The sequence below is a fragment of the Enterococcus sp. LJL128 genome (genome assembly GCF_056924295.1).
The window spans coordinates 1-57,671 of sequence record NZ_JBXPBP010000018.1 but is presented as its reverse complement, the minus strand read 5'-3'; the positions used below and the strand labels follow the sequence as shown (position 1 = coordinate 57,671).

Genomic DNA, 57,671 nt, shown 5'->3' with positions numbered 1-57,671 from the left:
AGGGATATTATCCAGCACATAAGCTAAAAGAATTTGAAAGAAATGGGATTGTCATCAAGAAGGAACCTGGAGATGATGAAATTATCAAAGCTGGGACAGTTGATTATATTGGTTTTAGTTATTATATGTCTACAGTATCCTCTGCTGATCCTAAGGATGTGAAATATGTCGGGGGTAATCAAATGCCGGCTGTTAAAAATCCTTACTTGGAAGAATCAGACTGGGGCTGGGCTGTCGATCCTTTGGGTCTGAGAATTTCATTGAGCAAGCTTTATGACCGCTACAATGTACCTTTGTTCGTTGTTGAAAACGGCTTTGGGGCTGTTGACCAGCTCGAAGCAGACGGCTCCGTTCAAGATGACTACCGGATCGATTATTTCCAGAAACACATCCAAGCGATGAAGGATGCTATTGAGCTGGATGGAGTAGACTTACTAGGCTATACACCATGGGGTTGTATTGATTTAGTCAGCGCTGGAACTGGTGAAATGAAGAAACGCTATGGCTTTATTTATGTAGATATGGATGACGAAGGCAATGGGACCTTAAAACGGACTAAGAAAAAATCTTTTGATTGGTACAAGCAAGTCATTCAAAGTAACGGGGAAAATCTAGAGAAATAATAGACAAGATTAGGAGTGAAAAAAGTGAAGAAATTTATAAAAGCAATTGGTGTTTTAAGTTTGAGTGTACTGATTATGGCAGGCTGCGGCAGTAAAGCAGCTGAAGAAAAGACAGAAGCAAAGGCTGAGAAGCCGGAAGAACTGACAATCTATGTTGTTCGTCATGGAAAGACAATGCTGAATACAACAGATAGAGTTCAGGGCTGGTCTGATGCTGTTCTGACGCCGGCTGGTGAAGAAGTCGTAACGGCAGCAGGAATCGGTTTAAAAGATGTTGATTTTCAGAGTGCTTACAGCAGCGACAGCGGCCGGGCAATGCAGACAGCAAAGTTGATTCTTGCAGAAAATAAAACAGCGTCTGAGCTTCAGCTTGCTACGGATGAACGCTTCAGAGAGTTTAACTTCGGTACGTACGAAGGCGATTTAAACCACACGATGTGGCAGGATATTGCTGATGACCAAGGCGTTACATTAGAAGAATTCATGAAAAACATGACACCGGAATCCTTTGCTAATAGCGTAGCTAAGCTGGATGAAGGTCGGGATGAAGAAGGTGTGAATTGGCCGGCAGAGGATTATGAGACAATTACCAACCGTTTAACTGCTGGTTTGGATGATTTAGTTGCAGCAGAGATGAAAAAAGAAGGCAGCGGCGATGTTCTTGTGGTTTCTCACGGACTAAGTATTTCAGCTTTACTGGATACATTGTTTGATGACTTCAAGATTCCTGAAGGCGGACTAAAAAACGCGAGTGTCTGCACAATCAAGTATAAAGACGGCAAATACACACTGGATAAAGTCAACGATCTTAGCTATGTAGAAAAAGGACAAGAATAAAATACTTCTAAAATCCTCTGACAGAAAAACAGCTGTCAGAGGATTTTTTAAAGAGAAAATTAATGATTAAAAATTCTGAATTTTCTAAAAAAAGATTGACTTATAATGTTATTAAAGCAATAATAAATACTATCTCACAAAAATGTTAGAAAAGGGGAGAAAGCCATGATAATAAAGCCAACCTTACCACAGGAAATGACTATTTTTTTTGATCAGGAGAATCAGCCAAATAAAAAAGTTCAGATGGGTGTTATTACGTTATTACCGGGTGAAAAGCGTCCATTAGAGGGTTTTTCCCGTCATGATCAGGATGAGTATTCATATGTTATTTCAGGAGAAGCACATACTATTTTAGAGGACGGGCAGGATCTTGTGGGCAAACCAGGTGATGCTCAGTTGATTGAAGCTGGTGAAGGGCATATTAACTACAACGATGGGACAGATCCGGCAGTTGTTGTTTGGATGCTTGTGGAACGGGACTAAGCAAAAAAATAAAGAAGGTAAAGGGAGAATGGGATGAAAAAAGTAATTAAACTAATGACAGGCTTGATAACAGCAGGAATTATATTGACTGCTTGTTCCGGCGGAGGGCAGAAAAAAAGTGAAGAGCAGCCGATGCAGTTAATGTCTGCATCTGAGCTGACAACACTAAATACTTCAGTGATGCTGGATTTTCCTGATGCAATTGTACAGACTGCAGCTTTTGAAGGACTGTATGCATTGGATGAAGAGGATGAGATTATTCCAGCAGTCGCAAAAGAGCTGCCGGAAATATCAGAGGATGGCAAAACATATACGATTAAACTAAGAGAAGATGCTGTTTGGAGCAATGATGACCCAGTGACCGCTCATGATTTTGAGTTTGCCTGGAAAAAAATGATTGATCCTGCTAATGGCTTGGTTTACAGCTTCTTAATTGTTGAAACGATTCAAAATGGCGGGGAAATTTCCAACGGCGAGAAAAAACCGAAAGAGCTGGGTGTAAAAGCACTGGATGACTATACCTTGGAAATTAAACTAACGGATGCTAAACCATATTTCACTTCGCTGTTGGCGTTTCCTACCTTCTTCCCGCAAAATCAAAAGGTTGTAGAGGAGCAGGGCGACGACTATGGAACGGCTAGTGATACTGTTGTATACAATGGTCCGTTCCTTGTGGAAAACTGGAAGCAAACAGATTTAAGCTGGGATTTGGTTAAAAATGATAAGTACTGGGATAAGGAAAATGTCAAATCTGATAAGATTCACTATGAAGTGGTGAAGGAAGCATCCACTGCACTTAATTTGTTTGAAGATGGACAACTGGATGTTGCCACAATCACAGGCGAGATTGCGAAACAGAATCAAAATAATGAGGATTTTCATTCATATCCAACAGCTACGATGAATTACATTCGTTTAAATCAAACACGTGACGGTAAAGATACCCCATTAAAAAATGAAAATCTGAGAAAAGCTATCGCCTTGGGAATTGATAAAGAAACGCTTGTTAATAACATCATTGCGGACGGTTCCAAACCATTATACGGTGCAGTAACAGAAGGCTTTGTATCAAATCCGGCAACTGGTCAGGATTTCCGGGAAGAAGCTGGTGATTTAATGACCTATGATAAAGAAGCTGCTGATGAGTATTGGAAAAAGGCACAGGCTGAGTTAGGTGAGAAGGTTAAAATAGAGCTTATGGTGACTGATGACGGCTCTTACAAGAAGATGGGAGAAAGTATTCAGGGAACGCTACAGGAGCTGTTTCCAGGGCTGACAATCGATGTGAAGGCGCTGCCGACAGAAACGGCCTTGAACTTTGGGAGAGAAAGCGACTATGACATGTTTCTGATTTATTGGACTCCTGATTATAAAGATCCAATTTCTACTCTAAAAATGTTATATAGCGGAAATGACCGCAACTATTCAAATCCAACCTATGATCAGCTTTTAGATGATGCTTCAGAGAAATATGCATTGGAGCCGGAAAAACGCTGGGAGACACTGATTGCTGCTGAAAAATTGGTAATTGAAGAAACAGCCGGGATGATTATTATCAGTCAAAACCAGCAGTCTGTCTTACAAAATCCAAAAATTAAAGGGTTGAATTACCATACGTTTGGTGCACCATTAACATTGAAAAATGTAGCTTTAGAAGATTAAAAACTAGAATAATAGGGTGGTTTAGGGAAGCAGCAATGATTGCTGCATGTCTAAGCCATTGTAGCCAATATTAGAAAATATAAAGGGCTATAAAGAAATTAAGCTGCAGTGAGAAGCTTTGAAGAAATAAGAAGGATTTACAAAAATTGTTCTCTAGATTTTTGTGAGTTCTTTCTTATTTTTTAGATATAGGCTGATTTAAACTTTAAAAGACAGTGTCTTTATAATCTGTTACTGTTGCTTGCCTAGCACGAAGCCTTTGCTATAATCAAGAGGACGGATGAATAGAGGAGTGGTATATTGAGAAGAGGCATTTTTGAAACAGAGCGGATTTATTTTTCTCATTGGCAGGAAAAGGATAGTGAACTGGCTGTCTCTCTTTGGGGAAATCAAAGGGTTGTTCAGTATATTACGAAAGAAGGAATGTCTGACGCTCAGATTAAGGAACGGTTAGCAAAGGAGATAGAAAATCAGAAAGCTTACGGCTATCAGTACTGGCCGATATTTCTTAAACGTAATGAAGCATTTATTGGCTGTGCTGGACTTCGTCCGTATGCAAAAGAAGGTAACGCTGCAGAAATAGGGGTTCATTTAAAAGAAGAATTTTGGGGACAAGGGTTCGCAGAAGAAGCCTTGCGGGAAGTGATTCAGCAGGCTGCCTCTTTTTTTATGCTGAATCAAGTATTTGCTGGTCATCATCCAGCAAATACTGGTTCGAAAAAACTGTTAAACAAACTAGGTTTTGTATTTGAGAAAACTGAATTTTATGAGCCGACGGGACTATGCCACCCGTTATATTTTTTGAAATTATAAAGATTTAAAGCTGATTTTTCAGGATAACGGTTGATAGATATTTAAAGTGAAAGCAGATTAGTATCTATTAAAAAGGATATTAGTTGACAAAAAAGCAGGATTTAAGTATTATAATAACTACCAACAACAACCTTTTTATTTTTCATTTTACTCTTAATTGAGTAATACTCCTTTTAGGCTATCTCTTCGGAGATAGTCTTTTTTTGTCTAATAAATAGTTAGAGGAAGTCTAGCATGACTAGAAATGAGCAAGAAAATTTACAATTATTCATTATGTCTTTAAACCTAACAGCAATGATACTTGGAAAATAGGAGCACAGCAATTTTTTTTTGGAGGCCTTAAGAGCCCACTTTGATGATAAGCTGGAATGATTTGAGCTGTTGCGTTTTTAGCATATTCTACTGATTTTTTCTATAAACGTTCTGGTGCTGTATAGCAACCAAAACAAAAGGTAGATAGAGGAAAAATAGATTAGTCCGCTGCCACAAGCCTCGATAAGGGATATGCAGCTGAAGCAGGAAGGGAATTTTAGGTGCAGCAAACAACAGCATAAAAACGGATGAAATAAGAAAAGTGATGAATAGAACTACAACCATAAAGCGATTCATCTCTAGAGAATACAGCCGGATTAGAATAAAGGTACCGATTAGTAAGGCAAGAAAACCTGCGCCAGAAGCGTAGTCATGAATCATCTCTTCAATTTCGCCGCCAATAGTTGTTGCCGCCGACCGGTCGAAAATCCCGGTAAGTATGCAGTCTCCAGTACTGAAAACAGCCAACATAATTCCCAACCACTTTGCAAGGGAACGGTTGGTAACCTTAAACCGTTCATAGAATGCAGGAATAGTCAGTAACAGCAGTAAACCATCTATGATTGCCCAAATCTTAAAGGCCATTTTTGTAGGACTGCCATTTTCGCCGAATGCACTGATTAGCATAGTAAACGAATCATAGTTCGGATAAAAGGCTGCTAAAATAATTGGAAAGATTAGTTCGCTGGCAACAGCTATGAGTAATAAATAAAAACCATATTTTTTTAAATGTTTCATGATTAAGCCTCCTGTATCCGATGATTATTCTCATTGTAATACGTTTGAGGTTATTTCTCATTTATTAACTTCTCAAAGGCAATTCATTTAGATATGCTTAAGCAAAGTTCATCATTTTTTATTTTTTAAATCAATGAAAAAACGAATCTATCATGAATAAAAATAAATATTTAAAATATATTTTTGTTATATATAAGATAATGTTATGATTGTATTTGTAGTTAACTTTTCTTAAGTATAGGGGGGGACAGGATGACATTAACTAAATTGAATGAGTTAGAAGCTGCATATGAAGCAGCTGATCAGAAGTTAAAAGCTTTTCTTCAGAAGAGGATTCAGTCATTAATTTTCTTTGGGCGTACGATCAAACTATATGAAGCTAAAGCGACCTGTTTTAGGGAAGTTGTTGCTGAATGTGAACGTTTGGAAAAACAGGCGAAAAAGCAGTCATCCTCTTCGTGACAGTCAATTAACACAAAATAAAATTTATTCATATTTTTTCGATAAAGAGTGAGTAATAGTACGTAACTCAAGTAACGAGAGTGGGGCAATAGTCAGAAGAAAATCTGATTATTGTCCTACTTTTTTAATTTTAGGGTACACAAAAAGCACACAGCCTTGTATGATTAAAGTGCCTAAACCCAATCAAAAGGAGCGTGCTTTTATGTTTAAAAATTATACCATTAATCAAACGATTTTACCATTAGAGTTGGAACAGTTTATTCCTGAAACGGACGTCGCTTTTGCGGTTAATGCCTTAGTCGAAGCCATGCCGCAAACACTCTTTAATAAACTAGAAGAGCAATTAGGCCGACCGGCCTACCACCCGAAGATGCTATTAAAAATTATTCTGTATGCGTATACTCAGCGTGTCTTTTCTGGTCAGAAAATGGAATTTCTGTTGGATGACAGCTACCTATGCGCTGGTTAGCGAACCACGAACAAGTCAGTAGACGACCATGGAAATATGTTTGAAACAGCAACAGACATTGGCGATTCATCAGTTCTTAGAGGTGAAAACAATCGTGACAGCAAATCTGATGTCGACATGTTTAAGATTCGTCCGGCTTATGATGGTGCATATAAAATAATAGTTACTGGCGGTATTCAGGTTTTTGATGAAAATGGTGTTCAAAAGAAATCACATCCAGCGACATTTGTAAATGGCCCAGCTTATGATTTGGAAGCTGGTAAAGCTTATTTTATAAGGGTTGAAAGTAGTACCATGGTTAATAATTATGTTGCGGATAAAATATATGAAATCAAAATACAGGATCCGTTTGATGCAACGAAGGAATATGGAGTTGAAACATTAAGTCTAAGTCATAGTTCAATACCTTCCACAGGGTACCTTTCCGGATTTGGCGCAACATTTAATGAGCGTCATCCAATTGCTTATTATAAAGCGTATAGAACACCTTCAACCGTTTCAATCAAGGCGTTAAAAGTAAGTCTTTCTTCAAGCGGCTCAGCTACATCAATCGAAATTTACAACGAAGCAAAAGTGCTAATTGGGCAATCTGCATTGGGAGAAGACGGAAAACAAACCGTTTGGGTAAATGTTGGTAAAGACCAAGTTGTTTACACGAAAGTAGTGAATGAAACCCCTGGAGTCTTAGGGTACTTTTTCCATTTAGGTTTTCTAAACTCACTGATTGAGTCAGTTTTTCAACAGTATAAGACCACCTTCAAAAGTTAGTCTAAAAGGCTAAATTTTTGGAAGTGGTCTTTTTATTTATGCTGGGAACATCAAGTGTAGTCAAATATATTCTAAGTTTTGGAATGTGTCTGAAAAAAATTATAATTGTTAATGGCTAAAACTTTCGTAAATGAAGAATAAGAATAGGGAAGCTCACTATAAAACGGAATTGCATTTTTTTGCGATAATATAATTACTTTTAAAATGTTTTTGCTTTATATTGCAAAAAAATGCAATCAGTGTTATCGTTAATTAACGAGGAGAGAAAAACATGCTGATTGAAGAACGATTAGAAAGAATTAAAAGTGTATTAGAGGAACATAAAAGTGCCACGATTGAAAAGCTTGTAGAGGAACTTAAAGTATCTAAAGATACTGTCCGGCGGGATTTAATTAAATTAGAGAAGCAAAATGTCGTGAAAAGAACGCACGGTGGTGCGGTTCTAAACAACCGGGAGGCAATGATTTTTAATTATGATCAACGCTCAGAAAAGTTTCACTTAATTAAAGAAAAAATAGCGCAAAAAGCTGCAGAGCTTATTAAGGATAATTCCAGCGTTATCTTTGATTCCTCGACAACTGTGGAAGCGGCTATTCCTCAATTGCAAGACAAAAATATTTATGCAATTACTAACTCACTAACTCACGCCAAGCTTTTGGCGAAAAATAAGAAAGGTGAAGTGACTCTTTTGCCTGGAAAGCTCCATAAGGAACAACTATTCTTATATGGGAGTGAAACAATTCAAAAGCTAGAACAGTATAATGCAGACTATACACTTTTAGGTGTGTTTGCAATATCTGGTAAGGGTCTATTTATTCACACGGAAGAAGAAGGACTTGTAAAACGTCAGATGGCTCTGCAGGCAGCCAAAGTAATTGCTGTAGCTGACCATACAAAAATTGACACGACAGGCTTTTTTAAGGTCTGTGAATTATCTGATATTGATTACTTAATTACAGATATGGAGCCTGATCAAGAGTTTATACAAGCTTTGAATGAAAAAAATGTTGTGCTTGTTTTAACAGAACATTAACGAAGGAGATTTGGAATGGTAAACAAAACAGTTAAATTAAAGGAAATAACAGCACCTAAAAAACATGAGGGTGTAGCTCCAACAATATTATCAAATACAACCATGGCAGAACGTAAAGAGAAAGTAATTAGCAGAATGAACGAAGAGGGCTACGATACTCTAGTTATTTATGCGGATAAAGAACATGGGGGGAATTTTGAATATTTAACGGGATTTATCCCGCGTTTTGAAGAAGGATTACTGGTTCTAGAGAATACAGGGAACGCTACCGTGATTTTAGGCAATGAGAATCTAAAAATGGCAAAATTTTCTCGAATTCCGGTGACCTTAAAACACAGTCCGTTCTTCTCCCTGCCAAATCAGCCTATGGATAATGAACAACCATTAGAAACGCTTTTTGACGAGCTTGGATTTAATAACATGAAGAAAATTGGGTTGATTGGCTGGAAGATGTTTACACCAAAGAATACCAATCCGGCTGTTTATTTTGATATTCCTTATTTTATTGTAGCAGCGATTAAAGAAAGCATCGATTCGACAGCTGTTTTGGAAAATGCGGCTCATCTTTTGATTGGCGGAGAGAACGGTACTCGAACGACAAATAATGCAAACGAGATTGCTCATTATGAATATGGTGCTAACTTAGCATCCAACTGTATTTTAACAGCTATGGATGCTGTAGAACCTGGCATAAAAGAAGCTGAGTTAGGCAATCTATTAGCTGCAGAAGGTCAATACAATACAGTTGTAACCATTGCGGCAACTGGACAGCGGTTCGAGAGTGGGGTAATCTATCCAACCTACAAGCAAGTTAAAAAGGGAGATCCTTTATCCTTAACAACAGCCTTCAAAGGCGGTTTATCTAGTAGAACAGGGTTTGTTATCTCTAGTGAAAGTGAACTGCCAGTGGAACAAAGCGACTATTTAGAACGGGTGGCTAAGCCATACTTTAATGCAGTTGCTACTTGGCTGGAAACTGTAAAATCGGGTATCAAGGGGAAACAGATTTATCAAGCCATTGAAGACGTATTTCCAAAAGAAATGTATCATTGGCACTTAAACCCAGGGCATTTAGTAGCTGATGAAGAATGGATGTCTTCGCCGATTTATAGTGAATCAAATGAGTTATTAAAAAGCGGAATGATTTTACAAATTGACATCATTCCTTCTATTACTGGGTATACCGGGGTGAGTGCCGAAGAGTGTGTGGCATTGGCGGATGATAAACTGCAGCAAGAAATCCAAGAACAGTATCCAGAGCTGTGGCAACGAATCTTTACAAGAAGAAAGTATATTAAAGAAGTCTTGAATATACAGCTGAGCGAGGAAATATTGCCGTTATCAAATACAGTTGCCTATTTAAGACCATTCTATTTGGCTAAGGATCAGGCGTTCTATTGTGAATAAATGAAAAAGCTTAGAGGGAAACCTTTAAGCTTTTTTTCGTATTTCCCCAAGTTCTACGCCTTATTTGTTAAAAATAGAATGAAATCAAGTATTACAAAAGCCAATAATGGAATAACTATAAAATTAATTTATGGCAAAGTGTAATTGGCAATGGTAGACTTAGGGTTTAGAAGTATTTATTTCTAAAAAAAGAGACTGAGACTATTTTCCAGTTAATAACTAGATTAATTAAAAAAGCTAGTCTTTATGATAAGTGCATGGTTAATCAGAAAAAGTATTTTTTATCAGCACCCGCTTGTAGACTAGGCTTTACTGAGTTGATTAAAAGCTAAATGGTTGCCTAGAGAGAAACAGTAAGCTATGCATAAATGGTGATAAGGAGTACATAAAATTTAAGACTAAAGCCGCATGTTTTTTTAGCGGTATCTCATTTATTATAGAGCCTAAGGGCATAATTGGAAGGACGATGATAGATGGCTAATGATGTTTCATACGGTTTGACGACGCAGGAAGTAAATCTGCGAATACAAAATGGGCAAGTAAATAAAGTGAAAAAAAATACATCTCGTTCTTATAAAACGATTTTCTTTTCAAATATATTTACTTTTTTTAATATAGTTAATACAATGCTTTTTTTCCTCGTTTTTCTTACAGGTTCTTATCAAAATGGCCTGTTTGTATTTGTGGTGCTGAGCAATGTTGTTATCAATCTGTTTCAGGAAATTCGGGCAAAACGGACATTGGATAAGCTGGCCCTTATAAAAGTGTCTACTGCCCAAGTCTATCGAGACAATAGATTACAGACAATCTCCATCAATCAACTAGTGATAGATGACTATCTTTTTCTTGAAAACGGAGATCAAATACCAACGGATGCCAGAATTTTTGAGGGAACGCTAGAAGTGAATGAATCGTTGCTGACTGGCGAGGCGGATAGTGTTTACAAAGAGAAAAATGCTGAGCTGTTTTCCGGCAGCTTTGTGACATCTGGTAGTGCTGTATGTCAGGTAATTCGTGTCGGTGAAGATAATTATATTCAAAAAATCACTAAAGAAGCAAAAACAATCAAAAAGAAAACCTATCTCATTCAAGGCGGATTAAACAAAATAATCAAATGGGTCAGCATGCTGCTGATTCCGTTATGCAGCTTGCTTTTTTTGAAACAGTATTTTTTTTCACATGCTACGGTAGACTATGCGATTTTGCATACTGTTGCGGCAGCTGTAGGTATGTTTCCAGAGGGGCTCTTCTTGTTAACGAGTGTCACCTTAACGATTAGTGCTGTTTATCTTGCCAGAAAAAAGGTGCTCGTACAAGAGCTTAACTGTATCGATGCATTGGCACGAGTGGATGTTCTTTGTTTAGATAAGACTGGTACGATTACCGAAGGTAAAATGACAGTGGAAGAAATGGTTTCGTTTGAGTCTGAAGAAGCAGTCCATGAAATTATGGGAAATATGATGACTTATTTACCTGATAAAAATCCAACAGCTGTAGCGTTACGAGAGTTTTTCTCAGCAAAGAACACTTTTGAATCAATGGCCGTCACTCCTTTTTCATCCGAGCGTAAATTTAGTACAGTCTCCTTTAAAGAACAAGGAACCTATTATCTGGGGGCGGCTTCGTTTCTATTTTTACATGGTCATGAAGAGCTGCTGAGTCAGGAAAGAAGCTATGCGGAAGAAGGCTATCGTGTAATTGTTTTAGGACACAGCTCTACGGCATTTGAAAATAATCAGCTGCCTGAGGATATGACTGCTGTTGCTCTTTTTCTTCTATCAGATACAATTCGCGAAAATGCGAAAGAAATTCTTAGCTACTTTGATAACCAAGAGGTGCAGTGTAAAATTATCTCAGGTGATGACCCAGTTACCGTTTCTCAAATTGCTAAGAGAGTGGACTTACCTGGAGCGGATGCCTATGTAGATGTTTCGGCTATCTCCTCTAAAGAAGAATTGAAAACAGCTGTAGAGAAATATCAGATTTTCGGGCGAGTGTCCCCTCAGCAGAAAAAGGAAATGATTATCCTGTTAAAAGAATTAGGGCATACAGTAGCAATGACTGGCGACGGTGTGAATGATGTTTTGGCTTTAAAGGAAGCAGATTGTTCTATTGCAATGGCTTCAGGAGTGGATGCAGCAAGGCAGACCTCAAACCTAGTCTTATTGGAAAATCAATTTGAAGCAATGCCTGCAGTGATGGATGAAGGCCGGCGGGTGATTAACAATATCACACGTTCAGGCTCCTTAGTTTTAGTTCAAGTACTCTATTCTATTTTAATTACAATGGGTACCCTATTGATTGGGTCGGTTTATCCTTTTGAGCCGATTCAGTTAACAATCATAAATGCCTGCTTTGTGGGAATTCCAACCTTTTTTCTTAACCTTGAAGCAGATTTCAACAAAGTACGAGTTAAGTTTTTGGAAGAGATATTCACAAAAGCCTTTCCCCCAGCCTGTACGATTGCGTTGGGTACATTGTTAATTATTAATATTGGGCATTTCTTAGGAAGTAGTGGTCAGGCGTTGGCACTGATGTGCATGATTTTTACTGCATGGAACTACAGAGTTGTTCAGAAAAAAATTTATCCGCCGGTTAATAATTATCGAACGGCAATATTCCTGTGCACCCAGTTCGTTTTCTTTGCGGCATTGATTGCAGGCAAAGAGATATTTAATATAGGAGCTGCCACATTTATAAATCTTGTTTTACTGGTTGCTCTTTTAAATTATACAGCCTTTTTCCAGCGTATATTTGAGGGTCTCACTAGTAAAATACACAAGTATCTTTTACTGCGAGGAAAAGATTTGCAGAAATAGAAAAAAGTAGGATAGTCTTGTTAATGAGATGACTATTGTATCTTCAGAAGAAGGATTTGAACATCATTTTTTATTTATAAGTAATGAAAATAATTGCTCTTAATATATCTAGAGCTGCAGCGATATGAAAAAACGCAGGAATAGAATGAATATTCTCTTGAAAACAAGAGGATATTGCTTCTCTTTCTGCGGTTTTTATTATGGAAGGAGTAGCTATTTTCTACTAATTTTTTTATGAAATCAATTAGTCTTTCAGGCCTGCTGTATAAAGCAGCGTACTATTTTCTAGCACGTAATGCGGATAAAATTGACACAGTATCGACGACCTCTTGAAGTATGGCTCCAATTAGAGCAGGAATTATGCCTGTACTTGCGACCAGCATCAAAATAATACAAATAATCAAGCCAATTAAAACAGACTGGCGGGCAATTTTCATCGTGTTTTGTGATAAGCGGACAGCCTCTGATACTCGGGTTAAGTCATCCTTTAGGATAACTGCATCTGCACTTTCGCTAGCGACGGTTGAGCCATGGGCCCCCATAGCAATACCAATATCTGCTATTGCTAAAGCAGGCGCATCGTTTACTCCGTCGCCTACCATAATGATTGGGCGCTCAGTTTGGGATACATTCTTGAGCACTTGAATTTTTTCTTCCGGCAAACAGTTGGCATGGACCTCAGAAATGCCTACTTGATCAGCAATTTGCTTGGCAATGGACAACTGATCGCCAGTTAGCATAATTGTTTTTACAACACCTAATTTTGAAAGCTGTGCAACAGTCTGCTTAGATTCCGGACGGACAATATCTTTAAAGGCGATATACCCAACGTACTGCTCATTTAATGAAATATAGACTATGGTCTGTTCTGATGCTATTCCTGTTTCTCGACCGGCAAAATGATTTTTTCCAACTCGGATGGAAATACCAGCAACAACTGCTTGAATTCCCATACCAGTTACTTCTTCTAAATTCTTTACAGGCATTAGTGCTATATTTTTTTCCTTTGCATAGGCAATCAGAGAACGAGCCAAAATATGAGTAGATTCCTGCTCAGCACTGGCAGCATACTGCAGCAGCTCTTTTTGAGAATACTCGGGTTGTTCAACATGAACTTCAGCAACGGATAATCTGCCTTCGGTCAATGTTCCAGTTTTATCAAAAGCGATGCTCTTTGCTGATGCTAATTTTTCGATAGTCGTACCCGTTTTTACCACGATACCATTCTTGCTGGAACGGCTCATACCTGCAACTAGAGCAACTGGTGCTGCTAAAATCAATGGGCAAGGAGAGGCGACGACTAAGACTTCTGCAAAGCGAACGGGGTCTTTAGAGAGGAACCAGGCTACTCCACCGATGACATAAGAAATTAAAGTGAAAGGCACGGCGTAGCGGTCTGCCAGTCTGACAAAGTGAGCCGGCTTAGCTTCAGACTCTTTGACCAGCTTTACTAAGGTCTGATATTGACTATCGGTGGCTTCTCGTACGACTTTGACATGAATTGCGGCATCACCGTTAATCGAGCCGGACATAAGTAAATCGTGAACCTTCTTTTCAATAGGCTTTGATTCACCCGTTAACGAAGATTCATCCACCGTTGTTTCACTGGTAACTATTTTCCCATCAACGGGAACAATCTCACCAGGCTTAACTAAAAGTAAGTCATTGATACGTACGGCCTCAACTGAGACATCTTCGATAGCTTCATTGATTAGTCTATGAGCTGTTTGTGGGGAATTATCCAACAGTGATTTCAGTTCACGCCCTGCCTGTCGGCTAGCATAATCTTCTAGGCTGTCTCCACCTGTCAGCATGATTAAGACCATCAAACTTGCCCAATATTCTCCTACCAGCAGGGTAGCTACAATTGCAGTAATAGCCAAAATATCTATCCCGTATTTGCCGGACTTCAAGGTTTCAATCATGCCAATTAGCATTGAAACAGTAGTAATACCGCCGACAACAACAATCAGCCAGAAAGCAATTGCAGGCTGATGCAGAACGAATTCTGCAAAAAGAGAAATAATACCGACTAAAGCAACGAGAATCAGCTTTTTCAAATTACTCATATTTTCACCCCATCATTTTTATATGTATTAAAAACAGTTCTTCATTATTTGGAAAAGCAGCTAATCGGTTTGAAGTCGTAGATTACTACAAGAAATTAAGAAAAAGCTAAAGCTATCCAGACCAAATATTCCTACAGAAGAGCTATCTTCAAGCTCAGCATACCACTAAGTATCAATGAATAAAAATGGGAGTATTTAAATGATAAAGAGAATCATTAACACCTTTTTCTAATTAAGAATGTAGACTTGAAAACGGCGTTCTTCGATAAAGAAAAGCTTAGTTGTGTACTCTGCTTATAGTAAAAAAGTAATGATGTATACCTGAAATGGAGACGGGCTTGTACATAAAATATAAAAAAGCAATTTAAAATCTTTTTAACGAAAGCGGGATTGTCTATCGCTATTAAATTTATGTTATTATGTTAAAAATCTAAAAAATATTTTTATGATAATTAACTATTTTTAAAAATCTATATGTTAGAATAAAATTATACCGTTAGTCTAGAATGAGACAATGATAATAGATGAACAGCTCTTCTTAAAAAGGAATGGATAAAGGAAAATCTGTCGAATTAGTAGATAACATTTACCGAGCGTGGGTTTGGTTGAAAGCAAAATAGAGGTGAAAAAATGAGAATTTATGTTGAAACAAATGGAAAGAGGACTTCTTTTGGATATAGAGAATTAGCTGAAAAAATGTGGTTTAAAGAAAAAAAGGTAAAGAGCTTGAAATATCCCATGCTGGAAATGATGAAAGTTTGCAGAATGAATTTAAATTGGCTGTATCTCTCGATAAATGGCTTAATGATGGAAAGTGGAGTGAAGTCAAAACTAAAATTTATTTTGAATACATTGAAATAAATCCTTTAAAAGATAGCAATATCATTGAATTTGTTTCCACACATATTAAACTTATGACTGTAGATAAGCGGGCGATGTATATTGTTGTCCTAGAGCTGGCTAAAGAATTAGGTGGCAGAATCAGTGAAGATGAGATGAGAACTTGGCAGTCAGTTGCTGAGTTTGAGAAAAAGCATAAATCGATACTTTCTCTAACCTTTGAGGAAGCGAATGAGCGTAGTTTAAAGGAAGCACCCCTTAAATAGAGTAAGGAGTGACGGAAATGGGAATAGCATTTTTTAACCAAGGTAAAGATGGCAAGATGTGCTTTCAATCAGATTTTTCAGTTTTAGATGAAAATTTTGTGGAATTAGTCTATCAAAGCACGCATTTGTTTAGCAATGATATTGAGAAATTATTTGAATTAGATCCTTATGGTGATACTGTGTTAAGTATACCAAAGCAAAAAATTCTCTTGCCAATTTTGATGGAAATCAAAGAAAAACAAGTTTTATTGAATTACAAAGATGAGGATGACCCTGGCTTAGATAAAACAATTCAGTTTTTAAATGACACGATTAAAAATGGCAATATTGTCGTCGCTAATGGAGATTAGGATGTATTTGCGTTTATAGCAGAGAGGGGCTATTATTGATGAAACATGTTGTGATATGGGTTGCTGACTGGCAAATGCAATGTTGTGGTAATCCATTTTGCCTGAATGAGATTGTCAACTGGACAGTAGTAAATTGGACAAATGATAATTCTACAATTCTAGATAATTTTAATATTGACTATTATTTGGAGAATCATTTAGATGAGTTGGAGAAATATGAGGAGATAAGAGGAGAAATAGTTTCAATTGATAAGACTTATCTAACTTATCAAATAGATGAAAAAAGAAATGTATATGTACCAATAGATATTTTATTTGAAGGAACTTCAAATAAAGTGACGGGATACGAAAAAAATAAAAAAAATTATGATTTTGCTGGTTATTTGGTAAAACTCCAAGTGGAGTAATTTTGCTTTATGGTTATCCATTGAGATACAAAAGAAAAGAGATCATAATTGTTCTTTAAATAAACAGAAACGGAAAAAATTAAAACGAGTCTGGACTCAGTATTTACGGTCCAGACTCGTCTTTTACTCTCAAAACAACAATCAAACTAAGAATCAAATGAGATCGTCATTTTTGAAGTGTATAACAATCAAGGGCATATCCGCAACACTGAAACACAAGACGTACCTAGCCTTAAGGGAAACAACAAGAGCTGCTGGAAACTTCATTGACATTGGAAGAAAAGCAGTTAATAGCTATATTATTTGCAGAGTAGCTTTCTTCATTTAAAATTCCCAAATAATGAATATAGAATGATTCTGGAAAGTTTAGTTTAGTGTTATTTATCTTGAGTTTGGTAGTGTCTTAAAAATGAGTTTGTTAGGATAAAATAGAGGTGGGACCATAGTCAGAAGAAAATCTGATTATGGTCCCATCTCTTCAAGTCTTAATGCCACAGAAGTTTGGAAATCTGAAAAAGCCTAAATAACTCAAATATCTATATTTAAATTGTGTTTAAGGTATTGACCTAGGCTCATTTAATCATGATATACTAAATAAGTACCATTTATAGACAAATTTTTAGGAGGAATGAGAAATGAAAAAGAATTGTTGGCTAGGTTTATTTTGTGTTGTCATAGGGTTATTTCTGCAGCCAATTGTTGGACAAGCAGGAAGCAATCAGTCGTCAGATATTGTGTACAACGATGGACGGGTGGTCCCTACAGATTATCTGACGGAATATGAAAAGAAAATTCCTTTAGAAACCTTCCCGTCAGAAGGGAATTGGCCTGTTCAAAAGTCTCCACGTCAGATTTTTGGAGAGGATGATCGTGTAGTTGTTGAGGATGTAACACAGTCCTCGTACAGAAAAATTGTTTTTTTGGAAATTAAATTTCCTAAGGCATCTGCTGAAGGAACAGGATTTTTAGTATCCGCTGACACTGTTTTAACTGCGGGGCATTGCTTATATGCACCTGACCTTGGCGGCTGGGCGCAATCAGTTAATGTATATCTGATTGAGGAAGGAACAGAGAACAACCTCTATGATATAGGAAACTACAAAAAAGTGACATCAACTACTTTTATGGTTCCCAGAGGGCGGCTGGAATACTACACTCCAAATTATGATATGGGAGCGATTAAGCTGTCAGAGCCAGCCGGAGAGAAAAATGGCTGGTTTGGTTTGACTCAGGAATTACCTGCCCCATATACATTAAGCGGATATCATTCAGATGGAAAAGGTAAAATGCTGACCCAAACGGTAGGTACCCTTGTGAAAGAATCCAAAGATACAATTGACTATATTTTAGATTCAAAACCAGTTTCTAGCGGTGGACCAATTTATAATCCAAATAATCAACAAACAATGGCGATTAATGTGCAGGAATATACAACTAAAAATACTGGTGCTCGATTTAACACGTATCATTCAAACGGTATAATGAGCTACGCCTTTGCTCATTATAGTGCCTTTGGGACGCCAGTTTCGGTGGAAGAAATCAGCATAACTCCAGAAGTGCTGCAAGTAGGTGTTGGTGAAACCGAGAAAATGGCAGTTTCTATTACACCAACAAATGCAACGAATAAGTATGTTAAGCTAAGTAGCTCAGAACCAAGTGTAGCTAGTGTGAGTGATAACTCGTTAAATGTTGGACAGAATGAATCGAGAAATATACTTGTCTCAGGCCATCAACCGGGAACAACAGTTATTACTGCTGAATCGGAAGATGGACAACGAATCGGTCAAGCAACAGTGACTGTTGTTCCGGCTATTCCAGTTGAACAAATTAGCTTTGTCCCTGAAAAAATTCAGGTTTATGCAGGAGAACCAACTCCGCTGACTCCAGTTGTAACTCCGGAAAACGCTACTGATAAAGTATTTATTTGGTCAGTTTCAAACAGTTCTTACGGCACGATAGACCAGAATGGGGTGTATACTGGACACCGATTAGGAAGAAATATAATTACCGTTAAAGTAGGGCAAGGTGTAAATCAGAAGAGTGCGGTTTGTGAGGTTAATACAGTTGACCCAGCTGTAACAGGAGTGAAAATTACTCCTGAGAAAAAAGAATTATTTGAAGGAGAAAGTCAGCAGTTGACAGCAGTTGTAATCCCTGATTTTGCCAAAAATAAAACGGTAGCTTGGAGCAGCTCTAATCCTAAAATCGTCGAAGTCAGTGCGGATGGAACCGTAAAGGGAATCAAAGCTGGGACAGCAACTATTACAGCGACAACAGAAGATGGCGGGAAACAAGCGACCAGTACGATAACAGTGAATAAAGTAATTCCAGTAAAAAGTGTGAAACTTGAAATCTCAAATAAAACAATGATTGTTGGAACGGAACAGCGTGCATTTTCAACTGTATCACCTAGCAATGCTTCCAATCCTGAAATAACCTATACAAGTTCAGATTCAGCTGTCGCTGAAATTGATAAGTATGGGAGGATAACAGCGAAAAAATCAGGAAAAACGACAATTACTGTGCTTACAATGGATGGAAATAAAAAGGCAGCGGCTGTCATTACCGTAAAAGAAGAACGTCCAGTGACAGGCATTAAGCTGACTATAGCAAATAAGACGATGATTGTAGGGACAGAACAACAGCTTATCCCCACACTCACACCAGTAAATGCCTCGAATCAGCGAGTGAGCTGGATGAGCTCAAATTCAGAAGTTGCTACAATCTCAGAAACTGGTCTTGTACAAGCTAAAAATTCAGGAAAAACAACTATTACTGTTTTGACAGAAGATGGAGCGAAAAAAATATCGAGTGTAATTACTGTTCAAGAGGAAATACCAGTAAAAAGCGTGAAATTGAGCACTCCCTCAAAAACGATTATGGTTGGTGAACAGCAGCAAATCACATCTGTGTTTACACCGCAAAATGCTTCTAATAAAAAAGGAACTTGGACAAGCTCTAATCCAGCAGTCGCCACTGTTTCTGAAAATGGAGAAGTAGCAGGAATCAAAGCTGGAAGAGCTACGATTACCTTTATTTCAAAAGATGGCGGAAAGAAAGTAACTGTTGCTTTAACTATTAAATAATGTAATTAGAAGAGCAAAACTACCTGTTACGGGTGGATTTGCTTTTTGTACAGCAAATAAGATCTGTAAGTTCATTTTAAGCGTTTTTTATTTGACAGAGCTGTACTTCAACATTACAAAAGATAAGTAAGAAGCGGTGCAAAGAGTTCAGGAGAGCATGAAAGTTGAAGATATCTATCAAGCTTAAGGTCTAATTTAGAGACTAATTTTGATTTAGAAAATAATTATATGAATAAGATGATAGGATTTACAAATGAACATCATACTATAGTCAAAATTAAGGAGTAAGCGTTAAGTGAAAATCGTATTAAAGGTTAGTTCAGTATTATTAATATTAAACGCAGCATTGATAGTAATACCCTGTGCATTAACTGTAGTACTAACAGGTGATTTTTTAGCATGGGGTTGGGTATTACCAATATTTGGTATAATGATATCTCCAGTAATATGTATTTTATTTTTGGTTTCATTGTATCTTTATAGTAGAAGCAAACGAATTGTGAAAAGGAAGAATGAGAGCTTCGGACTCGATTAATTAAATCTATTACGAAATAAATAGAAAAGAACCAGTTATAGGATAAGTGAATCTTCTTATAACTGGTTCTTCAATGTGATTCATACTACGTGTGTCTCATTCATTTTTTTATTAATAAATGTCAGCTGCAGCGAGAAAGTAACCAGCTAAACTACTAAAAAAACGAATAAGAGAAAGGATTTTGGAAATCAGATCCCTCCTTATTTCGAAGAGATGGCTTTCAAAATACTACTTATTTGGTTTTAGAGGATGGAGACATATGGATGCCACATTCTCTTTTTTGATTTTGCTATTAGATTAGAATAGTTTGAAATATAAATAAACTTAAGCTGTTTTTCTTCTAAACTTCACTCCATTTTTTAAAGGGAATAATCTCCACATGATGAATAGCCTCATAAGGAATACTTGTTGTATCTATATATAATCCCAGTTCATCAAAGCCGCTGATTATTCCAGTGATATCTTCAAAATAATTATTTTCTGTATCCCGCATGTCCAGTTGAACCGCAATAGTTTGCTGATATTTGTAAGCAGCAGTCAGAATTTCCTGAATTTCAGTTTCAGTCATAGCCGGCTTTCCTTTGATTATGTGCTGTTCTTTCTGCTGCTCTTTTGTAAGCTCAGCTGTATGTTCTGAAAGATACATTCCCTGCCATTTCAGCATTCCCCGATCTTTGTATTCTTGAAAATAAAAGTCGTTTAAATCAGTATTTTTTGGCATCGTATTCACTCCTTAAACCATCCATCCCACCAGCATGACCGCCAATCAGTGAAGCCCGACTAACAGCGGTTCCTCCTGACAGCAGTGAGTTTGCATGCAGAATAGCGGTAAACCCATATTTTTTTCGGATAGCATCAATCAAATTATCTAATTTGTGGTCATTGACCGGAGCTTGGGGATTATGGAACAGATCCAGTTGAATCGCATTCGTGTAAGTTAACTTTGAGAAAGAAACACCAATACGGCGTACTTCAATTCCAGTCCAATGCTCCCTGAAAATTTCTAAAATATATTCCTTCAAAAGCTTGGACCGGTTGGTTGCGGGAATTTTCATCTGATGGTGAAAGCCTTTGTTTCCTTGTTTTCTGTACCAACTGGAGTAGCCTATGTAAAGCGCCACACATTGAGTCTGAGCGTCCTGCTGCCGTAGTCTTGCTGCAACCTGATCTGTCAGTTCCTGTAAAACCGTTTCTATTTCACGTTGAAAGCGGTAGTCTCTAGACAGAATTTGATTATTATTAAGAGATTTTTCCTCAGGAATATAAGAATCGGCTAATCTAGTCCGGTCAATCCCCCAAGCATGAGCATAAAGCTGAAGTCCAATGACACCAAATTCATCCTTTAAGGCATACTCGTTTGTATGAGCCAGCTCATAAACTGAGTGGACATTCAGCTTTTCTAAGCGTTTTGCGGTTCGGCTGTTAATCCCCCACATTTTTGTCAGCGATTTGATTTTCCAAAGCGTTTCAGGGACTTGCTCATAGCGCCATTCCGCGATATAGGAATCATTATGTTTTGCTGCAACATCCATCGCCACTTTGGCCAGCAGCGGATTATCGCCGACACCAATAGTAACGGCTAAGCCGGTTTCTTTTTTTATATGGGCCATGATTGTTTCAGCCAGTTCATAGGCGTTTTTTCCAAACAGCTTTTTACTGGCTGTAATATCAAGAAAGGATTCGTCGATGGAGTAGGCGTGAATGTCTTCAGTTGCGACATATTGTTTGTATATGTTGTTAATCTTCATATTTTCATCGATATAAAACTGCATTCTAGGAGGCACAATTCGTAGCTCTGGATGATCAGGTAAATCCCATTTTCGCATAACATTTGAGAGCCCCAGCTTTTCCTTTGCCATTGGCGAGGCAGAGAGAATCAAACCGCCGGCATTTTCAGCATTACTCATCACCACCAGCATCGCTTTTAATGGGTCTAAGCCCAGCTGAACGCATTCAACAGAAGCATAGAAGGACTTTACATCAATACATAAAATATCCCTGCGGGGCTCTTTACTATAGTCAAACCTCATGGTAATCCATCCTCTCCGTAAATAGTTCATCTCCATTATACGAACGTACGTTCCTTTTGTCTAGCATAAGATAATTAGCAGAAAGTGTGGATAGATTTTTTTAAAGTGACCGTAAGTCTGTTTATTATTAAATGATATAATGAAAAGAATACAGGATTACTTTTGTTAGTTTTAATAGAGCAGTTAAATTTTTTGTTTTGGAGGGAACAATGGCGACATATAGAACGATGCGTGGAGTATATGATTATAATTCAATTTTTATTAATTCAGATGCTGAGCCAGAAGAAGTCTTATCAATAATCGCACATGAAGTTGTACATGAATATCTGACGATATTCACAAATTTGGGACAGTTGTGCTGGTTGTTTAATAATCTAGCTTATAATTCTCGAAAGTACTTGGATATATATGATTACATCTTTTCAAGAGTAAATAAAAATGAAGAACAGCTTTGTCTTATTTTTGAAATATCTGTACAATTGGCAAGAAGCAAATTTAAGGACAACTGCAAAATGCTGGATTCATTTGATGAAGCGATGCACAACACATTTAAAAAGAATTACACATTTTATAAGGAATTTCTTCAATCTTTAAATGAAGAGAATTATATTGAAGTTATCGTGTTTTTAAGAACTATTGTATTTTCTTCCATGACAACTAAACTACCTGATATCACATTGAAACATGTGGAGGGGAAAAAACAGATAATTCAGTATTTCGAAGGAAATGATATTAACCCAAAAAGAAAATTGAAGAAGATAATAAAATTTTGTAATGATAACATGATGAATTACGGTATTATAGGCTTGACTAAGGCTATAGAGGAAAAATTTAATACTGATAATGCTTTACCCAATAGAATATTTAGTGTAAATCTTAAATCAGATACAATAAAAATTGATTATCAAGCTAGAAATAATCCGGTTACCCGAGAGTTTAAACTGAACCGAGATGAAGGGAAGCTGCGGGAGGATATAGGTTGGTCGATCGCTATTGGGAGATTATTGCTGGCATTGTCAGAGGAACAAAAATTGTTTGAGTCAGAGGATGTATGGAATCGAATGCTGACATTTTCTGATGAAATAGTAAGTAGTTTTAAAGAGGTGAAAAAGAAAGACGAATTAATAGATTTCTATAAAGAAAGCAAACAGTTATCTTTTGTTATTCCTTACAACACAGCAATTATGGAGATAGACAATAGTAGCTATGCAAAATATGTTAATGTACTGGGAATAAAATTTGATTTAAATGGAAAAAGAATTAAAGATATGTCTAAATACTTATTCCAAAAATTATCTTTAGAGGAGTATCAGTTGATTTCTGGAAATAATAACACTGAGTTTATGGTGAACCATACGAATTTGCTTTTCAGACTTACTCCGTTTAATAACAATTTCCTATATATTAAGAGGTTGGTCAATAGCATAAAAAGTGAGGAATCCCAATGGATAAATATATTTATATACAACAATGAAGTTCAAATAGAGTCATTTCTAAAATCTGTAAAAAGACACTTTTCAGATATTACTTATCGATATACGTATGAACAAGTTTCTGTTCTTGAAATAACTTCTTTAAAAGTTATGTTCTTTTTAAATACAAAAAAAATCGATGTCAAAAAGACCGATAATCCTGAACCTCCCAAAAAAGAAATAAATGTTCTTGTATCAATTTTTGAAGAAATTATCCAAAGCAGACATGTTCTATTCAAGTATTTAGATGGTAAAAAGCTTACTTTAGACTAAGGGGCTTTAAGTGTATCTAATAGTAAAAGATAGGATAAAAACTAAATAGTTAAAAATGGAGCTGTTGACTAGAATGAGTAACTCATTTCATTGATAAACACTCCATTCGTTGAATCAGTCTTTTAGAGAACTTTTTCAAGCTACTTTCCAAAGGAGAACTATGCTATTATCTCTTAGAAAGCGAGTGTGAAAAGGTGATAAATAAATACGAAGAGTTATTGGAGCAGTTGAAAACTGGCGAAATCAGTGAATTAAAAATAGGAAATGCTGAATTTTTTCTTTTCCGGGAAGCCTGGCTGAATAGAGAAGATCGAATGAGCTTCGTTGGGGAAGCTCATCATGGCGGTGCTGCTACTTACTGCTACAACGCAGAAACTGTAGAGCTGGAACAAGCAGAGTGAATATACAAATATTAAAGAAAAGCCGTAAAAGAGTAGCAATAGTCACTCTTTTACGGCTTTTTCACTGTTGATATTTCTAAAAAGCAGTTCAATTAAGCAATACTTTTCAATGGCTTTGAGACGAATTCACGAATAAAAGAGTTGGGATTTCTGACAATGAATTTTTCAATCACAAGCTGCTGCCGGCTATTGTAATGACCAAATACTGAAAGCTCAAAGTGGTTATTTTCAAGAAATAACATCAGATTAGCTAAATCTCTTTTGGCCACTAAACAATTAATATCTTCTCCTTTAGTATGTAGGGTAAAGCGGACAAGCATATTTGGAAAAGCTGAAATTAGCCGAATCTTGTCTGCTGTTCCTACGTAGCTTCTTTCATTCATGACAGTCTCCTCGCTTTCTATAAATAGAAGTATTTATCTATAATCATTATACGAACGTTTGTTCTGTTTGTCTAGAATAAGATAATTTTCAGAAAGTAAAAAGTAGGTGATTGATGTAGTTTAAAGTAGCAATAATAAACAGATAATTGAAATCGTGGCGGAAAGAATTATTAATGGTCTCTCTAGCTGATTAGACTTACATAAAATTAAAACTTACGGTATAATTAATAATGATAATCATTATCATTTGAGGAGAGGAGTGCAAAAAGATGTTTGTTCAAACCGTTGCATTTATCATAAAAAAGGAAGGTAAAGAAACCTTTGAGAATAAAACAAAGAAAGATGTTGCCTCAATGCAGGCATGGGAGAACTGTCTCTCCAGTGAGTGCTGGTATGCGGAAACAAAGGATACGTGTGAATTCACATTAGTTTCAAAGTGGCAGGATAAGAAGGATTTTCAAGCCTGGTTAAAGCGGCCTGAACATTTGGAAAAGCATCGGGCTGCTCATAAAAATAAAGAGAGCAGACCAGAAATTGTTTTAGATAGAATCAGAAAAAGCTACATGGTGTTTGCCTAATCCAGCAAAAGAGTTTCTCTATAGAAATATAAGGCAGGAAAAAATCATGCTAAAACAAATAGACGCCTCAAAAGCTGTTTTTAGCAACAGTTTTTAAGGCGTCTATTTTTAGTATGAGCAAAATTAGTTTTTACCTGTAAAGAAAGAAACGACAATAACAACAATTGCTGCACCCAGTATGGAAGGTACTAATGCCATTCCTGCTAAACTAGGACCCCAGTCTCCAAATAATGCTTGACCAACTGAAGAACCAATCAAGCCGGCGATAATATTAAAAATACATCCGCTGGGTCTATCCTTGCTTGTTACTGATCCGGCAATCGAACCGATAATTGCTCCAACGATTAATGTCCATAACCAACTCATAATATCCCTCCTAACAATTAATTCTATTACATGGTAACATAATATAATAGAAATCTAATCCGACGGAGGACTGATTTCAGTTCAATCGTTTTAGAAAAAATATAGCGGAGTGAAAAATATGCTGACAAAACAAGAAGAAAAAATTAGTAAGACAATTTCATATGCCTTGAGACACAAGCCGGAAGAGTTTGACCTGATTTTAGATGAAGAAGGTTATGTAGCAGTTAAGAGGTTTATTGAAAAGATGAATTGCAAGGAAAATCTTGGGTTGACAGAGGAGCTGTTACTGTCTCTTTTAGCAAGAAGTGACAAAAAGCGCTGGGAAATCAAGGATGAAAAAATAAGAGCAATTTACGGGCATAGCATTAAGAAGAAAATTGAAAAGACAGCAGCTGTTCCGCCGCAGTTTCTCTATCACGGAACAGCCCACCGTTTTACAGCTTCAATTTTGGAGCAAGGATTGATTCCAAAAGAACGTCAGTATGTCCATCTGTCTTCAGATATAGAAACAGCAGTTGCAGTAGGCAAACGAAGAGACCGTTCTCCTGTATTATTCAAAGTGAATGCAGAAGCAGCTTTTCAAGATGGCATCAAATTTTACCGCGAGCCGGAAGAGATTTGGCTGAGTGATAGGATTCCAGCTGACTATTTACAAATCATAACAGAATAAAAATAGATGAAAAAACGCAGCTATTGAACAGGATATGTAGTGACCACAATGAGTCTGGGACAGGTACTGCAGCATCCAGTGAACTACTGCGTTTTTCTTTTAATTGTCAATGGAGGTTTCCTGAGGCTGATTTGGTTGAACAGCTAATGAGCTGTTTGTCAGGATAATACTTACAATTCCTAGTGAAATCAGCAAGGCAGCCATCCCATATTTTCCGATTGCCGGAGAAATCATTAAGGAAAGGGAGGCTAGAATTTTACCAGCTTGGAAAATAATCCCGTTAAAGGCTACATAGGCTCCCCGTTTGGAATTATCAATAATTTCAGCCAGAATGGTTTGCCGTGTCGGAACATAGAACAGCTCTCCCAAAGAAAAAACAACCGTAGCAATGAATAATACCAGCAGTTGATTGGAAAATGCCGTAACTGCATAACCAAAGCTGAATAGAATAAAGCCAGTATACATAATCGGCTTTTGTGAACATCCGCTGACCCAACTGGCGACAGGAGCTGTGAACAGGACGATCATAATCGTGTTGACTGCTGTCAACAGACTAAGAATTTTTACGCCGTCTAAAGTGATGCTGCCTAGAGAACCAAAGTGCAGCACCATTTGTTGTAGTTCTTCTGCCAATCGAACAGAAACATAGTTATTGCGTTGAAATTCCACTGTCATAATAGCAATACCGGCTAATGTAAACAACAAGAAGCGACGGTCAATAACGACAGTTTGATAGTTTTTAAAGACAGCAGTTAAGCCGACATTTTTTTCTTGATGAGTGGTTTTAGTCATGGTCTCAGAAAGCATTTTAATGGTTAAGCCAGTTGTAAAAAGAGAAAGCAGAACTAAGACGGCCAACAAGTAAAATAGATGTGTTTGGAAAAACCAGCCGCCAACCATGACGCCAATCAGCACCGATAAATTATTAGCCCAATAGCTGATAGAGTACATAAATGCCCGTTTTTCCGGTGTACTGACATCAATCAGCATAGCATCAGCAGCAGGATTAATCATTCCCTGAGCAACGCTGACTGTCAGCATCATTAAAAAGGTGAGCCAGACCGAATGAAGGAGAGCGGAGTTTGCCAGCAGCATACCTAGATAAGCAGCAGTTTTTAGCCATTCGCCAAGAACCATTAGCTGTTTTCGTCCGAAAATGTCTGTCAAATGACCGCCGTAAATCCCAGCAGCAAATTGAACGATGACATTAACCGTTACTAAAATGCCTGCAATGCCGCTATTTAGTTCCTTTGTCAGATAAACAGCCATGAACGGAAAAACCATCGAACCGACTACTTTGCTGAGAAATTGAATCATAATGCGCGCTCTAATATTAGGGTGTAGGGATTTTAACATGAAATTACTCCTTTCATTGAAATTATCAAATGGTTTGATATGATTATAAAAGAGGTTTGTAGTATTAAAAAGGGATTAATTTTTAAAAACGTGTCCCCTTTTAGGATGGGAGTTGACGAGATAGATTTCATTTATTATCAGCTGCGTGCATTTTTTTTGAAACGGGAGCAGCAAAAGAAAGTGACCTTTAAACTAGTGGAACTGACAGATTTATGGCTGTGTACTGCGAAGCAATGCAAACGGCGGCTAAAGCAGTATGAAGCGCTGGGAAAGCTGACTTATGTTCCGGGAAGAGGTAGAGGAAATGGCTCAGAGTTGATTTTTAGGGCGCCGTTTCAGCAGGAAGTACAGGAGATTGTGGAACAGGCACTTGAAACAAATTCATTGGATGATGTGATAGAGCTCTTGGGAATGGACATTCCCAAGGCATGGTTTGATGAGGTTTTTCAGGAAATACAAGGACTATTTGGCGTACAGCAGGGCTCAAATGATCAGGACATTCTGCGTTACATACTTAGAAGACCAATCACCTCACTTGATCCTTTGAAAGTTGCTGTTTCAAGAGAATCGTTTCTCATTCATCAGCTGGGAGATACACTTCTTCAATATGAAGACGGAGCCCACAGCTTGCAGCCGGGGCTGGCTCATCATTGGCGGGTTTCCAAGGATTATTGTCAATGGACATTTTTTCTCCGAAAGGGAGTCCGTTTCCATCACGGCAGAATGCTTACAAGTGAAGATGTGAAATACACGCTGCTGCGGGCACGAAATCCTGAATCGGTTGTTTCCTGGCAGCTGCAGAATATTGAAGATATATCCTGTGATAATGAGTATGTGGTAACTATTCATCTGAATAAAGGTGAACCTTTTTTTGGTCATTACTTGGCAATGGGAAATTTAGCTATCCTGCCGTATGATATTTCTTTTGATGAAAAGAGATGGGTTTCGACAGGTCCGTTTAAAATTAGAAATTATTCTGATCAGTCGTTAACATTAGAAGTATTTGAAGACTATTATGGTCTGCGTCCCTTAATGGACCGTATTGAATTTTGGGTTATTGAAAATCAGGAGTTGCCGGTAACGGTTTTGACTGATGCAGAGTTTTCAAAAAAGGATGAGTATGTAGAGTACAGTAAAGAGAATGTTGGGGTAGAATTTCTGATGTTTAACTTCCAAAGCCAATCTGTGATTCAGCACCCAAAATTTCGGGAAGCAATCTACCATCTGCTGGATGGAGTAGAAATGAAAAAAGAATTGGCGATTGGTATGCCGTCCTCAAGATTTCATCCAGAAAAATCTAAACCAGTGCCAAAAGAATGCTCAAAAGTTGCTGAGTTGTTGGAAGAAGCAGGTTATCAAGGGGAAGTATTGACCTTAGGTACCTTTAGTTATTTGGAAGCAAGAAAGAAAGCAGAGTGGCTGCAAAAGCGGGCTGCAGCCTACGGAATTCAGCTGGAGCTACGAAAAATGCCGATTTCAGGTACCTTTTACACTAAAGAATATGAAGAAGAAACAGATATGATGATGGCAGCAGACGTACCGATTGCTAATCAAGAATTGGCATTTTTAGATTTTTGTTCTAATCCGAATTTATTTTGTCAGCGTCTTTTTTCAAAAGCTATTCTATCAGTGCTTAATAAGAAAATTGAAAAAATGAAATTTAACGAAGATTATTCTAAACGGCAGTTGATTTATGAGCAGATTGATCAGTGGCTGACAACAAATTATTTCCTTGTCTACATCTCTCATCCAGTAAAAAGGGAGCTAATTCATTCAACGATCAAACGTCAAGGGAAAGAATTTTTTAGTAATTTAGATTTACGAACAGTTTGGGCTGAAAGAGGAGACACAGTATAGCGATGGAACAGGGATGAAGATAATGATTTAAAAAATAAAAAATCCGGAAAAGCGGTAATATACATTACAGACTTTTCCGGATTTTCTTTGAATAATCATTTATCTTACTCGGGTAAATTCCATAGTAGTTGAAATATCTAATATATTTCCTGATCTTAGAACATAATTTTTTAAAGAATCGCCTTCGGCATCCTCCTCATCTGCCGGGAAGAGCCATTCAAATTTGTACTCATCAGCTTCCAGAGCAGTTTTATCTTTAAACAGCTTAAAGGAGTCGCTTGTATCGCTGACGGGGATAATATCATACGCACCGGCATCTAAGTCTTCACCAATAATAATTTCTCCGGAAAATTGACCAGTTTCTCCAACAGCCAAAGCAATTACAGTTGTGTCAACGCTGTCGGATTCTATAGGGGTGCTTGTTGTAGAAGTAGTCGTTTCAGATTTTGTAGAATCGGTAGAGCTTTCTCCGGTAATTTTCTTAATGACTTCATCTTTTGATCCATCAAAATCTTCTTCTGAAACACCAATTCGAATAGTCGCTCCCTTTTCAGCATAATAACCAGCTTTTTCTTTTCCAACCTGTTCATCACTAAAATAAGTTAAGTTTTTTTGAGCTAGGAGGGTGTTACACTCGCCTTTTTTGAGAAAATGCTTTTCTTCCTCAGCTTTTTCTTTGAAAGAAGCAGATACAAATTCTACCTTTAGTCCAAGTTCTTTAAAGGCAGCTTCAACTTCTTCGTAAGGCTTGAATAAAGTATCCGGCACTTTGATTTTATTTTCTAAAGATATTTCGGAAGAAACAGTTGTTTCTATGCTGCTGCTTTCCTTAACTGAATTTTCCGAGTTAGTTGAGGTGCATGCTGAAATAAGAATTGCAGAGGCCAATAGCCCCAACACTAATTTTTTATTTTTCATTTTTTTCTCCTTTTGAATAAAGATTATACTAACATTCATTTTCCAAGCTATATGTTTTCAGATAAAGGTTCCACCCCTAAGGGAATAGCCACTCTCAGCCAAAATTATCCAAAGATAAGTCCGATAGATAGATTAAACAAAGCCTGTCACAAGGAAAGTGACAGGAAGAATGCTGTCTTCGGTCAGTTCTTTTCTTGTAAAATGACCTGCTATCTGGAAATGATAAAGAAATAGGCCAGAGAGAGCAGCAGCGGTATGACCATAATGATACTGATGATTAAGGGAATTAATGGTAATGCATACCAGCCGTTGCCGAATTTTTTCTTTCGTTTTACTGTAGCCATTGCGCCAATTGAAAACAAGCTCAGAACAAAGGTGATGAGACCTGTCAAACCAACAATTAAAATTCCCCCAATTAATACTAAGGCAGCTACCATTAGTATTAAAAAAAACAATGCACCTACTGCCATATTTTTCAACTCCTTTGATGATTCTCATTTTTTAACCAACTTCACAACAACTTCACAACGGGCGGTTTGAGGAAACATATCTACAGATTGAAGATATTCAACATGGAAGGCCTTGACCAGCTGAACTAGGTCTCTGGCCAGTGTAGAAACATTGCATGAGACATAGACCATTTTTTTAGGAGGATACTGCAGAATTGCTTGAAGCAGCTTTGAATCCAAACCAGTGCGGGGCGGGTCAACAATAATTCCATCAGGTCTGAAGCCTTCTCCCAGCCATTTTGGCAGCAGCTCTTCTGCGGTGCCAACCTCATAGCGTGTATTTGATGCCCCTAGCTCAGCAGCATTTTTTCTAGCATCGTCAATAGCAGCTGGAATGGTGTCCATTCCCCGTACCTCTTTGGCCTGATGAGCTAAACTTAATCCAATCGTACCAACACCGCAATAAGCATCAACTACTGATTCATCTGGCTTTAAATCCAAAGCTTTCCGGGCTTCATCGTAAAGCTTTTCAGTCTGTTCTGGATTCAGCTGGAAAAAGGCTCTTGGAGACAAATCAAAAGATAACTCACTGATGCGTTCTCTAATGCTTTCTTTCCCCCATAGATGGATGGTCTGGTCGCCCATAATTAAAGAAGTTTTCTTATTCTGAACGTTCTGCATAATGGAAACTACTTCCGGCAGTTTAGCTTGAATATCATTAATTATTTTTTGCTTTTGCGGGAATTTTTGAGATTGGGTGATAAAAACAACTTGAACCTCGCCAGTTTGAACACCTATACGGACCATTAATGTGCGGAAAATACCGCTGTTTTTCCGTTCATCATAAATTGGCAGATGATAGTTATTCAGCAGTTCTACCAGCGTATTCATAACGTTGGTGACAGTCGTATCCTGAACCAAACAATTATCGATTGGAACCAATGTATGTGAGGCCGGCTGATACAACCCGGCCTCAACAGTACCATTATTTTCGCGAAGCTGAAACTGGGCTTTATTTCGATAATTCCATGGATCTTTCATACCGATTGTTTTCCGAAGATCATAGTTTTGATAATTTGCTGGTTTGAATTTTGTCAGCGCCTGTTTCAGCAAATCTTTTTTGTAGACCAATTGGGCTTGATAATTTAGGTGCTGCAGCTGACAGCCGCCGCATTTTTCATAAACCGGGCAAGGCGGTGTTATTCTGTCAGGAGAAGGCTTACTGATTTTTGTTAGCTCTCCTTCAATAAATTTAGGACTTACTTTTGTAACCTTTATTGAAACCTGTTCCTGAGGCAGTGCGTTGGGAACAAAGACAATGGTACGCTTATAATAGCCGATTCCTTCGCCGTTAATCCCTAGCCGTTTTATTTTTAAAGGAATTGTTTGACCGATTTTTACTTGCTGATTATTCATGATGACTTCCTTTTATATCAGATTTTATTTTTATAGACAGCTTAATTTTAGCATAGATTTTCCGGTTTGGCTTCTTGATAATATATGGTATAGTAGAATGTATGTTCTGATAAGAGAGGTGGAAAGAAATGGAGAAGATTATAAAAATCACTAGAGAGAAATCCCAGTTCTATCTTGTCTGGCTGTCTTCAGGGGAAAAGCTCCGTGTTTCAGAGGACACACTAGTTCGTTATCGTCTACTGAAAGATCAGGAAATCTCGCCTGAGCAGATTGAAGAAATTAAAAATGCTGGTTCATATGATGTAGGCTTACAGCTGTCACTCCATTATCTCAGCTACCAGCTGCGGACAAAAAAAGAAATCAGAGATTATCTAAAGGATAAAGAAATTCCTCAGAGAGATAGAGAAAAAATTATTCACCAGCTGCAGGAGATGCAGCTGCTTGATGATTATGTATACAGTGAAAGCTATGTTCGAACCATAATGAAGACTTCAGATAAAGGACCTAAACAGGTAGAACAGCAGCTGAAGAAAAAAGGCGTAGAGGAAGAGGCAATTCTGCATGGCTTGTCTGTCTATACAGAGGTAGAACAGCGGACAATTGCTTCAAAAGCTGCGGAAAAGAGTATGCGGCGTTATCGGGACAAAAGCTTTAAGGACGCTGTACAGAAGACGAAGCTTCACCTGATTCAAAAAGGTTTTTCAAAGGATATTATCGAACAGGTCATGACCGAGTTAGCTTTTGAAAAGGATGAAGAGCAGGAAGCAGAGCAGCTACAAAAACAAGGAGATAAGCTGTGGGAAAAGTATCGTAATTTAGAGCCGAGGAAACGTAGCCTGAAGCTAAAGCAGGCGCTCTATCAAAGAGGCTTTGATTTCGATTTGATTGCTCAGTTTGTCAGCGAGAAGGAACTGGAAAATGATGAAGAATAATCAACTGCTGGATACACCTGAGAAAATCCGGAGTTTTCAAATTGAATTTATTGAGTGGTATGAGAAGGAAAAGAGAAATCTGCCTTGGCGTATAAATCTGGATCCCTACCGTATCTGGATTTCAGAAATTATGCTGCAGCAGACGCGGGTAGATACAGTAATCGATTATTATTATCGGTTCATGGAGAGGTTTCCAACAATTAAAGCACTGGCTGAGGCTTCTGACGAAAGGCTTCTCAAAGCATGGGAAGGCTTAGGCTATTATTCCCGAGCTAGAAATCTAAAGGCGGCAGCTCAGCAGATTATAAGCGATTTTGAAGGAGAGATGCCAAAGTCAATTGAAGAAATCCGCGAGCTGAAGGGAATTGGTCCCTATACAGCTGGAGCTATCGGCAGTATTGCTTTTGGACTTCCCGAGCCGGCTATCGACGGGAATGTCATGCGGGTTGTCAGTCGGCTGTTTGAAATTGAGGCAGATATTGCGAAGGCATCCAGCCGCAAGCTATTTGATGAAGCAATGCGGCTGATTATTGATGAGCAGCGTCCAGGCGATTTCAATCAGGCGATGATGGACTTGGGCTCAGCCATTTGCACCCCAACTTCACCTAAATGTGAAGCCTGTCCTATCCAATCTTATTGTGCTGGCTATGCAAATGGGACGATGACCAGCTATCCAGTAAAATCAAAAAAAATGAAGCCTAAAGATGTTTATTATATCGGTACAATTATTGAAAATAAAAAGCAGGAATATTTAGTAGAACAACGCAGTGATAAAGGTCTGCTGGCTAATATGTGGCTTTTTCCGATTAAAGAAGTGACGAAGAAAGAATTTGAAGCCATGCAAAGGGACTGGGCTGAAGTGAATCAGCAGCTTGCACTGGATATTGATCAGGAGTCTTTAGTCGCTGAAGAGAGCAGCAGTCAGCTTTTAAACAGCTATGATCAGGTAGTTTGGCAGAAACGGTCTTTAGGAGAGGTAACTCATATCTTTAGTCATTTGAAATGGCATATTTTGGTCTTTTACGGTAGAGGTACTGAGAATCACCCGCTTGAGCCCCAGCAGGAATGGCTGTCAGCTGAACGCTTTTCAGAGTATGTCTTTCCAAAGCCTCAGCAAAAAATGGTTGAGCTGCTGAAAAAAGAATTTTCTTCAAAAAAATAATTATGTTATTTTTTATTTATAAAAGACATACAAATAATAAAAAAGAATACGAAAGCCTAGAAAAAAACCTTGGATATCCAAGATTTTTTTCTAGGCTTTCTCTTTTTATAATATCATAAAATGAGACAAATTAATAGACTATACATACTCGCCTTTCTATGGTATTAAGTATGTGCCATAAGGGAGGAAGAGCTATGAAGTATGATTTTAGTTTGTTATTTAATGGAGAAATAGAACAAGATTTAAAGCAAATCAATCAAGGCATCAAAAGGAATGAATTGATACTAACCACGCAGCAGCTTGAGGTTATACTGGCAAGCCGGGAAAAAGCGTTGCAGGATAGTCACCTGTTGGAGCTAGCCTTGGAAACACAAAAGTATCTGGCTGCTCATTTATCGGAATCAGCCTTTGTGACGCCTAACAACTATTTTTCTGATTTACTTGATTTGCAGGAACTGTTTTATTTTATACGTAGTGATACGGCTTTTTCATGGTCGGATCAGGATATTTTGGATAAAATGCTGACAGTATTTGAAAAATATGAAGGCTCAATTCCTCATATTCAAGGGTATTTTGAGGAATGGCTTGTAGCAGAAAAATTGACAGGAGGAAGTCTGAATGAACCAGTTGATGAATAATTTTCACTTTTCAGAATCGGACGTCCTGCTTCTGCTGAAACAGCTTTTATTGGAAAAAGTCAGTGGAACTTCTGTTGTACCAGTAGATGAAGCAGAGAATGTTTTGCTTTCACTATTATATACAACGAATCATGCAGAAGCCGGCAATCAGCCGTTGTCAGCAGCTGCTGCTTTTGAACAAGGAAAGCTGCAGTTAAAGAAACACTTAGCTAGAGCAGAAGGGCTTTATCAAGAGGTGCTTCAAACAAGGACGCCGCTTCCGGTAGAATCCTATCAGAATTTGTTACAGGATTTCAGTGAATTCTTTGTTAGTTATGATATGGAATACGGCGCACATCAGACTGGAGCGTTATGGATTGATTATCAGCTGGCCTTTCCTTTAGATGACCAACAGCTAAAGGGTGTGGACTTTGTGGAGGCTTTTCTAGCTGCGCTGCTATGGGAAAATAATTTCTGTAAATCCTTTTCTGCTAGCTGTTTATTGGAGTTATTCCAAGCCTATGAACGACAGGTGAAGGTTGATTATCAAACGGATATAAATAATATTTATGAACGTGTTTTTTTTCAAGCATTTGGCAAGCAGTTAATTGGCAGAGACTTCACAAATACGCTATTATTTTCCAATGCCGAAATTGATGAGCTTTTGAAAAAAGCTCATCAAATAAATCATCATCAGCAGGAAAAGTTTTTCCAAGAAATGCTTTATAGACTAGAGCTTTCGGATAGTGTCTATTATCGAAAAAGTCTGGGGAATTTTCGCTATAAGCTGGACAATAACACTGCTAAGGATCAGAAATCCTTGTTTATTTTAAAAAAAGAACCAGCTAGTCTCTTTGTAGCAAATGAAGGCCTATTAATGGAAAGCTTCACTGAGGTTGTCACTCAGGCAGCGGTATTGAAGAGTACAGATAAAGTTGCTTTTTTAATTGAAAGCTTCGTATCCATTTACGATTATCTGGATTTTTTTGAGCTGGAGCTTTTGTCTGAAAAGGAATATGAACTGCTGTTTAAAAGTTTACAACTGGAGATGATTGCTGTTTTAATCAAGTTTAGCGCACAAAGAGATGAGTGGGAGGAGATTGTAAAGCTGGAAGATTTCATGAGGCTGGAGTTTAAGGAGCCTTGGAAAATAGGCTTTTACAACTATCTAAATTCTTTAAAGGCAGATACAAGAAAACGTGTGGATGACCACTTGAAGCAGCTTGAACTACCCTCTTTAGATTTTCAATGAGAAGTAAGAACTCTCCTGTATGCAAATGTAAAAATTATGCTATAATTAAGTGGATATCGATGTAATGAGAACCTGAATGAAAATATATTGAAAATTTCATTTAAGGGAAAGTTGGGGTACTATGAAGATTCCTAAAGAGGGAGAGTTTGTAACGATTCAGAGTTATAAACATGACGGTCATTTACATCGAACATGGCGAGATACTATGGTATTAAAAACAAGTGAGTATTCTTTGATTGGCGTGAACGATCACACTCTGGTGACAGAGTCTGACGGACGCCGCTGGGTTACTCGAGAACCAGCAATTGTTTATTTCCACAAAAAATACTGGTTCAACGTAATAGCAATGATCAGAGAAAAGGGGGTTTCTTATTATTGCAATCTTGCTTCACCGTATCTGTTAGATGATGAAGCATTGAAGTATATCGATTATGATTTGGATATCAAGGTCTTTCCTGATGGAGAGAAGCGTCTTCTTGATGTGGATGAGTATGAATTTCACAGTAAAATAATGAACTATCCAAGTGATATCGATTTTATTTTAAAAGAGAATGTTAAAATTCTTGTAGATTGGATTAATAATGAGCGTGGACCGTTTTCTGATGCCTATATTGATATCTGGTATCGGCGTTACCAGCAGCTGGCTAAAAAATAGTCGATGTAAATGGACTGTATGAATATAAAAGCCCCTGTACATTCGTGTACAGGGGCTTTTATATTTGGCGAAGGGATACTATTTATGGCTGTAAAGTCAGTAACACCAAGGGAGAGACTGAGAGAAGAATTTGGCTAAGGCCTAGCTTCACGAGCAAGTTCTTTTCCACAATTAGCGTGAGAGCTGAACAAAATCGTTCTACTTTTCTCAGCTTGTGACTGACTGGCGATTCCCTTTTTTACTCCAACGGTTGTACTACTTAACTTCATTCGAATGTCTGTTTATAAAACATCATGACATTCCAAGAATAGGGATGCAGAGACTAATCAGGAAGGGCTTGATAGATGTCCCGTAGTTTTGCAGCAGCGGAGGCAACATGTGGTTCAACTGTTGCTTCCAGACTGGCAAACATTAGGGGCTTATCATGTTTTAAAAAGCTGAGGATTTGGTCATAATTCATCCAGCCTGTTCCTACAGGTACAATTTTGACTTGATTGTTTTCAATAATGAAATCTTTAAGATGAAAGCTAGCAATGTCGTCGCGAAGCTGGTTCAGCGCATTGTAGACAACTGCTTCCTGTTGCTGATGATTTTCTACAGAAATCAAGTTGGCACAGTCCATAATAATTTTCAGGTTTGGCGATTGAACTTCCTTTATCAATCTTAGTGCCAGCTCTGAAGTGTGCAGAGGATGATTAATCCCTGCTTCAACACCAACTGTTACGCCAAACTTTTCTGCAAAGGCGGTTAACTCAATGACCGAATCACGAGCTAGCTGATACGCTTCTTCAGTGAAGTTTTTAGTTGTATAGCCATCACCGACAGAGCCGGTTTCGGTTCCGACAACGGCCGCATGATAATCGTTAGCTAAAGTGATGTGGTGCTTAAAAATATCCAGTTCGCGGCGACGAATCTGTGGATCTGGCGAAGCCATATTGATATAGCAGCCTAAAACAGAAATTTTAATTCCCATGCGCTGTAGATAATCACTAATAAAGCTGGCGGTACCGCTGGAAATACTCCGTAAATCAGGAGCAAATTCTGGAAAAGACTTTTTGACAGCCAGCTGGATATGGGACAGGTCATTTTTTAGCACCTTATCAGCCAGTTCTTCACGAGAACTGGCTGATAAGTCATGGGCACGAATACCAAGGTTCAAAGGAATCATTGCTTTTCTCCTTTTTCTAATTTTTGTTAATGAAGGCTAAGTCTTATCGAAGGCTTAGGCTATAGTTCTATTACTTTTATTAGTATACGAGTAAAGCGGCGCGGCTATGAATGTTGAAAGCAGCGTGTGGACAGAAATAGAAAATTTCTGTTAAAAATTAAAATAGTGTTCAGCGTTGGTATAGCTAATTGCTTGAACAAGGCTTCCTAAAGTTTTTTCATCAGCAGGTGCTTCGCCTCGTTCCACGATTTCACCAACGAACTCACAAAGGACACGGCGGAAGTATTCGTGGCGGGTATAGGATAAAAAGCTGCGCGAATCTGTCAGCATACCAACGAAATTGTGGAGAACACTACCGTCAGCCAACTGTGTCAGCTGTTCACGCATCCCAGCACGGGTATCATTAAACCACCAGCCGGAACCTAGCTGTAGCTTGCCGGCAACTTCTTTTTGGAAGCAGCCTAGTAGAGCAACCAAGGCTGGATAATCATTTGGATTCAGCGAGTAGAGAATGGTTTTTGGCAGCTGATTGCTGCTTTCGGCTCGATTTAAAAGCTGCTGCAGCGGAATTGTAATGGATAAATCATTGATGCCGTCGTAACCAGTATCGGGTCCTAGCTGTGCCAGCATCCTCTGGTTGCAGTTGCGGTAAGCATGAATATGAAGCTGCATAGTCCATCCGTATTGATGGTAAAAATGAATCAGTCGAATGAGGGTTTCTGTGCGGTAGCTGTGAAGCTCTGTCTCTGTCAGAGGTAAACCGCGCAGCCCTTTTTGAAAAATTGCTTCCAGTGTATCGCTCTCCGCTTCTTCATAGAGAAGAATATCAAGGGCATGGTCAGAGAGACGTCCTCCCAGTTTGTGAAAGAAATCAATACGGCTGCCAAGAGCGGCAATCAGTTCTTCATAGGTAGTTACCGGCATTTCACTGGATTCTGATAAGCGGTGAATCCACTGATTAAAGCCGGTATGATGAATATTCAATGCTTTATCCGGGCGAAACGAGGGCAGGACTTTGAAATGGGACTCTTCATCAGCTAAAAGCTTATGATAAGCTAGATCATCGCTGGGATCATCTGTTGTACAAACTACCTTTACGTTTGAACGACGAATGATTTCTCGGCGTTTAAATGCAGTTGTTTTTAGTTTTTCATTTACAAGAGTCCAGATTGTCTCGGCATTTTCCGGAGTAACAAGAAGGTCAATGTCAAAAAAACGCTTCAGTTCTAAATGAGTCCATGTGTATAAAGGATTTCCGATTAGCTTCGGCACAGTTTCACACCAAACCATAAACTTGTCATAATCAGACGCTTCTCCAGTGATATGAGATTCCGGAACTCCACAGGCGCGCATCAGCCGCCATTTATAGTGATCGCCGGAAAGCCAAGCTTCAGTGATATTCTTGAAGTTTTGATTTTCATAGATTTCCTTAGGCTCTAAGTGACAGTGATAGTCAATAATCGGCATGGCTGCAGCATGCTCATGAAAGAGTTTTTTTGCCCAGTCAGTAGACAGTAAAAAATCATCATTTAAAAACATAGTGGTCAATCCTTCTTTCTAATGAATAATTTCACAATAATGTGTTTGAAGCAGTGAGAAAAACGTTGGATAGAACAGAAAATAAGCATAGGTTCCGCTATTCTTTCTCTGCTAAATGGAGCCGGCAGGAGCGGAAAAGCTGCACTCCGCTCTACTGGCAGCTCGTATATAAAAGATTCTATAAGCTACATGGAGTTATAGTGTAACGCCGTTTTTGAAGATTGCGACTTCCCGAACGTCATTTTCTTCGTTACGAGTAGGTTCACCGCTAGATACAGCAATAATTTTTTGAATAAATTCTTCAAGAACCTCCTCCATAGGCTGTTCCAAAAGCGTTCCCGCATTAAAATCCATCCAATGACCCTTTCGGTCAAAAATGGTGTTGTTCGTAGCCACTTTGACTGTTGGTACATAGGCGCCAAAAGGTGTTCCGCGACCTGTAGTGAACAATACTAGATGACAGTCTGATGAAGCTAAAGCAGAGGCTGCCACTAAATCGTTCCCAGGCGCTTGAAGTAAACTCAAGCCTTTTTTGCTTAGCTTTTCGCCATATTTCAGCACGTCGACGACAGGAGCTGTTCCGGCTTTTTGAGTACATCCCAAAGATTTATCTTCTAAAGTAGTTATCCCGCCAGCTTTGTTTCCAGGGGAAGGGTTCTCATAAACAGGTTCGCCATAAGAAAGAAAATACTGTTTGAAATCATTGATTAAATGAACAATCTGGTCAAAAACTTCTTCATTTTCAGCACGGGCCATCAGCATCTGCTCTGCACCAAACATTTCTGGTACTTCTGTGAGAATCGTACTTCCTCCTTGAGCGATGAGAAAGTCTGAAAAAGCTCCTAGTAAAGGATTGGCGGTAATACCTGAGAAGCCATCGGAGCCGCCGCATTTTAGACCAACATTCAATTCTGCAAGAGGAACCTCCTGCCGGTAATCATTTTTAGCTTCCTCATAGAGTTCCTCCAGCAGCTCTACGCCTTTTTCCACTTCATCGTAGACTTCTTGAGCGACTAAAAATTTCACCCGTCTTTTGTCGTATTCACCTAGCTTTTCCTCAAACTCAGGAACTGTGTTGTTTTCACAGCCCAATCCAAAAACAAGAACACCACCTGCATTTGGATGCTTCACTGCATCAATCAGGACGTCGCGGGTATTTTGGTGATCGGTTCCCAGCTGAGAACAGCCGTAGGGATGCTTTAAAATAGTGATGTTGTCAAAAGCACCAAAATCAGGATGCTTTGCTTTGAATTCCTTAAGCATCAGCTCAGCCATACCGTTAACACAGCCGACAGTAGGAACGATGAACAAATCATTTCGAATCCCCACCTTACCGTCGGCACGTTTGTAGCCTTTAAATGTTAAATCAGTTTTTGGGTAATGAATCTGTTGAAGATTCGGCTGGTAGGAATAATCCAGCTCGCCGGATAAATTGGTCTTTACATTATGAGTGTGTAGCCAATCGCCGATAATAGTGTCGCTTAAAACATGACCAATAGGGTAGCCGTATTTAATCACATGCTGATCTTTAGCCATATTAGTCAGAGCAATTTTGTGACCTTGAGGAATATCATGATTAGCAGTTATTTCCTGTTCATTTAGCTGCAGTCTCTCGCCAGCTGTAATAGGGCGTAGGGCAACTGCCACAGTATCATTGGGATTTAGCGTCATTAAGGGGGCTTTTGTTAATGTTTCAGGCATGGACTTTTTCTCCTTTATTTATATTTTGAATAAGCTCTCTAGCTCCTTTTGTATCCAATACTAATAAATCTTGCTTAACCTGTTCTGTTAGTCCGGGAATAGTAGTCAAGTCTTTTCCCCATAGAGCAGTCTCAGCAAGCAATATCTGAACAGCCGTGTCCGGATTTTCCCAGGCTGCTTCAAATATGTTAAGAACAGCTTCATCATCCTGTGGTGTAATAGAATCGCCTTTATATGAACGAAGCAAGGCAGCCAAAGCGGCTGTCATGTATGGCGGCAAGGCGTTTCGCTGCTTTTGATAAGTCAGGAAAACAGGCAGCAGTCTGGCAGTATACTTGGAAACACTGTTTAAAGCAATCGCATTTAACTGATGATGGGCAAAAGGGTTTAAAAAGCGTTCCTTGATTTGTTCAGCATAAGCAGACAGTTCATCTTCCGGCAGAGTCAGCATAGGAATCAGTTCATCTGTAAACAAATGATCAATAAAATATCTGAAATCAGTATCCTTCATCATGTCTTCTACGGTCTCTACTCCTGCCAACAAACCTAGGGGAACCATTGCGGTATGAGGACCATTGAGCAAATGAACCTTTCTTTGACGATAAGGAGTCATATCCTCTGTAACAATCACGTTTAATCCAGCTTTTGCTAAAGGAAGTGCTTCTTTTAAGCTTTGTGGACCTTCAATCACCCATAGCATAAATGGCTCTGCTTTGACCATTAAACGGTCTTCGTAGCCATGCTGTTGATTAAGCTCCGCAGCTGTATCCCTTGGATAACCTGGTACAATCCGGTCAACTAGACTACAGCAGAAAATATTGTCCTGTTCAAGCCATTGCTTAAAAGCAGGTCCTAATTGCCAGTCATCTGCATAACGAAGCACGATTTCTTTTAGCTTCTCACCGTTACGATCAATTAACTCACAAGGAATAATAATCAGCCCTTTTTTTTCAAGCTGAAAACGTCGATAGAGAAAAGCAGTTAGTTTTCCAGGATAGCTCTGCTGAGGACTATCCGCAAGGCTGTCATTAGGAAGATATTGAATACCGGCTTCTGTTGTGTTGGAAACAATAAACTCAAGAGAATCATTCTCTGCTAAAGATAGATATGCGTCCCAGTCTTTATAAGGATTGATGACTGAATCAATCACCGTGATGACCTCAGAAGAGTTGATTAACTCCTGATTTAACAAGCCTTCTAAAATGACTGTATAGAGGTTATCCTGTTCTTCCAGCATTTCACCTAAGCCTTGATTAATGGGTTGAACCACTGCCACTGAACCGTTGAAGAGGTTTTGTTTATTCATCTGCTGAATCTGCCAGTCTACGAAGGCCCTCATAAAATTCCCTTCACCAAATTGAAGTACTTTCACGGGGAGTGTTTCTCTTTTGATTTGTTCATTTGTTAGTCTGTTCATATTGGAAAACATCCTTTCGTATTAAATGCACACGTTAACAATTTTATTTAAAAAGCTATGGATAACAAGGAAATCCAAAACTTTTATGATTATTTGAAAAAGAATAACTATTCTTAAAAACGTTTTAACAGCTCCGCTTTTTCTAATTCACTGCTTGAGCAGGATTTTTAATTAGTTCTCGACTGGCGCAACAGATTGTCTAACCTGAAGATGGGTTTTCACCCGGTACTGTTTAGGTGAAATATCTTCACCATCAATCATGCGCAGGAGCAGTTCGGTTCCAGTTCGGCTAATTTTCTTCACGGGTTTATGAACAGTTGTCAAAGGGGGATTGAGATAAGCTACTAGCTTGCTGTCATCAAATCCGATAAGAGAAATATCTTTTGGCACCTGATACCCTTGTTCGGCCGCAGCTCGCATGGCACCGATAGCCATATCATCGTTGGCGCAAAAAACCAGTGAGGGTAAGGGTGAGAGCTGTAGAATGTTCTGCATCTCCTCAAAGCCGCTTTCGATACTGTAATCACCTTTGAAAAAATAATCTTCATTAATCGGCAGCTGATTTTTTTTCATACTAATAATCAGCCCTTGTTTTCGCTCATTGGAAGAACGGAAATCATCTTTCCCGCCGATGTAGGCGATTCTCTCGTGACCTAGCTGAATAGCATAATCAATGGCCTCTGTGACGCCTTCAGCATCATTGGCTAATACATTGATGATATCAGAATCCTCTAAAGGGCGGTTCAAAACAACAAAAGGAATATTTTGCTGTTTCACAAAGTCAATAAAAGCTCCGTCATGATCACTTTGACTCATGATGATAATTCCATCATAGCGCTGAAAGTTAATTTGTTCCAACGCTCTAATTTCGTCGATTCCTTCCACGGATAAGCTGTAGCTTTCATCCAAAACAGCATGGATTCCCGTAATGACATCTACCAAAAAGCTGGAACTTGTTCCCTGATCAATACTTGAGAAAAATAGACCAACCATATAATTTTTTTGATTTACTAAACTCTTGGCATTGAAATTAGGAACATAGTTCATTTCTTCTGCAATTTTTTTGATTTTTTTTCGTGTTTCCAGCTTAATCAACGGGTTGTTATTCAGTGCTCTGGAAACGGTGGTATGAGAAACACCAGCTGTTTTTGCGATATCTTTTATGGTTACCATAGGCCACCTCATTTCAAAAATTGTGAACGTTAACATCATAGTACGAAATAGATAGAATGTCAACAAGGAATGTTGATTTAAAAGCAATGCACACGTGAAAATTTTTATTGGTTTTTTTAATGAATTATGATAGGCTATTGATGGACGGTACTAAATGTGAGCTGAGAAATAGATAAAATTACAGCTAAAAGATTGATTATTTAATTGCAAAAAGAAAAGGTCAGGAGGAAATGGAATGAGCGAGAAAAGATACTATATTACTGATTTTGGTGCGGCAGAAGGAACAGAAAGCAACACAATAGCTATTCAGAAAGCGATTGACGCTGCTCATAAAAATGGCGGCGGCGAAGTTGTGGTGCCGGCTGGTGTTTTTGTGACAGGGGCTCTATTTTTAAAAGACAATTTATCTCTTCATTTAGCGCCGGGCGCTGTGTTGAAATTTTCTGATGATCAGAAAGATTACCCAGTAGTTGTTTCCCGCTGGGAAGGTGTGCAGCAAAAAGTGTATGCTTCTTGTATCTATGCTGAAAATGCTGAGAATATTTCAGTAACCGGCTTCGGCATTCTTGACGGCAGCGGCAGCTTATGGTGGGATTTATTTAGAAATAACAGGAAAGATTTAGCGTATCCCAGACCTAAACTAATCAGCTTTCATCAATGTCGGCGGATTACGATTCGAGATATTCAGCTTGTCAATTCACCAAGCTGGACAGTTAATCCAATTCTTTGTGAGGATGTTACCATAGATAATCTCTCAATTTTAAATCCCGCTGATTCTCCTAATACCGATGGAATAGATCCTGATTCCTGTAAAAATGTTCATATCAGCAACTGTCATATCGATGTGGGGGATGATTGTATTGCTATTAAGGCAGGAACGGAGGAAACAGCTGAACGAATATCCTGTGAAAATATAACCATCATTAATTGTACGATGGTTCATGGACATGGCGGAGTGGTTTTAGGAAGTGAAATGAGTGGAGATATCCGCAATGTCACAATTAGCAACTGTGTTTTTCAAGGAACAGATCGAGGCATCCGCTTGAAATCACGGCGGGGCAGAGGCGGAATAGTAGAAGATATACGGATTAGCAATATTGTGATGAAGGATGTTGTCTGCCCGTTTATCATTAACCTTTATTATTATTGGGGACCTAAAGGAGAGCAGAAGCTGGTATGGACTAAGGAATCTCAGCCGGTTACTAAGGCAACGCCGTGTTTTAGGCGTATCCATTTTATGAATATCACTGCGGAAAATGTTCAGGCAGCCGCTGGCTTTATTTATGGATTGGCTGAACAGTATGCGGAGGGAATTACCTTTGATAATGTACGGATTTCAATGGCAGAAGAAGCCGTTGAGGGAGAGCCGGCTATGATGATGGGAATGAAGAAAATGAAGAATCAAGGATTTTTGATTCAATTTGCCGAAAATGTGCTATTTGAACGGGTAACGATTGAAAATCATGAAGGTTCAGCTTTTCAAATTCTAGAGAGTAAGGAAATCGAGCTGTGTCACTGCCGTTCTAAGAAGCTGGGAGAAACGATTTTTCAAGCGGTTTAACTGGAAATGAGTTGTTTTTGGAGAAGCAACCTGTGATAAAATAAGGATGATGAGATACTGGAAAGAGGGTTGACGGTATGACAGAAAAACAGAAAAAATCACGGTCATTGAACACAGTTTTGAATACGTTCTATATATTATTTGTAGCGGTGGTCATTCTTTTTTCACTTGTTTTTTCCAGTATTACAACAACCAGAGAGGTAACGGATACTGCTTATACAAGTGTAGAAAATACTTTGCAGGATAAATTCAGCGTCCTTAACCGAACCTTTAATCAGCTTTTCGAACAGGTTGTAAATCTCAACAATAATCCAAACCTTATTGAAGTAATAAATAATGATGATGATGCTTTACGTCAGGCTGTTAGTATGAACACCAATATTAAGGAACTTTATTATCGCTTTCAGGATGTTTTGGATTCCATCTACATCAATGTAAATAATGGTGAATTCTTCTTTAATGGGGGAGAGATTTCACAAGGACTAAATGAAATTGACTATCAGAATTTCTTTGACTTAGCGGATGGAGAAACAAAGTATTTTTGGCTGGACTCAAAAGAAAGCCCTTTCTCTACAGCGAAAGAAAAAACAATCTCAATTTGTAAGATTATTGGGGATGATTCTTCCGAAGCGAGTGGCGTGATTGTATTTAATTTGAAGCATGACTACATTGATAATCTTTTGCAGGAAAGCTTTGTTACTGAAAAAGGCCGCTTGTTTTTGGTCAGTGCCGACACAGCAGTTACGGATTCTGATCAGCAATTTCCAGCAGATGTTTTTCAGGAGCTGGATGGAACTCGGCAGATAAAGCGGGCGGCTGGGGAAAATTACCATATCCAGAGTAAGCAGTTCGGTTTGAATCAATGGTATTTAGCCGCCGTTTTTCCAGAACAGGATCTCCAGAAAAGTCAGTCCGCTTATCTGACCCTGGCCGCAGCGTTGTTTCTATTTCTACTTTTAGCTGGAACTTTAATGGTTATTGTTGTAGGTCGTTATATTTCTAAGCCTATTCGTAATTTAGCTAAAGAAATTGAAGCGACCAGCATTACTGATCACAAAGGTCCTTTGCCGGTTAATCAAAAGCATTTTAATGAATTGTCGGTTTTATATCGAAGCTTTAATTTGATGATTGAGAAAAATGAGCGGCTGCTGAATGAAAACGAGCAAAATCATGAGGAACGGAGCCGTTTAGAAATTGAACTGCTGCAGTCACAGATTAACCCTCATTTTTTGTACAATACACTATACTCAATACAAAGCCTCAGTGATATGGAAATGAATCGGGATGCATCTTTAATGACCCGCTCCCTTGCAGAGTTTTACCGTACCGGTATCAGTAAAGGCAACCTGTTGATTTCCCTAGAGGAGGAATTGGAGCATGTTCAAAATTATTTAACAATCATGAGTTATCGGTACCATGATCGCTTTGACTATGCGGTAAAAATAGAGAATCCAGAGCTTTTGAAGTCCTTTATTCCTAAAATTTCTCTACAGCCGATTGTTGAAAATTCGATTTATCACGGGCTTAAAGAGCAGAGCTCAAAAGGTTTTCTATCAATCGAAATAAAAGAGAGCAACGGAGCTGTACTGGTAATTATTAAAGACAATGGTAAAGGGTTTTCTGATGAGCGCTTGGAGCTGATTAACGAAGAAATCAATTTATCCGCTTTAAGCAGCCGTAAAGTCATCGGAATTGGGCTGCGCAGCGTCAATTTGAGAATCAAAAAATGCTTTGGTTCAGCATATGGACTTTGGGTTGAAAAAAGCGTGGATGGCGCCCTGATTAAACTTGTCATACCGAAGGAGGCAGAAGAATGAGAAAACTGTTGATTGTTGAAGATGAGTGGATTATTCGTAAAGCATTAACTTCACTTCCGTGGGAACAAATCGGTATCACTGAAATTATTGAAGCGGACAACGGACAAGAGGGACTGAAAAAATATTTGAAATATCTGCCTCAGGTTGTACTTACAGACATCAATATGCCTTTTATGGATGGGATAACGATGGGAAAGGAAATCGTTAAAAATAATTGTAGTCCCAGCCGCATCATTTTTTTAACAGGCTATAGTGAGTTTAGTTACGCTCAGGCCGCCATAAGTATGAAAGCCTTTGACTATATTTTGAAGCCAGTCGATGCTTCGGTTCTGCTGCCTCAAGTTGATCGAGCTTTTCAGGCCGTTGCAGAAGAAATACTGACGGAACAGACATCAGGAGAATACCAGCGCCGGGAGCTGATTAAAAAAGTTATTCATTCTCAGAAAGCTGATTTTTCTAGACAAATCGATCAGCTTTTTCAGGTAGCGGGACCATATCAATGTCTATGCTATTTTCTAAATAAAGGAGTGCTGAGTATCCCCAGCCAGTTCCGTCATGAAACCATTCGTTTAGAAGACAATACTTATTTTTCTCTGGTTTATTTGGAGAAGCTGGGAATTGAATTTCAAGACTGGCTGAATGCTTCTGAGCTGCAGAAGTTTATTAAGAGGAACGAAGGCTGGATTGGGTTAAGCACTATTGGTAAAGGCTCTGAAGATGTGACTGAAAAAATTATTGAGGCTCGTATTTGTTTTGAAAAAAATAAATTGGCCCAGCCGGGTGTATATACGTATAATCCACAACAGGCCCGATTTGATTTCTCACCGATTTTACAAGAGCTGGAAATCCAGCTTAGTCAGGCAATAAAGGCAGAAAAACCTATGGAGGTTTATCAAAAACTGAATTCTCTAGAGGAGAATGGTGCATTGCTGACACTGCCGTTAGCTCAGGTTAGACCATTCCTAATCAAGCAGGTTTTCTTCTTGCTTCAGACGGCAGGAAGCATGCTTCAAAGAGATGAATTCCTAATTTATCAAAAAATAACCTCTGGTACCGTATTGAAAGAGTTACTTCAGCCGGTGAAGGATTTGGCTAAAGCTTGGGCGGAAGTTCAAGAGCAAAATACTCAGTCGGATTCAATTATTGAGCAAGCAAAACGTTTTATTGATCTGCATTATGCAGATGAAAATATTTCTTTACAGCTGGTGGCAGAAAATACCCATGTATCTCCGCCCTACTTAAGCAATCTTTTTAAAAGTGAAACAGGGAAGAATTACACGGATTACTTGTTCGAACGTCGGATGACAGAAGCCTATCGACTGTTAAAAACGACTAATCATTCAATTACTGAGATTTCGCTGGAAACGGGTTTTACCAATCCTAATTATTTTTCAAGCTGCTTTAAAAAAGAGAATGGCTTGTCCCCAAAACAATTTAGAGTAAGCTACAAGAAAGAAATTGAAGGCAAGTAAAGGATTGTATCGGCAAGAAAAAACAAATGAAATTATAGAACTTGGAACAAAAACAGTAACTTCCTGTTTTTTTGTTCCAAGTTCTTTTATTTAAAGAAAGCAATAAAAAAGCTAGACTTGGGATTACTTGCCGCAGTTAGTTACCGGCAAGTGGTTATGTGGACATTTGTTGTAATCCAGTAAGGATAATGAGATTGTGACAAAAGTCTGGGAATTTGTTTATGTCCCAGCCGGCTTTATCAATTATTCAGCGGCAAACAAATCAGAGAGTGGGATTCTTTGACCCTTCTTTTTTTATTTATGTGGGCTGATTTTATCGAAACAACTGAAATCTTAAAATATTATAAGTTTGTCTTAAAATAATGAATGTTAGGTGGAAGCGTTTTCTAGTATTTTAGAACTATAGAAAATGTTAGGAGGAGAAAAATGGAAACAGAAGCTACACTGCCAAAAGTAAAGAAAAATAGAAAAAAATTTCAGAAAGCGCCGTATCTATTATTATTGCCATCATTAGTTATGATTACTGCGTTGCTGTTTTTCCCAATGGCGAGAATCTTTTATTACAGCTTCCAAAATTATGATATTTCGGCACCTTTTTACGATTCCTTTGCCGGTTTCGATAATTTTGTGAAGATTTTTACAGAAGACAAATATTTTATTCCCAGTTTGATTAATAGCTTGAAATGGGTTGTATCTCAGGTAGCCTTGCAGTTAGGTCTGGGAATGGGTGTTGCCTTGCTTTTAAACAAAAAATTTAAGTTTAGAGGACTGACAAGAGGGTTTGTCTTTGTGCCTTGGGCAATCTCCGGAGTACTTACCTCTGTAATGTGGAGTTTGATGTACAACGAGCATATGGGAGTTTTCAACGACATACTGATGAATTTGGGAATCATTAGTGAACCTCATGCTTTTCTGGCCAGTACGAATAGTGCGTTTATTTCAGTAGTTGTTGCAGAGCTGTGGCGGGGGGTTCCGTTCTTCGCTGTTACTATTCTGGCTTCCCTGCAAAGTATTCCAGATGAGCTTTATGAAGCAGCCGCAATGGATGGATCAAACCGCTGGACATCATTTTTAAACATCACTTTACCCCAGCTGAAAAGAACTATCGTACTAACGACGCTGTTGCGAACAGTTTGGGAATTCAACAATGTGGATTTGATGTACAACTTGACTAACGGCGGACCAGCCAATTCGACAATGACCTATGCCATGTATATCGCAAAAACAGCGGTACACGGAAGTGATTTCGGTTACGGTTCTGCATTAACTGTTGTTGCATTTCTGATTTTAACCATCATTGCCTTAGTTTATCTGAAAATTTCTAAATTCGAGGAGGAATAGTCTTGTATAATAGACAAGGGAAACTAGACAAAACATTAACTTTTTATATTCCATTGGCCTTGATGTTGGTATGGACATTATTTCCAATCTATTGGACATTGAATACTGCATTGAAGCCAGAGGGCGATATCATCAAAACGCCGCTGCAGTATCTGCCTTCCAGTCCGACTTTCCAGAATTTTATTAATGCTTGGAATGATGTTGGTTTTGAAAAGTACTTTTCAAATAGTGTACTGGTTGGTGTAGGAACAGTTCTGCTAACGCTGGTCTTGTCTGTATTAGCAGGCTATGCATTAGCTCGATATAATTTTAAAGGAAAAAGAATTTTCATGTTGATTCTTTTAATGACCCAATTTATTCCACGCTCTATGCTGATTATCCCATTGTTCGTTATGTTTAGTAATATTGGGATGATTAGTAATCCGATTTCTTTAATGCTGGTATATTCAGCAGTGCAGATTCCGTTTTCAGCTATTTTGATGAGCGGATTCATCTCGGGAATTCCTTCGGAGCTGGAGGAAGCGGCTGCGATTGATGGGGCAACAAGAATGCAGGCAATTCGCCAGGTAATCGTTCCATTGCTGCTGCCGGGAGTAGTAGCTACAGGAATTAATATCTTTGTATATGCATGGAATGAGTTTCTGTTAGCGCTGATGTTGACAAATAATCAGGCGAAGTTTACTTTGCCGGTTGGATTGAGTTTCATGATGGGTGAGTTTAACGTTAATTACGGAGCATTGGCGGCAGGCAGTATTATTGCTTTGATTCCATCAATTATTCTCTTTATGTTTGCACAAAAACATTTAGTGAACGGTATGGGCGGAGCAGTTAAAGGATAAATTAGGAGGAATAGAAAATGTCAAAGAAGTTTCTTAAAGTGGCAAGTGCGCTGGCACTTACTGGACTATTGGTTGCTGGATGCGGTTCAGGAAAAAGCTCTTCAGGAGCAGCGAAAAGTGGATCATCCGAAGGAGAAGAAGTTAAATTAATCTTCTGGGATGAAAACTCAGGACCAGATAGAACACCGATATGGGAAAAACTAATCGATGATTTTGAAAAGGAAAATCCTACTATTAAAGTTGAATATGTAGGATTGCCAAAAGATGAAGCGAAATCAAAACTTGATGCAGCGATTGCAGCCAATGATACACCGGATGTAGCCTCCCTTCAGTCAAGCTGGCTGCCAGAGTTTTCAATTCGCGGAGCACTGCTGCCGCTGGATGATTATTTAAAAGATTCTGATTTAAATGATTTAATCAACGAAGGAGCTATTGAGTTCAATAAAGAAATTGTACAAGATGGGAAGCTATATGGTATTCCATATACACAAAATTTAGATATTCTATGGATTAGAGAAGATGTATTTGCAGAAAATAACTTGAATGCACCTGAGACATGGGATGATTTCTTTACAGATGTGGATAAACTGACAACTGATGACATGTATGGTTATACAATTCGTGGTGGGGCGGGCGGCTCACTACAGCTGCAGCGTTTAATGTATGCATACTCAGGTCTGACAGAGTATGTGGATAAGGATGGCAAAGCAACTGTAAATGATCCAAAGCACGTTGAATTTTTAGAAAAATACTTTGCATTGTATCAAAATAATACACCGAAGAGTGATATCACGAACGGCTATAAAGAAATGGTTGCTGTATTTGATACAGGAAAAGCGGCAATCCTGCACCATAACATTGGTTCTTTTGGGGAACACAGTAAATCGTTGGAGGCAGATCAATTTGAAGCAGTACCGCTGCCTAAATCAGAAAACGGAAACTATGTTGCAGAAGGCGGTAATACTATTGGTATCTCAGCATTTGCTAATTCTGATCATCCCGAAGAAGCATGGAAGCTGGTTGAATATTTGAATTCTGCATCCAGCCAAAGCTACTGGAATCAAAATATTGGACAAATTCCAACGAACTCCGATGTTTTAAACGAAGATTGGATTAAGGATGCGCAGCACATTAAAGCCGCCTTCGAAGTATATGACAACCCGGAAACAGAACTGTATCAACCACCATTCTACTTACCTGATTATCGTTCAATTCTGGATAATAAAGTGGATCCTGGAATTCAGGCAGTAATGAGCGGGGATACAACAGTTAAGGCATTTCTTGATGAATGGGCAAAGGCCATTGAAGATTCTAAAGTGAAGTATGACGAGGCTATGAATTAAGCCAAATCAGGAAACGAAGAGTGAGCTATAGTTTGACAAAATATATGGTGAAGTGAAAATAAAAAGCTGCTGGCTATCTGTAAGAAGATGGTCAGCAGCTTTTTAAGCCTCTTATGGAGCAAAGACTTGATAAATTAACTTATTCATTTGGATAATGAAATATTTCAAAGCGAATACCATCTGGGGCTTCAAAAAATAGTGCATAATAGTTTGGTGCAATTCTTTCTGTATATTCTTTAGGTTTGCCATGAAGTATTTTAACGTCTAAATGACTAATTTTATTGAATAGTTCGTCAATCTCTGCTCTAGAATCTGCTTTGAAAGCGATGTGCTGTATAGCACCTGGTTTTCGTGGATGTATTTCTTCGTTTTGAAAAGCGATTGCTGGGGAGCAGATGCCAAAATCAAAGCTATCACCAAGATATTCCACAACATGCATATTCGCATGTTCCAAATACCCTTTATACTTTTTCTTAAGATCATAGCCAAGAAAAGAAAATAACTGATCATAAAATATTTCTGATTCTGCAATATTAGCAACAGTGTCTTGAACATGATGAAACTGATAACTCACTGACGCCCCCACCTTTCGATAAATTTATTCTACTATATCAAGCTGTTCAAAGAAACTATCGGTTGGTTCATACTATTTAGAGCAACGAAAGTAAACATATTTTGTTTTAGCTTCAAAGCTGTCGAACGGCTACGTGCTATACTAATGGTATCAGTCAGAACTGTCAGGGCTCGATTGCTGATTTTCACAGGATTTAAAAAGTAGCTGTTATTTCTTGAAAAGCTTTAATTCTACTGCAATGCAACGATAAGTTGCTTTTGAAAAGGCAAGCGGGCAACGAAAAAGTGACAAGAAATTTAGATTTTACAATTGATAAAAAATAAAAAAAAGTTATGGTTGATTTATGGGAGGAAACTATTATGACAGATATTGGCGCCAATATCCAAGTATATCGAAAATTGAAAAAAATGACTCAAAATGATTTAGCGGAGAAAATGCATGTCTCAAGACAAACGATTTCCAAATGGGAGTTAAACAAAAGTACCCCAACTATCGATTATCTTATCCAGCTAAGTCAGGAGCTGAAGGTTACTTTGGATCAGCTGATTACGAGTCAAAAAATAGTTGAAAAAGATAGGAAGGAGAATATCATGAAAAAAGGACTTCTATTCGTTCAAAATTATACACCGTCTAATGACACTACCTGGGGAAATGAAGCGAAAGACTATGGAACCAGGGACTTTCTTGCCAATCTGGCACATGATTACCCTGAAATTTCCTGGCGTCCGGTAAGATTCAATGAGCTGGATGCCGTTTTAGCAAAGACGCAAATAGACTTTATTGTTGTTACTCCTGCAGTAGAAAGATTATTAAACCAGCTGCAAGAAAAATATTCAGGAAAAATTAGAGTACTAAAACCAAATGAATATGCTCAAATCACACTAAACCGTATTTTAGAGAAATAATTTTAGAAAAGATAGGTAGACATTGGGGATTAACGAAGTAGTGTCTGTGAATATAAACAAACTAATTGAATAGTTAAACAAGCTAGAAAGCGGCAGTAATACCAGTTTTCTAGCTTGTTCAGCAGTCTGCAATTAGAAGTTCATTTTATGAGGAGCCAGCTTCTCCCAGTCAAAGGTCACACCAATACCTGCCTCTTCTGGTGCAACAGCAAGTCCGTCTGCCTTATCAATGACCAGAGGGCGCATAGTATACTGATCGATTGGGAAGCTGTGCATTTCGAGATAGCCTGCATTAGGCATAGCTGCTAAAAGACTTACATGAAGCTCCTGCATACCATGAGTGGACACACTAAGATTGTGAGCCTGAGCTAAATAAGCCACCTTTAGCCAGCCGGTAATACCACCAATATTCGAAGCATCCGGTTGTGGAAAGTCTACATGACCATACTGTAGCATGTGTCGAAATTCAGTCAGGGTCCTTAGATTTTCTCCTCCGGCTACAGCAATATGCCCTTCTTCTGCAATTCGCGCGTACCCTTCATAGTCTTCAGGGATTGTCGGTTCTTCCAAGAAGAAAATATCATAGGGCGCCATTGCCTTAGCTGCTTTAATGGCTTTTTCGACTGACCAGCTCATATTGGCATCTACCATAAATGTTGTTTCGGTACCAATCAAGTTGCGGACCGCAGCGATTCGTTCAATATCTTCAGTCAGTGTTGGCTGTCCCAATTTGATTTTGACAGCTTTTAGTCCCATATCCAAATACTTTTGATTATTACTTAGCAGCTTTGTCAAAGGAAAATTTAAATCAATCGCTCCTCCATAGCACTTCACTTTGTTGCTGGTACCGCCCAGCAGCTTGTAAAGAGGTTCGCCTGCTTTTTTTGTACGTAAGTCCCATAAGGCAATATCACAGGCTGCAATGGCGAAGCTTGCCAATCCTCCCCGGGCGACATAGTGAATTCCCCAGTTCATCTCATCCCAAAGAGCCTCCACACAGCTAGCATCTTTTCCGAGAAGAATCGGTTTTAGTTCGTTTTCAATCAGCGAGCAGATTGCCCGGCCGCCAAATCCGCCTGTATATGTGTAGCCAATACCTTCACGACCATCATCTGCCTGGATTTTGACGATAGGTACCTCAAAATGAGTATGCAGACCATGTTTCGCATCTTCCATCTGTTCAGGTAAAGGGATACGATAATATTCAGTAGTAACAGCAGCAATTTTGGACATGATAATTCCTCCTAATTCAATAAATGTAAACGTGTGCATTTTTTCGTGTAAAAAGAATTCGCTTACATATAGTGTAACAGAATCTAGAAAAGGGGTCAACAGAACACGATAAGGCTTTGGTATTCTGTTGACTAAAAGACTAAAAATAACGTCTAAAAATGTTTTTCCATCTGGAAATGGGGAATATTTGCGTCCATGAATTGTTCGCCATGTTTGATATAGCCAAGTTTTTGATAAAATTCTACAGCGGTGAGCTGTGCCCCCAGCGTAATCGTATTATAGCCCTGCTTTTTAGCTAAATCCTCTACAGCATCAATTAGTAGTTTGCCATAATTTTTCCCTCTATATTGACTTAAAACAGCCATTCTCTGCAGTTTGAACACACCATCAGTTAACGGCAGCAGTCTACAGGTTGCTACGGCATCCTTATTCTCATAGAGCACAAAATGAATACAGGCGGCTTCATTTTTATCGATTTCGATATCTTTTGGAACGCCCTGTTCAATCATAAATACTTGATGACGAATACGAAGAGCATCCAAATAAATATCACTCATTGTGTCTTTTGTATGAACAATTTTCATATAATTCCTCCTAATGCAATTTCTATGTGATGGATTAATTATACTATAAATTTAAGTAACAACTAAAAGCAAACAATTAGTGTTGTTTTAAATAGTTTTCGAATTGTCATTTTCACTGTTAAACAGAGCAGATAATTTCAGAAATTAGTAAAAATATAAAATTTTTATTTAGAATAATTGTAATTTGTCTGAATTTTCTATTTTCAGAATAAAGAACAGAAGTAAATAATTAATTTGATGGTATAAATAAAAATAAATTAGGTAGAAATATAATTAAAAAAATATAACGAATGTAATTTTATGCGTATATCATTCTATAGATATGAATTTTGGAAAGTATATATATTAAGATTTTAACGATATAGAACAAGTGAAAATAATAATTTTAAACGCTCTTTTGTCCATAAAATAAAGATTGAAAGTGTAGATATTATCTGTTTGATATCTGTTTTTTATAGAGTTTACACCTTCTATCATTTTTTTAAGATTCTACATGAAAAAGTTGATAAAAAGAAAAAAATAAAGGTGGTATCATTAGTAGTGACCAATCAAATAAAAAACAAATAAAGAAAGAAAAGAGGGCTTAGGAAAAATGAAAACTTGGACAAAGACAGTGATGTTTTCTGCAGCAGTTTTAGGATTTAGTTTATTGGGCGCTGTTGAAGGAGAGGCTGCATCAGTTTTGACGTCTAGTACAGACTTGAAGGGCTACGATACAAAGATTACAACAAAGAGCGATGGAACGAATGTTTTGACGAACAAATTAGGTGAGTTCATTTTAAATGAGGATTCAGCAATTTATAGTTCAAAGTCAATCAAAGTTACGCTTAACAATTCTGTACCAGTGACAATCAATTCCATTAATGCTAAAAAGTCATTAGAGTTTGTTGGTAAAGGTGAAATAAACGTTGAAACAAATGGCGATGTCGGAATTAATGTGGGAAATCATTTTAAAGCTTTTAAAACAACAAAATACGGTGTTGGTAAAGTAACAACAGAAGGGGCTAAAATTGGACTACGTGTTCATAACGAGATTCAAATGGAAGGCGGTTCTGTGGAAGCAGAGGGAGCTGAGTACGGTATTTATTGTGAAAATGATATCAAACCTTACTACAGTTCTGTTTTGAGAGGGATTAGTTCTAATGGTACTGGTATCTGGGCATACCGTGATATTTATTCTTGCAAAGGCGCTACAGTATACGGTGAAGGAAAAGTTTCTGGTGCCCGTTCAATCATTGCGCATATTCAGGCGGATGGTGCTGGAAGTTCTATTACAGGAGTTTCATATGATATTAACAGTTCATTGTCTGCATTGCATGCCGATAAGGAAATGCTAAGAGCATATTCAGGTGCTGTAGTACGTGAAGAATACAAAAACCCTGGTTTTGTAGTTACAGATGATGAGCCGCTAAACCTAGTTAAAAACTATAAGACAGTTGCCCGTAATATGAGCAACATGGCAAACTATTCTTGGTCATCTACACCTGAAAGTGTCTATTACGGCAGCAATGGTCTTTTGGGAGATATTCAAAAACCATTTAAAGATGGAACAATCAGAGGTGTACGTGTTGATAAATCTGTCAGAAAAGACGAAGTAACACAACTGAAGAAAAATGGTATGCATGAAGTTCTTTTCTCTGGTGTGGACAGTCATTATAAAGTTGCTGTGATTACTCGTCACTATGTAAATAACTATGTAAGTACTGATTACCCTCTATATGAAGAAAAAGTTTATATGGTAGATGTAGACACTTTAGTAAAAGTAGATGATTTTCAACTTGACTTGTCATTTACAGAATATGAGTATGAAGGTGCAGATAAAGAAGACTTTGTTGCTGTGAAAGATGGAAATGAAATTGTAATTAACTACTATTACAGAGCTGATATCAGATAATTTAGTTAAAAATAAATAGCTGAAGAATGGGACAATAGTCCTTTAAAAAAAACGGCTCTTTGTCAACTATTGTTGGTGAAGAGAAATCTTAGAACTATTGAAGATCAAGAGGAAACATTTCTCTTGGTCTTTTTTAGTTTACAATTAAAGCGTTGCCGTGGCGAATCATAATTCGCAATTTGAAATTGTAAAAGCTACGGAAGCCATACGCATTCCTTTTTAAAACTTTGATATGGTTGTTTAAACATTCCAGCGGTCCATTGGAGTAGGTGTGTTGAAGAGCATTTTTGATTTGTGGAAGAAACTTTTTAAATGTCTCCAAGGTGGTTCGATAACTTTCTGGA

General features: G+C 38.2%; 51 protein-coding genes and 1 pseudogene (1 of these 52 running past the window's edge). 33 read left to right on the top strand and 19 right to left on the bottom strand.

Annotated features, from left to right (window positions below; all coding sequences use genetic code 11):
• From AC1Z3K_RS16230 to AC1Z3K_RS16210, 5 genes are all read left to right on the top strand, one after another.
• On the top strand, positions 1-623 hold the 3' end of the coding sequence (locus tag AC1Z3K_RS16230) for a family 1 glycosylhydrolase (protein WP_426083268.1). The gene continues 841 nt to the left of window position 1, outside the view; 623 of the gene's 1,464 nt are visible here — the last part of the coding sequence; the start codon falls outside the window, past its left edge; it ends in the stop codon at positions 621-623.
• 75 nt (positions 624-698) lie between these two features.
• The gene (locus AC1Z3K_RS16225; protein ID WP_426083487.1) at positions 699-1,460 is read left to right on the top strand and encodes a histidine phosphatase family protein; all 762 of its coding nucleotides are present in this window, start codon (positions 699-701) and stop codon (positions 1,458-1,460) included.
• 165 nt (positions 1,461-1,625) lie between these two features.
• Complete coding sequence (locus AC1Z3K_RS16220) at positions 1,626-1,943, top strand: cupin domain-containing protein (protein WP_426083270.1); 318 nt, start codon at positions 1,626-1,628, stop codon at positions 1,941-1,943.
• A gap of 33 nt (positions 1,944-1,976) precedes the next feature.
• Positions 1,977-3,605 (top strand): peptide ABC transporter substrate-binding protein, encoded by a 1,629-nt coding sequence (locus tag AC1Z3K_RS16215; protein ID WP_461733319.1) that lies wholly within the window; start codon positions 1,977-1,979, stop codon positions 3,603-3,605.
• A gap of 300 nt (positions 3,606-3,905) precedes the next feature.
• The gene (locus tag AC1Z3K_RS16210) at positions 3,906-4,418 is read left to right on the top strand and encodes a GNAT family N-acetyltransferase (RefSeq protein WP_461733318.1); all 513 of its coding nucleotides are present in this window, start codon (positions 3,906-3,908) and stop codon (positions 4,416-4,418) included.
• A gap of 399 nt (positions 4,419-4,817) precedes the next feature.
• On the opposite strand, the gene AC1Z3K_RS16205 is transcribed toward AC1Z3K_RS16210, so the two are convergent.
• Positions 4,818-5,468: a DUF998 domain-containing protein gene (locus AC1Z3K_RS16205; protein WP_461733317.1), complete on the bottom strand. Its 651-nt coding sequence runs from the start codon at positions 5,466-5,468 to the stop codon at positions 4,818-4,820.
• Between the two features lie 252 nt (positions 5,469-5,720).
• On the opposite strand from AC1Z3K_RS16205, the gene AC1Z3K_RS16200 reads away from it, so the two are divergent.
• The 6 genes and pseudogenes from AC1Z3K_RS16200 to AC1Z3K_RS16175 all read left to right on the top strand — a co-directional run bounded on the left by AC1Z3K_RS16200 (position 5,721) and on the right by AC1Z3K_RS16175 (position 12,426).
• Positions 5,721-5,930, top strand: a complete 210-nt coding sequence (locus AC1Z3K_RS16200; RefSeq protein WP_426083278.1) for a hypothetical protein — start codon at positions 5,721-5,723, stop codon at positions 5,928-5,930.
• 202 nt (positions 5,931-6,132) lie between these two features.
• Positions 6,133-6,425: pseudogene (locus tag AC1Z3K_RS16195) on the top strand (transposase); the annotation flags it as partial.
• A 10-nt stretch (positions 6,426-6,435) separates the two neighbouring features.
• Positions 6,436-7,167 (top strand): hypothetical protein, encoded by a 732-nt coding sequence (locus AC1Z3K_RS16190; protein ID WP_461733316.1) that lies wholly within the window; start codon positions 6,436-6,438, stop codon positions 7,165-7,167.
• Between the two features lie 271 nt (positions 7,168-7,438).
• Positions 7,439-8,200, top strand: a complete 762-nt coding sequence (locus AC1Z3K_RS16185) for a DeoR/GlpR family DNA-binding transcription regulator (protein WP_426083281.1) — start codon at positions 7,439-7,441, stop codon at positions 8,198-8,200.
• Positions 8,201-8,215: 15 nt separating this feature from the next.
• Positions 8,216-9,607, top strand: coding sequence for a M24 family metallopeptidase (locus AC1Z3K_RS16180; RefSeq protein WP_461733315.1), 1,392 nt, complete (start codon positions 8,216-8,218; stop codon positions 9,605-9,607).
• Between the two features lie 473 nt (positions 9,608-10,080).
• On the top strand, positions 10,081-12,426 hold the full coding sequence (locus AC1Z3K_RS16175; RefSeq protein ID WP_461733314.1) for an HAD-IC family P-type ATPase: 2,346 nt from the start codon (positions 10,081-10,083) through the stop codon (positions 12,424-12,426).
• A gap of 278 nt (positions 12,427-12,704) precedes the next feature.
• Here the strand turns inward: AC1Z3K_RS16175 and AC1Z3K_RS16170 are convergent, their stop codons facing one another.
• Positions 12,705-14,495 carry a heavy metal translocating P-type ATPase gene (locus tag AC1Z3K_RS16170; RefSeq protein ID WP_461733313.1) on the bottom strand — a complete coding sequence of 597 codons (1,791 nt, stop codon included), beginning with the start codon at positions 14,493-14,495 and terminating at the stop codon, positions 12,705-12,707.
• 758 nt (positions 14,496-15,253) lie between these two features.
• On the opposite strand from AC1Z3K_RS16170, the gene AC1Z3K_RS16165 reads away from it, so the two are divergent.
• The 4 genes from AC1Z3K_RS16165 to AC1Z3K_RS16150 all read left to right on the top strand — a co-directional run bounded on the left by AC1Z3K_RS16165 (position 15,254) and on the right by AC1Z3K_RS16150 (position 19,444).
• Positions 15,254-15,601: a hypothetical protein gene (locus AC1Z3K_RS16165; protein ID WP_461733312.1), complete on the top strand. Its 348-nt coding sequence runs from the start codon at positions 15,254-15,256 to the stop codon at positions 15,599-15,601.
• A 17-nt stretch (positions 15,602-15,618) separates the two neighbouring features.
• Complete coding sequence (locus tag AC1Z3K_RS16160) at positions 15,619-15,951, top strand: hypothetical protein (RefSeq protein ID WP_461733311.1); 333 nt, start codon at positions 15,619-15,621, stop codon at positions 15,949-15,951.
• A 38-nt stretch (positions 15,952-15,989) separates the two neighbouring features.
• A complete protein-coding gene (locus AC1Z3K_RS16155) occupies positions 15,990-16,358 on the top strand; it encodes a DUF6578 domain-containing protein (RefSeq protein ID WP_426083292.1) in 369 nt (122 codons plus the stop codon).
• A gap of 635 nt (positions 16,359-16,993) precedes the next feature.
• The gene (locus AC1Z3K_RS16150; protein ID WP_461733310.1) at positions 16,994-19,444 is read left to right on the top strand and encodes an Ig-like domain-containing protein; all 2,451 of its coding nucleotides are present in this window, start codon (positions 16,994-16,996) and stop codon (positions 19,442-19,444) included.
• A gap of 875 nt (positions 19,445-20,319) precedes the next feature.
• Here the strand turns inward: AC1Z3K_RS16150 and AC1Z3K_RS16145 are convergent.
• Both AC1Z3K_RS16145 and AC1Z3K_RS16140 read right to left on the bottom strand, forming a co-directional pair.
• Complete coding sequence (locus AC1Z3K_RS16145; protein WP_461733309.1) at positions 20,320-20,700, bottom strand: hypothetical protein; 381 nt, start codon at positions 20,698-20,700, stop codon at positions 20,320-20,322.
• A complete protein-coding gene (locus AC1Z3K_RS16140; protein ID WP_461733308.1) occupies positions 20,684-22,009 on the bottom strand; it encodes a Y-family DNA polymerase in 1,326 nt (441 codons plus the stop codon). Before AC1Z3K_RS16140 ends, AC1Z3K_RS16145 begins: the two co-directional genes overlap by 17 nt.
• 209 nt (positions 22,010-22,218) lie before the next feature.
• Between AC1Z3K_RS16140 and AC1Z3K_RS16135 the strand changes: the two genes are divergently transcribed.
• Positions 22,219-23,754, top strand: a complete 1,536-nt coding sequence (locus tag AC1Z3K_RS16135) for a hypothetical protein (RefSeq protein ID WP_461733307.1) — start codon at positions 22,219-22,221, stop codon at positions 23,752-23,754.
• Between the two features lie 194 nt (positions 23,755-23,948).
• A complete protein-coding gene (locus AC1Z3K_RS16130) occupies positions 23,949-24,155 on the top strand; it encodes a hypothetical protein (RefSeq protein WP_461733306.1) in 207 nt (68 codons plus the stop codon).
• Between the two features lie 92 nt (positions 24,156-24,247).
• On the opposite strand, the gene AC1Z3K_RS16125 is transcribed toward AC1Z3K_RS16130, so the two are convergent.
• On the bottom strand, positions 24,248-24,538 hold the full coding sequence (locus AC1Z3K_RS16125) for a hypothetical protein (RefSeq protein WP_426083303.1): 291 nt from the start codon (positions 24,536-24,538) through the stop codon (positions 24,248-24,250).
• A gap of 269 nt (positions 24,539-24,807) precedes the next feature.
• Between AC1Z3K_RS16125 and AC1Z3K_RS16120 the strand changes: the two genes are divergently transcribed.
• A complete protein-coding gene (locus tag AC1Z3K_RS16120) occupies positions 24,808-25,116 on the top strand; it encodes an antibiotic biosynthesis monooxygenase family protein (RefSeq protein ID WP_461733305.1) in 309 nt (102 codons plus the stop codon).
• A gap of 123 nt (positions 25,117-25,239) precedes the next feature.
• On the opposite strand, the gene AC1Z3K_RS16115 is transcribed toward AC1Z3K_RS16120, so the two are convergent.
• A complete protein-coding gene (locus tag AC1Z3K_RS16115; RefSeq protein ID WP_426083307.1) occupies positions 25,240-25,482 on the bottom strand; it encodes a GlsB/YeaQ/YmgE family stress response membrane protein in 243 nt (80 codons plus the stop codon).
• 118 nt (positions 25,483-25,600) lie between these two features.
• Between AC1Z3K_RS16115 and AC1Z3K_RS16110 the strand changes: the two genes are divergently transcribed.
• On the top strand, positions 25,601-26,152 hold the full coding sequence (locus AC1Z3K_RS16110) for an RNA 2'-phosphotransferase (protein WP_461733304.1): 552 nt from the start codon (positions 25,601-25,603) through the stop codon (positions 26,150-26,152).
• Positions 26,153-26,251: 99 nt separating this feature from the next.
• Here the strand turns inward: AC1Z3K_RS16110 and AC1Z3K_RS16105 are convergent, their stop codons facing one another.
• A complete protein-coding gene (locus tag AC1Z3K_RS16105; RefSeq protein ID WP_461733303.1) occupies positions 26,252-27,508 on the bottom strand; it encodes an MDR family MFS transporter in 1,257 nt (418 codons plus the stop codon).
• Between the two features lie 39 nt (positions 27,509-27,547).
• Between AC1Z3K_RS16105 and AC1Z3K_RS16100 the strand changes: the two genes are divergently transcribed.
• Positions 27,548-29,365 carry an ABC transporter substrate-binding protein gene (locus AC1Z3K_RS16100; protein ID WP_461733302.1) on the top strand — a complete coding sequence of 606 codons (1,818 nt, stop codon included), beginning with the start codon at positions 27,548-27,550 and terminating at the stop codon, positions 29,363-29,365.
• A 99-nt stretch (positions 29,366-29,464) separates the two neighbouring features.
• Here AC1Z3K_RS16100 and AC1Z3K_RS16095 read toward each other — a convergent pair whose 3' ends face one another.
• The 3 genes from AC1Z3K_RS16095 to rlmD form a co-directional block, all read right to left on the bottom strand.
• Entirely contained in the window at positions 29,465-30,283 is an 819-nt protein-coding gene (locus tag AC1Z3K_RS16095; RefSeq protein WP_461733301.1) for a hypothetical protein, read from the bottom strand.
• Positions 30,284-30,492: 209 nt separating this feature from the next.
• Positions 30,493-30,753 carry a hypothetical protein gene (locus AC1Z3K_RS16090; RefSeq protein WP_426083317.1) on the bottom strand — a complete coding sequence of 87 codons (261 nt, stop codon included), beginning with the start codon at positions 30,751-30,753 and terminating at the stop codon, positions 30,493-30,495.
• 24 nt (positions 30,754-30,777) lie between these two features.
• Positions 30,778-32,148 carry a 23S rRNA (uracil(1939)-C(5))-methyltransferase RlmD gene (gene rlmD / locus AC1Z3K_RS16085; RefSeq protein WP_461733300.1) on the bottom strand — a complete coding sequence of 457 codons (1,371 nt, stop codon included), beginning with the start codon at positions 32,146-32,148 and terminating at the stop codon, positions 30,778-30,780.
• A 128-nt stretch (positions 32,149-32,276) separates the two neighbouring features.
• Between rlmD and recX the strand changes: the two genes are divergently transcribed.
• The 5 genes from recX to ntdP all read left to right on the top strand — a co-directional run bounded on the left by recX (position 32,277) and on the right by ntdP (position 36,766).
• A complete protein-coding gene (gene recX / locus AC1Z3K_RS16080) occupies positions 32,277-33,080 on the top strand; it encodes a recombination regulator RecX (protein ID WP_461733299.1) in 804 nt (267 codons plus the stop codon).
• Positions 33,070-34,242 carry an A/G-specific adenine glycosylase gene (mutY, locus tag AC1Z3K_RS16075; protein WP_461733321.1) on the top strand — a complete coding sequence of 391 codons (1,173 nt, stop codon included), beginning with the start codon at positions 33,070-33,072 and terminating at the stop codon, positions 34,240-34,242. The genes recX and mutY overlap by 11 nt, the downstream gene beginning before the upstream one ends.
• 194 nt (positions 34,243-34,436) lie before the next feature.
• Entirely contained in the window at positions 34,437-34,880 is a 444-nt protein-coding gene (locus AC1Z3K_RS16070; protein ID WP_461733298.1) for a DUF6323 family protein, read from the top strand.
• Positions 34,861-36,111, top strand: coding sequence for a DUF6179 domain-containing protein (locus AC1Z3K_RS16065; protein ID WP_461733297.1), 1,251 nt, complete (start codon positions 34,861-34,863; stop codon positions 36,109-36,111). Before AC1Z3K_RS16070 ends, AC1Z3K_RS16065 begins: the two co-directional genes overlap by 20 nt.
• Positions 36,112-36,232: 121 nt before the next feature.
• Positions 36,233-36,766: a nucleoside tri-diphosphate phosphatase gene (gene ntdP / locus AC1Z3K_RS16060; RefSeq protein ID WP_426083327.1), complete on the top strand. Its 534-nt coding sequence runs from the start codon at positions 36,233-36,235 to the stop codon at positions 36,764-36,766.
• 322 nt (positions 36,767-37,088) lie between these two features.
• Here ntdP and AC1Z3K_RS16055 read toward each other — a convergent pair whose 3' ends face one another.
• The 5 genes from AC1Z3K_RS16055 to AC1Z3K_RS16035 form a co-directional block, all read right to left on the bottom strand.
• Complete coding sequence (locus AC1Z3K_RS16055) at positions 37,089-37,934, bottom strand: sugar phosphate isomerase/epimerase family protein (RefSeq protein ID WP_461733296.1); 846 nt, start codon at positions 37,932-37,934, stop codon at positions 37,089-37,091.
• 150 nt (positions 37,935-38,084) lie between these two features.
• Positions 38,085-39,473, bottom strand: coding sequence for a glucuronate isomerase (uxaC, locus tag AC1Z3K_RS16050; RefSeq protein ID WP_461733295.1), 1,389 nt, complete (start codon positions 39,471-39,473; stop codon positions 38,085-38,087).
• Positions 39,474-39,668: 195 nt separating this feature from the next.
• Complete coding sequence (locus tag AC1Z3K_RS16045; protein WP_461733294.1) at positions 39,669-41,174, bottom strand: UxaA family hydrolase; 1,506 nt, start codon at positions 41,172-41,174, stop codon at positions 39,669-39,671.
• Positions 41,167-42,591, bottom strand: coding sequence for a tagaturonate reductase (locus tag AC1Z3K_RS16040; RefSeq protein WP_461733293.1), 1,425 nt, complete (start codon positions 42,589-42,591; stop codon positions 41,167-41,169). The genes AC1Z3K_RS16045 and AC1Z3K_RS16040 overlap by 8 nt, the downstream gene beginning before the upstream one ends.
• Before the next feature lie 171 nt (positions 42,592-42,762).
• Positions 42,763-43,764 (bottom strand): LacI family DNA-binding transcriptional regulator, encoded by a 1,002-nt coding sequence (locus AC1Z3K_RS16035; protein WP_461733292.1) that lies wholly within the window; start codon positions 43,762-43,764, stop codon positions 42,763-42,765.
• Positions 43,765-43,999: 235 nt separating this feature from the next.
• On the opposite strand from AC1Z3K_RS16035, the gene AC1Z3K_RS16030 reads away from it, so the two are divergent.
• From AC1Z3K_RS16030 to AC1Z3K_RS16005, 6 genes are all read left to right on the top strand, one after another.
• Entirely contained in the window at positions 44,000-45,325 is a 1,326-nt protein-coding gene (locus tag AC1Z3K_RS16030) for a glycoside hydrolase family 28 protein (protein WP_461733291.1), read from the top strand.
• 77 nt (positions 45,326-45,402) lie between these two features.
• Positions 45,403-47,142 (top strand): sensor histidine kinase, encoded by a 1,740-nt coding sequence (locus AC1Z3K_RS16025; protein WP_461733290.1) that lies wholly within the window; start codon positions 45,403-45,405, stop codon positions 47,140-47,142.
• Complete coding sequence (locus AC1Z3K_RS16020) at positions 47,139-48,614, top strand: response regulator transcription factor (protein ID WP_461733289.1); 1,476 nt, start codon at positions 47,139-47,141, stop codon at positions 48,612-48,614. The genes AC1Z3K_RS16025 and AC1Z3K_RS16020 overlap by 4 nt, the downstream gene beginning before the upstream one ends.
• Positions 48,615-49,040: 426 nt before the next feature.
• Positions 49,041-49,955 (top strand): carbohydrate ABC transporter permease, encoded by a 915-nt coding sequence (locus tag AC1Z3K_RS16015; protein WP_426083345.1) that lies wholly within the window; start codon positions 49,041-49,043, stop codon positions 49,953-49,955.
• A gap of 2 nt (positions 49,956-49,957) precedes the next feature.
• A complete protein-coding gene (locus tag AC1Z3K_RS16010; protein WP_426083347.1) occupies positions 49,958-50,794 on the top strand; it encodes a carbohydrate ABC transporter permease in 837 nt (278 codons plus the stop codon).
• Between the two features lie 17 nt (positions 50,795-50,811).
• Entirely contained in the window at positions 50,812-52,137 is a 1,326-nt protein-coding gene (locus AC1Z3K_RS16005; protein WP_461733288.1) for an ABC transporter substrate-binding protein, read from the top strand.
• A 139-nt stretch (positions 52,138-52,276) separates the two neighbouring features.
• Here the strand turns inward: AC1Z3K_RS16005 and AC1Z3K_RS16000 are convergent, their stop codons facing one another.
• A complete protein-coding gene (locus AC1Z3K_RS16000; protein WP_461733287.1) occupies positions 52,277-52,711 on the bottom strand; it encodes a VOC family protein in 435 nt (144 codons plus the stop codon).
• A gap of 359 nt (positions 52,712-53,070) precedes the next feature.
• On the opposite strand from AC1Z3K_RS16000, the gene AC1Z3K_RS15995 reads away from it, so the two are divergent.
• On the top strand, positions 53,071-53,616 hold the full coding sequence (locus AC1Z3K_RS15995; protein WP_461733286.1) for a helix-turn-helix domain-containing protein: 546 nt from the start codon (positions 53,071-53,073) through the stop codon (positions 53,614-53,616).
• 132 nt (positions 53,617-53,748) lie between these two features.
• Here AC1Z3K_RS15995 and AC1Z3K_RS15990 read toward each other — a convergent pair whose 3' ends face one another.
• Together AC1Z3K_RS15990 and AC1Z3K_RS15985 are read right to left on the bottom strand one after the other, a co-directional pair.
• Positions 53,749-54,849: a mandelate racemase/muconate lactonizing enzyme family protein gene (locus AC1Z3K_RS15990; protein WP_461733285.1), complete on the bottom strand. Its 1,101-nt coding sequence runs from the start codon at positions 54,847-54,849 to the stop codon at positions 53,749-53,751.
• A 152-nt stretch (positions 54,850-55,001) separates the two neighbouring features.
• Positions 55,002-55,433 (bottom strand): GNAT family N-acetyltransferase, encoded by a 432-nt coding sequence (locus tag AC1Z3K_RS15985; protein ID WP_461733284.1) that lies wholly within the window; start codon positions 55,431-55,433, stop codon positions 55,002-55,004.
• Between the two features lie 592 nt (positions 55,434-56,025).
• Between AC1Z3K_RS15985 and AC1Z3K_RS15980 the strand changes: the two genes are divergently transcribed.
• Positions 56,026-57,327: a protein kinase family protein gene (locus AC1Z3K_RS15980; RefSeq protein ID WP_461733283.1), complete on the top strand. Its 1,302-nt coding sequence runs from the start codon at positions 56,026-56,028 to the stop codon at positions 57,325-57,327.
• Between the two features lie 133 nt (positions 57,328-57,460).
• Here the strand turns inward: AC1Z3K_RS15980 and AC1Z3K_RS15975 are convergent.
• The coding region (locus AC1Z3K_RS15975; protein ID WP_461732729.1) for a transposase at positions 57,461-57,671 on the bottom strand (211 nt) is incomplete at its 5' end.

What these genes read in the sequence shown, in the direction of transcription:
- AC1Z3K_RS16065 (WP_461733297.1), top strand. Translation starts at nt 34,861, where the DNA reads ATGAACCAGTTGATGAATAATTTTCACTTTTCAGAATCGGACGTCCTG.
- AC1Z3K_RS16090 (WP_426083317.1), bottom strand. Translation starts at nt 30,753, where the DNA reads ATGGCAGTAGGTGCATTGTTTTTTTTAATACTAATGGTAGCTGCCTTA.
- AC1Z3K_RS16095 (WP_461733301.1), bottom strand. Translation starts at nt 30,283, where the DNA reads ATGAAAAATAAAAAATTAGTGTTGGGGCTATTGGCCTCTGCAATTCTT.
- ntdP (WP_426083327.1), top strand. Translation starts at nt 36,233, where the DNA reads ATGAAGATTCCTAAAGAGGGAGAGTTTGTAACGATTCAGAGTTATAAA.
- AC1Z3K_RS16215 (WP_461733319.1), top strand. Translation starts at nt 1,977, where the DNA reads ATGAAAAAAGTAATTAAACTAATGACAGGCTTGATAACAGCAGGAATT.
- AC1Z3K_RS15980 (WP_461733283.1), top strand. Translation starts at nt 56,026, where the DNA reads ATGAAAACTTGGACAAAGACAGTGATGTTTTCTGCAGCAGTTTTAGGA.
- AC1Z3K_RS16030 (WP_461733291.1), top strand. Translation starts at nt 44,000, where the DNA reads ATGAGCGAGAAAAGATACTATATTACTGATTTTGGTGCGGCAGAAGGA.
- AC1Z3K_RS16180 (WP_461733315.1), top strand. Translation starts at nt 8,216, where the DNA reads ATGGTAAACAAAACAGTTAAATTAAAGGAAATAACAGCACCTAAAAAA.
- AC1Z3K_RS16160 (WP_461733311.1), top strand. Translation starts at nt 15,619, where the DNA reads ATGGGAATAGCATTTTTTAACCAAGGTAAAGATGGCAAGATGTGCTTT.
- AC1Z3K_RS16070 (WP_461733298.1), top strand. Translation starts at nt 34,437, where the DNA reads ATGAAGTATGATTTTAGTTTGTTATTTAATGGAGAAATAGAACAAGAT.
- mutY (WP_461733321.1), top strand. Translation starts at nt 33,070, where the DNA reads ATGAAGAATAATCAACTGCTGGATACACCTGAGAAAATCCGGAGTTTT.
- AC1Z3K_RS16190 (WP_461733316.1), top strand. Translation starts at nt 6,436, where the DNA reads ATGTTTGAAACAGCAACAGACATTGGCGATTCATCAGTTCTTAGAGGT.
- AC1Z3K_RS16105 (WP_461733303.1), bottom strand. Translation starts at nt 27,508, where the DNA reads ATGTTAAAATCCCTACACCCTAATATTAGAGCGCGCATTATGATTCAA.
- AC1Z3K_RS15985 (WP_461733284.1), bottom strand. Translation starts at nt 55,433, where the DNA reads ATGAAAATTGTTCATACAAAAGACACAATGAGTGATATTTATTTGGAT.
- AC1Z3K_RS16150 (WP_461733310.1), top strand. Translation starts at nt 16,994, where the DNA reads ATGAAAAAGAATTGTTGGCTAGGTTTATTTTGTGTTGTCATAGGGTTA.
- AC1Z3K_RS16200 (WP_426083278.1), top strand. Translation starts at nt 5,721, where the DNA reads ATGACATTAACTAAATTGAATGAGTTAGAAGCTGCATATGAAGCAGCT.
- AC1Z3K_RS16135 (WP_461733307.1), top strand. Translation starts at nt 22,219, where the DNA reads ATGGCGACATATAGAACGATGCGTGGAGTATATGATTATAATTCAATT.
- AC1Z3K_RS16040 (WP_461733293.1), bottom strand. Translation starts at nt 42,591, where the DNA reads ATGAACAGACTAACAAATGAACAAATCAAAAGAGAAACACTCCCCGTG.
- AC1Z3K_RS15990 (WP_461733285.1), bottom strand. Translation starts at nt 54,849, where the DNA reads ATGTCCAAAATTGCTGCTGTTACTACTGAATATTATCGTATCCCTTTA.
- uxaC (WP_461733295.1), bottom strand. Translation starts at nt 39,473, where the DNA reads ATGTTTTTAAATGATGATTTTTTACTGTCTACTGACTGGGCAAAAAAA.
- AC1Z3K_RS16140 (WP_461733308.1), bottom strand. Translation starts at nt 22,009, where the DNA reads ATGAGGTTTGACTATAGTAAAGAGCCCCGCAGGGATATTTTATGTATT.
- AC1Z3K_RS16120 (WP_461733305.1), top strand. Translation starts at nt 24,808, where the DNA reads ATGTTTGTTCAAACCGTTGCATTTATCATAAAAAAGGAAGGTAAAGAA.
- rlmD (WP_461733300.1), bottom strand. Translation starts at nt 32,148, where the DNA reads ATGAATAATCAGCAAGTAAAAATCGGTCAAACAATTCCTTTAAAAATA.
- AC1Z3K_RS16045 (WP_461733294.1), bottom strand. Translation starts at nt 41,174, where the DNA reads ATGCCTGAAACATTAACAAAAGCCCCCTTAATGACGCTAAATCCCAAT.
- AC1Z3K_RS16185 (WP_426083281.1), top strand. Translation starts at nt 7,439, where the DNA reads ATGCTGATTGAAGAACGATTAGAAAGAATTAAAAGTGTATTAGAGGAA.
- AC1Z3K_RS16220 (WP_426083270.1), top strand. Translation starts at nt 1,626, where the DNA reads ATGATAATAAAGCCAACCTTACCACAGGAAATGACTATTTTTTTTGAT.
- AC1Z3K_RS16175 (WP_461733314.1), top strand. Translation starts at nt 10,081, where the DNA reads ATGGCTAATGATGTTTCATACGGTTTGACGACGCAGGAAGTAAATCTG.
- AC1Z3K_RS16005 (WP_461733288.1), top strand. Translation starts at nt 50,812, where the DNA reads ATGTCAAAGAAGTTTCTTAAAGTGGCAAGTGCGCTGGCACTTACTGGA.
- AC1Z3K_RS16145 (WP_461733309.1), bottom strand. Translation starts at nt 20,700, where the DNA reads ATGCCAAAAAATACTGATTTAAACGACTTTTATTTTCAAGAATACAAA.
- AC1Z3K_RS16170 (WP_461733313.1), bottom strand. Translation starts at nt 14,495, where the DNA reads ATGAGTAATTTGAAAAAGCTGATTCTCGTTGCTTTAGTCGGTATTATT.
- AC1Z3K_RS15995 (WP_461733286.1), top strand. Translation starts at nt 53,071, where the DNA reads ATGACAGATATTGGCGCCAATATCCAAGTATATCGAAAATTGAAAAAA.
- AC1Z3K_RS16055 (WP_461733296.1), bottom strand. Translation starts at nt 37,934, where the DNA reads ATGATTCCTTTGAACCTTGGTATTCGTGCCCATGACTTATCAGCCAGT.
- recX (WP_461733299.1), top strand. Translation starts at nt 32,277, where the DNA reads ATGGAGAAGATTATAAAAATCACTAGAGAGAAATCCCAGTTCTATCTT.
- AC1Z3K_RS16115 (WP_426083307.1), bottom strand. Translation starts at nt 25,482, where the DNA reads ATGAGTTGGTTATGGACATTAATCGTTGGAGCAATTATCGGTTCGATT.
- AC1Z3K_RS16015 (WP_426083345.1), top strand. Translation starts at nt 49,041, where the DNA reads ATGGAAACAGAAGCTACACTGCCAAAAGTAAAGAAAAATAGAAAAAAA.
- AC1Z3K_RS16025 (WP_461733290.1), top strand. Translation starts at nt 45,403, where the DNA reads ATGACAGAAAAACAGAAAAAATCACGGTCATTGAACACAGTTTTGAAT.
- AC1Z3K_RS16125 (WP_426083303.1), bottom strand. Translation starts at nt 24,538, where the DNA reads ATGAATGAAAGAAGCTACGTAGGAACAGCAGACAAGATTCGGCTAATT.
- AC1Z3K_RS16155 (WP_426083292.1), top strand. Translation starts at nt 15,990, where the DNA reads ATGAAACATGTTGTGATATGGGTTGCTGACTGGCAAATGCAATGTTGT.
- AC1Z3K_RS16110 (WP_461733304.1), top strand. Translation starts at nt 25,601, where the DNA reads ATGCTGACAAAACAAGAAGAAAAAATTAGTAAGACAATTTCATATGCC.
- AC1Z3K_RS16100 (WP_461733302.1), top strand. Translation starts at nt 27,548, where the DNA reads ATGATTATAAAAGAGGTTTGTAGTATTAAAAAGGGATTAATTTTTAAA.
- AC1Z3K_RS16020 (WP_461733289.1), top strand. Translation starts at nt 47,139, where the DNA reads ATGAGAAAACTGTTGATTGTTGAAGATGAGTGGATTATTCGTAAAGCA.
- AC1Z3K_RS16205 (WP_461733317.1), bottom strand. Translation starts at nt 5,468, where the DNA reads ATGAAACATTTAAAAAAATATGGTTTTTATTTATTACTCATAGCTGTT.
- AC1Z3K_RS16225 (WP_426083487.1), top strand. Translation starts at nt 699, where the DNA reads ATGGCAGGCTGCGGCAGTAAAGCAGCTGAAGAAAAGACAGAAGCAAAG.
- AC1Z3K_RS16035 (WP_461733292.1), bottom strand. Translation starts at nt 43,764, where the DNA reads ATGGTAACCATAAAAGATATCGCAAAAACAGCTGGTGTTTCTCATACC.